General features: G+C 63.0%; 51 protein-coding genes and 1 pseudogene (1 of these 52 cut by a window edge). 29 read left to right on the forward strand and 23 right to left on the reverse strand.

What is annotated here, in order from left to right; genetic code table 11:
- Positions 1 to 793: the end of an acyl-CoA synthetase gene (locus ACIP1U_RS21590; protein ID WP_400319111.1), read on the forward strand. The gene continues 842 nt to the left of window position 1, outside the view; 793 of the gene's 1635 nt are visible here — the last part of the coding sequence; its start codon lies beyond the left edge, outside the window; its stop codon occupies positions 791 to 793.
- Positions 794 to 824: 31 nt separating this feature from the next.
- Here the strand turns inward: ACIP1U_RS21590 and ACIP1U_RS21595 are convergent, their stop codons facing one another.
- The 3 genes from ACIP1U_RS21595 to ACIP1U_RS21605 form a co-directional block, all read right to left on the reverse strand.
- Positions 825 to 1097 (reverse strand): hypothetical protein, encoded by a 273-nt coding sequence (locus tag ACIP1U_RS21595; protein ID WP_400319113.1) that lies wholly within the window; start codon positions 1095 to 1097, stop codon positions 825 to 827.
- A 14-nt stretch (positions 1098 to 1111) separates the two neighbouring features.
- Positions 1112 to 1390, reverse strand: a complete 279-nt coding sequence (locus tag ACIP1U_RS21600) for a hypothetical protein (RefSeq protein ID WP_400319116.1) — start codon at positions 1388 to 1390, stop codon at positions 1112 to 1114.
- 278 nt (positions 1391 to 1668) lie between these two features.
- Positions 1669 to 1917, reverse strand: a complete 249-nt coding sequence (locus ACIP1U_RS21605) for a hypothetical protein (protein ID WP_133093261.1) — start codon at positions 1915 to 1917, stop codon at positions 1669 to 1671.
- Between the two features lie 82 nt (positions 1918 to 1999).
- Between ACIP1U_RS21605 and ACIP1U_RS21610 the strand changes: the two genes are divergently transcribed.
- Entirely contained in the window at positions 2000 to 3217 is a 1218-nt protein-coding gene (locus ACIP1U_RS21610) for an AGE family epimerase/isomerase (protein ID WP_400319119.1), read from the forward strand.
- Positions 3218 to 3305: 88 nt separating this feature from the next.
- Here the strand turns inward: ACIP1U_RS21610 and ACIP1U_RS21615 are convergent, their stop codons facing one another.
- The 5 genes from ACIP1U_RS21615 to ACIP1U_RS21635 form a co-directional block, all read right to left on the reverse strand.
- A complete protein-coding gene (locus tag ACIP1U_RS21615; protein WP_400319121.1) occupies positions 3306 to 3512 on the reverse strand; it encodes a hypothetical protein in 207 nt (68 codons plus the stop codon).
- 179 nt (positions 3513 to 3691) lie between these two features.
- Positions 3692 to 4060 (reverse strand): hypothetical protein, encoded by a 369-nt coding sequence (locus ACIP1U_RS21620; RefSeq protein WP_400319123.1) that lies wholly within the window; start codon positions 4058 to 4060, stop codon positions 3692 to 3694.
- A 67-nt stretch (positions 4061 to 4127) separates the two neighbouring features.
- Entirely contained in the window at positions 4128 to 4811 is a 684-nt protein-coding gene (locus ACIP1U_RS21625; RefSeq protein WP_400319126.1) for an alpha/beta hydrolase, read from the reverse strand.
- 127 nt (positions 4812 to 4938) lie between these two features.
- A complete protein-coding gene (locus tag ACIP1U_RS21630) occupies positions 4939 to 5238 on the reverse strand; it encodes a hypothetical protein (RefSeq protein WP_400319128.1) in 300 nt (99 codons plus the stop codon).
- 177 nt (positions 5239 to 5415) lie between these two features.
- Entirely contained in the window at positions 5416 to 6438 is a 1023-nt protein-coding gene (locus tag ACIP1U_RS21635; protein WP_400319131.1) for an alpha/beta hydrolase, read from the reverse strand.
- Positions 6439 to 6805: 367 nt separating this feature from the next.
- Here ACIP1U_RS21635 and ACIP1U_RS21640 point away from each other — a divergent pair, with 367 nt between their 5' ends.
- The 4 genes from ACIP1U_RS21640 to ACIP1U_RS21655 all read left to right on the forward strand — a co-directional run bounded on the left by ACIP1U_RS21640 (position 6806) and on the right by ACIP1U_RS21655 (position 9776).
- Positions 6806 to 7198, forward strand: coding sequence for a hypothetical protein (locus ACIP1U_RS21640; RefSeq protein WP_400319134.1), 393 nt, complete (start codon positions 6806 to 6808; stop codon positions 7196 to 7198).
- Positions 7199 to 7483: 285 nt separating this feature from the next.
- A complete protein-coding gene (locus ACIP1U_RS21645; protein ID WP_400319137.1) occupies positions 7484 to 8050 on the forward strand; it encodes a TetR/AcrR family transcriptional regulator in 567 nt (188 codons plus the stop codon).
- Positions 8051 to 8466: 416 nt separating this feature from the next.
- Positions 8467 to 8979, forward strand: a complete 513-nt coding sequence (locus tag ACIP1U_RS21650; protein WP_400319139.1) for a copper resistance protein CopQ — start codon at positions 8467 to 8469, stop codon at positions 8977 to 8979.
- Between the two features lie 209 nt (positions 8980 to 9188).
- On the forward strand, positions 9189 to 9776 hold the full coding sequence (locus ACIP1U_RS21655; RefSeq protein ID WP_400319142.1) for a TetR/AcrR family transcriptional regulator: 588 nt from the start codon (positions 9189 to 9191) through the stop codon (positions 9774 to 9776).
- On the opposite strand, the gene ACIP1U_RS21660 is transcribed toward ACIP1U_RS21655, so the two are convergent.
- The 10 genes and pseudogenes from ACIP1U_RS21660 to ACIP1U_RS21705 form a co-directional block, all read right to left on the reverse strand.
- Positions 9762 to 10514, reverse strand: a complete 753-nt coding sequence (locus tag ACIP1U_RS21660) for an alpha/beta fold hydrolase (RefSeq protein ID WP_400319145.1) — start codon at positions 10512 to 10514, stop codon at positions 9762 to 9764. The two genes, ACIP1U_RS21655 and ACIP1U_RS21660, sit on opposite strands and share 15 nt — an antisense overlap.
- A gap of 15 nt (positions 10515 to 10529) precedes the next feature.
- Positions 10530 to 11555 (reverse strand): M14 family zinc carboxypeptidase, encoded by a 1026-nt coding sequence (locus tag ACIP1U_RS21665; protein ID WP_400319147.1) that lies wholly within the window; start codon positions 11553 to 11555, stop codon positions 10530 to 10532.
- On the reverse strand, positions 11552 to 12439 hold the full coding sequence (locus ACIP1U_RS21670) for a LysR substrate-binding domain-containing protein (protein WP_400319150.1): 888 nt from the start codon (positions 12437 to 12439) through the stop codon (positions 11552 to 11554). Before ACIP1U_RS21670 ends, ACIP1U_RS21665 begins: the two co-directional genes overlap by 4 nt.
- Before the next feature lie 198 nt (positions 12440 to 12637).
- Positions 12638 to 14275, reverse strand: a complete 1638-nt coding sequence (locus tag ACIP1U_RS21675; protein WP_400319152.1) for a hypothetical protein — start codon at positions 14273 to 14275, stop codon at positions 12638 to 12640.
- 215 nt (positions 14276 to 14490) lie between these two features.
- Positions 14491 to 16644 carry a phosphocholine-specific phospholipase C gene (locus ACIP1U_RS21680; RefSeq protein WP_400319155.1) on the reverse strand — a complete coding sequence of 718 codons (2154 nt, stop codon included), beginning with the start codon at positions 16642 to 16644 and terminating at the stop codon, positions 14491 to 14493.
- Positions 16645 to 16716: 72 nt separating this feature from the next.
- Complete coding sequence (locus tag ACIP1U_RS21685; RefSeq protein ID WP_400319157.1) at positions 16717 to 16908, reverse strand: hypothetical protein; 192 nt, start codon at positions 16906 to 16908, stop codon at positions 16717 to 16719.
- 69 nt (positions 16909 to 16977) lie between these two features.
- Entirely contained in the window at positions 16978 to 19032 is a 2055-nt protein-coding gene (locus tag ACIP1U_RS21690) for a LamG-like jellyroll fold domain-containing protein (RefSeq protein ID WP_400319160.1), read from the reverse strand.
- A 189-nt stretch (positions 19033 to 19221) separates the two neighbouring features.
- Positions 19222 to 19832, reverse strand: a pseudogene (locus tag ACIP1U_RS21695) (ABC transporter permease); the annotation flags it as partial.
- A 503-nt stretch (positions 19833 to 20335) separates the two neighbouring features.
- Positions 20336 to 20710, reverse strand: coding sequence for a hypothetical protein (locus tag ACIP1U_RS21700; protein WP_400319162.1), 375 nt, complete (start codon positions 20708 to 20710; stop codon positions 20336 to 20338).
- Between the two features lie 250 nt (positions 20711 to 20960).
- Entirely contained in the window at positions 20961 to 21677 is a 717-nt protein-coding gene (locus ACIP1U_RS21705; RefSeq protein ID WP_400319165.1) for a hypothetical protein, read from the reverse strand.
- Positions 21678 to 22249: 572 nt separating this feature from the next.
- Between ACIP1U_RS21705 and ACIP1U_RS21710 the strand changes: the two genes are divergently transcribed.
- Positions 22250 to 23035 carry an HpcH/HpaI aldolase/citrate lyase family protein gene (locus ACIP1U_RS21710; RefSeq protein WP_400319167.1) on the forward strand — a complete coding sequence of 262 codons (786 nt, stop codon included), beginning with the start codon at positions 22250 to 22252 and terminating at the stop codon, positions 23033 to 23035.
- A gap of 227 nt (positions 23036 to 23262) precedes the next feature.
- On the opposite strand, the gene ACIP1U_RS21715 is transcribed toward ACIP1U_RS21710, so the two are convergent.
- The 4 genes from ACIP1U_RS21715 to ACIP1U_RS21730 form a co-directional block, all read right to left on the reverse strand.
- Positions 23263 to 23391, reverse strand: coding sequence for a DUF2474 domain-containing protein (locus ACIP1U_RS21715; protein WP_400319169.1), 129 nt, complete (start codon positions 23389 to 23391; stop codon positions 23263 to 23265).
- The gene (cydB, locus tag ACIP1U_RS21720; protein ID WP_400319172.1) at positions 23391 to 24398 is read right to left on the reverse strand and encodes a cytochrome d ubiquinol oxidase subunit II; all 1008 of its coding nucleotides are present in this window, start codon (positions 24396 to 24398) and stop codon (positions 23391 to 23393) included. The genes ACIP1U_RS21715 and cydB overlap by 1 nt, the downstream gene beginning before the upstream one ends.
- A 4-nt stretch (positions 24399 to 24402) precedes the next feature.
- Positions 24403 to 25836, reverse strand: a complete 1434-nt coding sequence (locus tag ACIP1U_RS21725; protein ID WP_400319175.1) for a cytochrome ubiquinol oxidase subunit I — start codon at positions 25834 to 25836, stop codon at positions 24403 to 24405.
- Positions 25837 to 26153: 317 nt separating this feature from the next.
- Complete coding sequence (locus tag ACIP1U_RS21730; RefSeq protein WP_400319177.1) at positions 26154 to 27089, reverse strand: LysR substrate-binding domain-containing protein; 936 nt, start codon at positions 27087 to 27089, stop codon at positions 26154 to 26156.
- A gap of 143 nt (positions 27090 to 27232) precedes the next feature.
- On the opposite strand from ACIP1U_RS21730, the gene ACIP1U_RS21735 reads away from it, so the two are divergent.
- The 20 genes from ACIP1U_RS21735 (at position 27233) to ACIP1U_RS21830 (ending at position 53446) form a co-directional block, all read left to right on the forward strand.
- Positions 27233 to 28249: a tripartite tricarboxylate transporter substrate binding protein gene (locus ACIP1U_RS21735; protein ID WP_400319180.1), complete on the forward strand. Its 1017-nt coding sequence runs from the start codon at positions 27233 to 27235 to the stop codon at positions 28247 to 28249.
- 80 nt (positions 28250 to 28329) lie between these two features.
- The gene (locus tag ACIP1U_RS21740; protein WP_400319182.1) at positions 28330 to 29853 is read left to right on the forward strand and encodes a UxaA family hydrolase; all 1524 of its coding nucleotides are present in this window, start codon (positions 28330 to 28332) and stop codon (positions 29851 to 29853) included.
- A 35-nt stretch (positions 29854 to 29888) separates the two neighbouring features.
- On the forward strand, positions 29889 to 31364 hold the full coding sequence (locus ACIP1U_RS21745; RefSeq protein ID WP_400319185.1) for an NAD-dependent succinate-semialdehyde dehydrogenase: 1476 nt from the start codon (positions 29889 to 29891) through the stop codon (positions 31362 to 31364).
- Positions 31365 to 31412: 48 nt separating this feature from the next.
- Complete coding sequence (gene hpaI / locus ACIP1U_RS21750) at positions 31413 to 32231, forward strand: 4-hydroxy-2-oxoheptanedioate aldolase (RefSeq protein ID WP_400319187.1); 819 nt, start codon at positions 31413 to 31415, stop codon at positions 32229 to 32231.
- A 60-nt stretch (positions 32232 to 32291) separates the two neighbouring features.
- A complete protein-coding gene (locus ACIP1U_RS21755; protein WP_400319272.1) occupies positions 32292 to 33689 on the forward strand; it encodes an FAD-binding oxidoreductase in 1398 nt (465 codons plus the stop codon).
- A 168-nt stretch (positions 33690 to 33857) separates the two neighbouring features.
- Positions 33858 to 34940: an MBL fold metallo-hydrolase gene (locus ACIP1U_RS21760; RefSeq protein ID WP_400319190.1), complete on the forward strand. Its 1083-nt coding sequence runs from the start codon at positions 33858 to 33860 to the stop codon at positions 34938 to 34940.
- A gap of 1123 nt (positions 34941 to 36063) precedes the next feature.
- Positions 36064 to 36855: an ABC transporter permease gene (locus ACIP1U_RS21765; RefSeq protein ID WP_400319193.1), complete on the forward strand. Its 792-nt coding sequence runs from the start codon at positions 36064 to 36066 to the stop codon at positions 36853 to 36855.
- Entirely contained in the window at positions 36852 to 37514 is a 663-nt protein-coding gene (locus ACIP1U_RS21770) for an ABC transporter ATP-binding protein (RefSeq protein WP_400319196.1), read from the forward strand. Before ACIP1U_RS21765 ends, ACIP1U_RS21770 begins: the two co-directional genes overlap by 4 nt.
- Positions 37511 to 38644: a chain-length determining protein gene (locus tag ACIP1U_RS21775; RefSeq protein WP_400319198.1), complete on the forward strand. Its 1134-nt coding sequence runs from the start codon at positions 37511 to 37513 to the stop codon at positions 38642 to 38644. The genes ACIP1U_RS21770 and ACIP1U_RS21775 overlap by 4 nt, the downstream gene beginning before the upstream one ends.
- A 2-nt stretch (positions 38645 to 38646) precedes the next feature.
- Positions 38647 to 40395 (forward strand): SLBB domain-containing protein, encoded by a 1749-nt coding sequence (locus tag ACIP1U_RS21780; RefSeq protein WP_400319201.1) that lies wholly within the window; start codon positions 38647 to 38649, stop codon positions 40393 to 40395.
- Positions 40392 to 42650, forward strand: coding sequence for a glycosyltransferase (locus ACIP1U_RS21785; RefSeq protein ID WP_400319204.1), 2259 nt, complete (start codon positions 40392 to 40394; stop codon positions 42648 to 42650). The genes ACIP1U_RS21780 and ACIP1U_RS21785 overlap by 4 nt, the downstream gene beginning before the upstream one ends.
- Positions 42651 to 42659: 9 nt before the next feature.
- Entirely contained in the window at positions 42660 to 43271 is a 612-nt protein-coding gene (locus tag ACIP1U_RS21790) for an acyltransferase (protein ID WP_400319274.1), read from the forward strand.
- Positions 43272 to 43275: 4 nt separating this feature from the next.
- Positions 43276 to 44109, forward strand: coding sequence for a 3-deoxy-8-phosphooctulonate synthase (gene kdsA, locus ACIP1U_RS21795; protein WP_400319207.1), 834 nt, complete (start codon positions 43276 to 43278; stop codon positions 44107 to 44109).
- Between the two features lie 13 nt (positions 44110 to 44122).
- A complete protein-coding gene (gene kdsB, locus ACIP1U_RS21800; RefSeq protein WP_400319210.1) occupies positions 44123 to 45412 on the forward strand; it encodes a 3-deoxy-manno-octulosonate cytidylyltransferase in 1290 nt (429 codons plus the stop codon).
- 78 nt (positions 45413 to 45490) lie between these two features.
- On the forward strand, positions 45491 to 46453 hold the full coding sequence (locus ACIP1U_RS21805) for an SIS domain-containing protein (protein WP_400319213.1): 963 nt from the start codon (positions 45491 to 45493) through the stop codon (positions 46451 to 46453).
- Positions 46437 to 48557, forward strand: coding sequence for a capsular polysaccharide biosynthesis protein (locus ACIP1U_RS21810; protein WP_400319215.1), 2121 nt, complete (start codon positions 46437 to 46439; stop codon positions 48555 to 48557). Before ACIP1U_RS21805 ends, ACIP1U_RS21810 begins: the two co-directional genes overlap by 17 nt.
- A gap of 138 nt (positions 48558 to 48695) precedes the next feature.
- A complete protein-coding gene (locus tag ACIP1U_RS21815) occupies positions 48696 to 50051 on the forward strand; it encodes a capsule biosynthesis protein (RefSeq protein WP_400319217.1) in 1356 nt (451 codons plus the stop codon).
- A gap of 497 nt (positions 50052 to 50548) precedes the next feature.
- Entirely contained in the window at positions 50549 to 50890 is a 342-nt protein-coding gene (locus ACIP1U_RS21820) for a hypothetical protein (protein WP_400319220.1), read from the forward strand.
- A complete protein-coding gene (locus tag ACIP1U_RS21825) occupies positions 50890 to 52068 on the forward strand; it encodes a hypothetical protein (RefSeq protein ID WP_400319222.1) in 1179 nt (392 codons plus the stop codon). Before ACIP1U_RS21820 ends, ACIP1U_RS21825 begins: the two co-directional genes overlap by 1 nt.
- Before the next feature lie 16 nt (positions 52069 to 52084).
- Positions 52085 to 53446 carry a cytochrome P450 gene (locus ACIP1U_RS21830; protein WP_400319225.1) on the forward strand — a complete coding sequence of 454 codons (1362 nt, stop codon included), beginning with the start codon at positions 52085 to 52087 and terminating at the stop codon, positions 53444 to 53446.
- A 24-nt stretch (positions 53447 to 53470) separates the two neighbouring features.
- Here the strand turns inward: ACIP1U_RS21830 and ACIP1U_RS21835 are convergent, their stop codons facing one another.
- Complete coding sequence (locus ACIP1U_RS21835) at positions 53471 to 54523, reverse strand: hypothetical protein (protein WP_400319228.1); 1053 nt, start codon at positions 54521 to 54523, stop codon at positions 53471 to 53473.
- A gap of 593 nt (positions 54524 to 55116) precedes the next feature.
- Here ACIP1U_RS21835 and ACIP1U_RS21840 point away from each other — a divergent pair.
- On the forward strand, positions 55117 to 55650 hold the full coding sequence (locus ACIP1U_RS21840) for a fimbrial protein (protein ID WP_400319231.1): 534 nt from the start codon (positions 55117 to 55119) through the stop codon (positions 55648 to 55650).
- A 78-nt stretch (positions 55651 to 55728) separates the two neighbouring features.
- The gene (locus ACIP1U_RS21845) at positions 55729 to 56475 is read left to right on the forward strand and encodes a fimbria/pilus periplasmic chaperone (RefSeq protein ID WP_400319277.1); all 747 of its coding nucleotides are present in this window, start codon (positions 55729 to 55731) and stop codon (positions 56473 to 56475) included.
- Positions 56476 to 56551: the final 76 nt, after the last annotated feature.

A 56551-nucleotide genomic window follows, 5' to 3' on the forward strand; every position in this document is an offset into this window, starting at 1 on the left:
CGCGCTGGTCAACGCGCCCGCATCGTGGCGCGAGGGTGTGCGCGGCCCGGTGCGCGGCATGGTCGCCGGCGCACCGCCCCCGGCAGCGGTGCTGGCGCAGATGGAGGCGATGGGCTTCGATCTGACGCACGTTTACGGCCTGACCGAAGTCTATGGTCCGGCCGCGGTCTGTGCCGAGCAGGATGACTGGCGTGCGCTGTCGGAACAGGACCGTGCCGTGCGCAAGGCGCGACAGGGCGTGCGTTACCACCTGCAGTCACAGGTGGCCGTGCTGGATCCTGATTCGATGCAGCCCGTTCCCGCCGACGGCGAGACCATCGGCGAGATCATGTTCCGCGGCAATATCTGCATGAAGGGCTACCTGAAGAACGAGAAGGCCACGCGCGAGGCCTTCGCCGGCGGCTGGTTCCATACCGGCGACCTCGGCGTGTGCATGCCCGACGGCTATATCAAGATCAAGGACCGTAGCAAGGACATCATTATTTCCGGCGGGGAGAACATTTCCAGCGTAGAAGTGGAGGACGCGCTCTACCGCCATCCCGCCGTGCTTGCCGCAGCCGTGGTGGCGCAGCCTGACGCCAAGTGGGGCGAGACGCCGTGCGCCTTCGTCGAACTGAAAGATGGCGCCAGTGCCACCGCGGAGGACCTGATCGCGCATTGCCGCACGCTGCTGGCCGGGTTCAAGGTGCCCAAGGCGGTGTACTTCGGGTCGCTGCCCAAGACGTCGACCGGCAAGATCCAGAAGTTCGAACTGCGCCGCAAGGTGAAGTCGGACACAGCCATCGATGTCTGAACGCGCGCGCGTTTTATAGGGGGAACAAAGCCTAGGACTGCACGGCTTCCTCGGCATCGCGCAAGCCGGAGATATGCGAGTCGACGGCTTCGCGGCCCCACGCCATGCCCGCGCGCGTGGCATCGCTGGCGCAGCCAAAGCGCGTCTGCATTACGGGGCACGGCCATGGCAGCCGCGTGCCGTGATGCCAGACTTCGGCGCGCAGCGTCCACCAGCCGTCGTGCTGGCTGCCATAGCGCAGCGCCGCGGCATGGATGCGATAGCCGCGGTAGCTGGCGTTTTCGTCATGCCATCCGCTGGGCATGCGCTATCGGGCGTTCAGCGCGCCCGCGCCTCGTGCGGACTTCCGTGATCGCGGGGACGATGCCAGTCCTGGGCAATGTCGGGGAACACCTCGCATTCGCCACGAACGATGTTCTCGATGGTGGCGCACACGCATTCGGTGCCGCGCGGGCCCACGCACACCAGGCTGCGCGGATGATCGGTATGCTGCGGAATGGCATAGACGCGCATGCCCTCCTGGTACAAGGGATGCTTGCTCAGGCGCTCGTTCATCAGCTGGACGAAGCGCTGCGGAGAGACGACCGGCTTTTCCATTTCATGCTCCTGCGGCCCTGCCCACCGCACAGATGGCAAGCGCGGCTAGGCGACCAGGCCAGCTAAGGCCAGGAAGATGACAGGCAGGTGGCAGGGAAGCACCCAGGCAGCGGGATGGCCCTGGGCGTGGCCGGAACGGAGAATCGCGGGCAAATGCCTGCCCGCGTTGCCACTGCCACGATTCCAGACTAGGACATGCGCGGCAGCGCGCAAGGATTGGGGCCACCCGGACGCCCGCGCCTGCACATGGCAGCACATGGCAGCGCGGGCGGCATGCTTCAGGTGGTGCGCAGTTCGCTCGCGGCGCGCGGCCCATCCAGCATGCCGTTGCCGGCGGCCCAGCAGGCTGCCTCGGCCTCGGCATGCGAACTGTAAGTGGAGGGCGCTTCAACGGTGCAGTCAGCGTCGGCCGCGCCGCAAAGTTCTTCCATGACAATGCGCCAGGTGTACTGGCCGGATGGCTCTTCCAGCACGTGCAGTACCAGCGTGCGGTGATGGTCCGAAAGCGTAAGGGGCAGGGTCGACATTGGCGCCTCCCGTTGGCAGGTGGGACGCATTGATGCTAGCAACTACGGGCGCATGGTGCCATCGGAGAATTGCAACGGCGTCATGGCAAGATACGCGTGCCGCGGCTTCCCCCGCTGCGCCGAATCCAGTAACCTTCTGCGCCTGGCGCCACGTGGCGCCTGCTTCTCGCCACCGACCATGCTCAATTCGCCCGCGCTCAACCAACAGGTCGCCGCCCTGACGGCGCACTACGACGCCACGGTGCTGCCGCTGTGGACCGCCAGCGGCTGGAATGCCGGCCTGTTCCTGCCCTATGAGGCCCTCGACGGTGCCACGGCCGCGCCACTGCCGGCGGCGCGCTACCGTGCCATGGCGTGCGCACGGCAGCTTTATGTGTTTTCGGTGGCGGGCCAGCATGCGCATGCCGATACGCTGTTCGGCTCGCTGCAAGCGTATTTCGGCGATGGGGCGGGCGCCTGGATCTACAGCGTCGGACCGGACGGCTCGCCGCTGGACACCACCCGCGACCTCTATACGCACGCCTTCGTGATCTTTGCCTGCGCCAGCTACCACGCGCTGCGCGGCAATCCCGATGCACTGGAGGTGCTCGACGAAACCGTTGACATCGTCGAAGACCTCTTCGCCGAAGATGGCGGGCTGTACCATGCGGCGCTCAACGCGCACTTCCGCCCCAAAGGCGCGGGCGTGCAGCAGAACCCGGTGATGCACCTGACCGAGGCCTACCTCGCGGCACTCGATGCGACCGGCGACGAATGGTATGCCGAGCGGCTGCGCGAGATCGCGATGGCGGTGTACGAGCGCTTTGTCGACCCGGCCACCGGCTGCATTGCCGAGCTGCCGCAGGGCACCGCGGACAACCGCATCGAACCGGGCCATCAGTTTGAATGGTTCTCGCTGGTCGCAAGCCGGCCGCAGCTGTTTGGCGACCTGCCGCTGGAAGGCGCGCTGCGCCAGGCCTTCGACTTTGCGCAACGCCATGGCGTAACGCCAGGCACGCTGGGCGTCAGCGCGGCGCTGGATGCGCAGGGCGGGCTGCTGGACGGTACCCAGCGCATCTGGGCGCAGACCGAGTATGCACGCGCACTGGCGCTGCATGGACAACCAGAGTCGCTGGCCACGCTGCAAGCCTGGGCCGGGCAGTTCCGCAACCGTTTCCTCCATGCGCAGGGATGGCACGAATGCCTCGCGCCGTCAGGCGACGTGGTGCGTGCCGAGATGCCCTCGACTTCGCCGTACCACCTGGCAACGTCCTACCTGGCGCTGGCACAAGCCGCCGGCCTGTCCTGGCCGAACCCATGACGCGACGCAATCGTTATCAATTCTTTGCAGTCGCGGCCGGGGGGCGCGACTAAACTCAAGCCCGCGCTCCGCCCGTGCGTTGTTCTTCTTAACTACCTGGTCGTCGTTCTGAAGTCGCGGGCCGGGGCGCACCCTCCTGCGGCGACACCTGCGTGTCCACGCGGACTTCCATCTGCCGTATCCGGGTGGCGGCGCGCGTCTCTGCGTGGTCATCGAGGATCAGGCACAGCAGCGTCAGCAAGGCCGCTGCGATCATGCTCAGCGCGATCCAGGCGAGGCAGTGCTTGCGTTCCATGGTGGAAGGGATGGGGGCATTATCGGAGCGCGCAGTGTAAGCGCCCGGCCGCAAAGCGATTGTCAATCTTTGCAAACACAGCGGTTATGCCACGTTTGGATGCTTTGACAACCGCGTCCCTTGCGCCGATTTAGCGTTTTCGCCAGTTCCTGCAATGCTGGCGAGAAGGGCTTGATCGCCTATTCCATCACGCCGTTTTCGCGCAACAGCCGTTCGCATTCATCGAGCATGTCGTGCGCGAAGGCAGACTGGTAGTTGGGATCGAGCGCTTCCATCATTTCGTGCGCGGCATACAAGCCCGCTTCGCGCGACAGCGTCTCGGCCAGCTGGCGTGCGAACTGGTCGCTGAGCTCGGACAGCAGGCGCCGCTCGGACAGCGGCAGTTGCAGCCGCGAGCGCGACAGCCACTCGCCTGCAAGCGTCGCGCCTTGTGCGTCCGTCATCCACTTGTGGTGCTCGAAAAAGGCCGACAGGCGCTCGGCGGTCAGCGCGAACAGCAGCGCCTTGCGGGTGTTGAAATCGATGCGGGGCAGTGGGGCGAGGCTCATGGGTACGGCTTGCTGCGCGGGCGTGCGCTTGCAGCGATCTTGTCAGGGGTGTCAGCGTTTGATGAGGTCAGGCACCGGCCGGGCCGAAGCGCTCCGCCAGCCATGCGCCGATGGCAACGATCTCTTCCAGGCAGACCGAATGCCCCATCGGGTAGGTTTGCCATATCAGCGGATGCTGACGCGCCTGGATAAAGTCGCGTGCCGCAACGCCCAGCTGCAGCGGCACCACCTCGTCCTGCGTGCCGTGCGCGGCAAACACCGGCGTGGCGGCATTCGCGGCGCTGGCCTGCGCTGCCAGCGCGGCCGGCGCGGGAATATAGGTGGACAGCGCCACGATGCCGGCGAGCGGCTCCCGATGCGTCAGGCCCGCGGTATATGCGATGGCGCCGCCCTGTGAAAACCCGGCCAGCACGATGCGGCTGCAGGGGATGCCGCGCGCATTCTCGCGCGCGACCAGCGCGCGGATGGCGTCGCACGAGGCCTGGATGCCGGCCTCATCGGCACGGCGGCCGGCCTCATCGAGTGAATAAATGTCATACCAGGCCGGCATGACATAGCCGCCATTGCAGGTCACTGAAATCGCCGGCGCGTGCGGGAAGATAAAGCGCACGCCAGTCGAGGCGGGCAGCCGCAATTCCGGCACCACCGGTGCGAAGTCACTGCCGTCGGCGCCCAGCCCATGCATCCAGATCACGGCGTAGCGGGGATCGGGCGCGGTTTCGATTTCAATGGCGGGCAGCAGTTCGCTCATGGGGCAGGTTCCTGTGTGACGGCATGCCCGCGCGCCGATGGGCGCGGCAGGCAGCGCGAGTATCGCACAGGTCAGGCCCGCTGATGCCGCACGCCCGCTATGCGGGCAGGGCAGCGATACTGCCAGTTCAGGCAGCGGACGGAACGATCGGCACGGTGGTCAGGCCCGGTGCGCGCGCGTTCTGCGCGGCGGCAGGCAGCTCGGGCATTGCCGGCACGGCGGCGCGGCGCTTGTCCACCACGTCCTCCACGCCCTTGGCCGAGACATCTTCCAGGAACGCGAGCATGTCGCGATAGTAGGCCACCTGCATCTGCGCTTCCAGCATGCGCCGTTCGGCCTGGAATAGCGTCAGCCTCATGTCTTGCAGTTCCCTTTCGGCGATTTTTTCCGGGGTCGGCGGACTGAACAAGTTTGCAAGCCAACGCATGGCAGTTACCTCCAGTGCTGTCAAAGCGAAATTGCGATGCTTGTGCCACGAGGACAAATATAGACAAGAAATCGACAAAAGACCTCTTGGCCACTTTGTCGTGGCGCCTCGCCCACAAGGATGATTGCTGCTCGCGGGAGTCTGCGGTAGATTGTGTGGCGACTTTGGATCGCCCCCTCACTGCCTGTCTGGCACGCGCATCGAATCGCTGTTTTTGTGCGGATTTTCGAGCGAATTCCGGCCTTCGCTGCATTCCCCGTTTGCTTCCACGACATCGATGCGTGCGCCGGTTTCATGCTGCGGGGCGCTGTCCAGTTCCTGCACGTAACGCACGATCGGCGGCCAGAATGCGGAGATATAGTCTGGCTCGATGGCCGCGTCATGCGGCATGGCGTCGTGCATCACCAACCGGTGCAAGTGCCGCGCGGCAGCGGCCACGCGCTGCGCATGGCCGTGCGCGATCACGGCATCGGCGCGGCTGTGCACCACCAGCAGCGGGCGTTCGAGGCGGCTGGCACGCGCGGCGTTGTCCCAGGGATCTGGCAGCAACCACGCCGCCCATGCCGGCACGCGGCCGGTTTGCACCGCGGCACGCCTGGCGGAGCTGAAGCCGGCGGCGATGACATAGCCGTCGGGCTGCGGCGCGAAGTGCCGCGCAACGTCAAGCAGGATGCCCGAGCCCAGCGAGTGGCCCAGCACCACGCGGCGCGACGCCGTGGGCACGGCCGCAAGAAACTGCCGGTATGCAGTCATGGCGTCCTGGCGCAGATGACGCACGGAAGGGCGTCCGCTGCTGCGGCCATAACCGCTGTAGTCGAACACGTAGGAAGCAATGCCGGACTCGGCCAGCATGGCCTGTACCGGCAGCCAGTCGGCCAGGGTTTCATTGTCGCCATGGCAGACCATCAGCGCGGGCGCATCGGGGCGCGCGGCGGGAACAAAGCGGGCATGGAGTTCCCGATCGCCGCTGGCGAACGTGGTATGCCGCACAGGCATGGATGACCAGGGCACGGGAATCTCGGTGCTTGTTTCATCCGTTCGCGTGACAAATGCATTGCGCTCCACCGCCCGAAACAGTAGGTGGCGCGCAACACCGGCGGCCAGCGCGACCCCAGCCGCCACGGCGAGCCAGCGCAGCGTGCCTGGCGCCGCCGGAGCGGGGACGGTTGCAGCAGGGTCGGGATGCGGCGTATCGAACATGCGAGGGCGGTGTGCAGTGGTCGGGGTGCTTGCTATTCAGGCTAGCAGGCTACGATGAACATGTTAAGAAATGTCCATCCAGGCGGACGGATGTGTTGCGCCGTGGGCTTGCACTATCGCTGCGATAGAAAATTTTTGCCTTGACTATCTACCTAGTAGTAGATAGCATTCTCTCCATGGAACCGCTGCACCGCCAGCAGTAAAGAAGGAAAGGCGGAAGAAGTGGCGATCCCATTGCAGAACCGTTATGCGGTCTTTTTTTAGCACTGGCTCTCTATCTACTAGTAGATGCGAGTCGTAAAAGAGACCTGCAGGAAGCCACTGACACCGATTGACGCGATCCGAAACTCGCCCCCAGGAGCCCATCATGACCAAGTTTGCCAAGACCCTGATCACTGCCGCCACCCTTGCAGCCGCGCTTGCCGGTGGCGCCGCCCACGCCGCTGGGGTGCAGGACAGCAGCGTTGCCGGTGACAAGTACGGTTACCAGTTCCGCGTCGGCAAGGCCGATGCCTTCACCGACGGCGCCCGCACCGGCAAGTTCGATCCGTTCACCGAAGGCGCGCGTGCCGGCAAGTTCGACCCGTACAGCGACGGCGCCCGCGTCGGCAAGACCGACCCCTACACGGACGGCTTCCGAACGGTAGCGGGTCTGGACCGCAGCGGTGTGTCGTCCGAGCCGTCGCGCAGCTTCGACCCGTACACGGACGGTGCGCGCGTGGGCAAGGCCGATCCGTACACCGACGGCGCGCTGGCCTGATTGCTGCCGGCCACCGGCCGGCGTTATCACCACCTTTACGGAAGCGGCCACGGAGGCCGCTTCCCGATGGAGTCCATCATGAGTTTGCGTGACAGCATCCTGCTGCTTGGCGGATGGCTGGTACTCTGCGTGACGAGTGGCTCGATGATCACCTTCGCCGCGCAGGTGCTGCCTGGCTAATGCCGATAAAGCCGATGTAAAGCCGATGCCTCGGCGCTAGGGGATTACCCGGGCGCCGGGGCATTTCAACTTGAGCGCCTATCTTCGCGTAGATACACTGCTTTCATGAAAACGCAATCCGTACGCGAGCAACTGCTCGAGCACACCCTGGTCCTGATCCGCCGACGCGGCTTCAACGGCTTCAGCTACCGCGACCTGGCCGAGCTGGTGGGGGTGAAAACTTCCAGCATCCACTATTACTTCCCGACCAAGGACGACCTCGTTCTCGAGGCGGTGAAGGAATACAGCGCGCGCCTGAGCGAGCACCTGCGCAGCATCGACACGACGCTGCCGGTGACCGAGCAGGCAGCGATCTACCTGGCGCTGTTCCGCAACAGCTGCGGCTCCGACCAGATCTGCCTGTGCGGCATGCTGTCGACGGAGACTTTGTGCCTGCCTGAATCCGTGCACAAGTTGCTGCAGGGCTTCTATCTGATGCACGAGCAGTGGCTGACGGGACTGCTGGAGCGTGCGCAGCCGCTGCGCAGCACGCCGTTCCCGGTGCCGCCGCCGCGGCTGGCACAGGTGGTGTTTGGTTCCATGCAAAGTGGCCTGATCGCGGCGCGCCTGTTCGGCACGACCGACCGGGTCGAGGCAGCGGCCGATACGCTGATGGCAGCGGTGGCCAGCTAAGCATTTCGATTCGTTTTTCGCGCAGTCAGTGGCGCGCCCGGAGCCGTCGTGTGGCGAAAGCTGCGCGACGGCTCTTTTCACTGGCGGGGTGCGGCGAGGCGTCGTGCTGGCTCGCTTGTCCTAAAATCATTTAAAAATCAATAACTTGATGGTCAGTAGATGGTTGCCTATCGGCCCGATAGAAATACTCTTCCTTGACTATCTACCTAGTAGTAGATAGTATTTGACTTATGGAAGCGCCGCAGCGTCTGCAGCAAGAAAGCAAAGCCCAGCGACGATCCCATTGCATGACCGGAGGCGGTCATTTTTTCAGGACCGGTTATCTATCTACTAGTAGGTATTTGGTCCGAAAGAAGGACCGCAGAGCCACTGACACCGATTGACGCGATCCGAAACATCGCCCCCAGGAGCCCATCATGACCAAGTTTGCCAAGACCCTGATCACCGCCGCCACCCTTGCAGCCGCGCTTGCCGGTGGCGCCGCCCACGCCGCTGGGGTGCAGGACAGCAGCGTTGCCGGTGACAAGTACGGTTACCAGTTCCGCGTTGGCAAGGCCGATGCCTTCACCGACGGCGCCCGCACTGGCAAGTTCGATCCGTTCACCGAAGGCGCGCGTGCCGGCAAGTTCGACCCGTACACCGACGGCGCCCGCGTCGGCAAGACCGACCCCTACACCGACGGTGCTCGCACCGTGGCCGCGAACGTCCCGGCTGACACCTATGGCTACAACTACCGCAGCGGTCAGTTTGACCCGTTCACTGAAGGCGCACGCGTCGGCAAGGCAGATCCGTACACCGACGGTGCCCGCATCGTCGCCGGCCTGGACCGCAGCAGCGTCTCGTCCGAACCGGCACGCAGCTTCGACCCGTACACCGATGGCGCGCGTGTCGGCAAGGCTGACCCTTACACCGACGGCGCGCTCGCCTGAACGCTGGCCGGCAGCCTTGCCGGCCTCCTGAAACCATCGGGCCGCCACCATGCGGCCCGACATATGGAGTCGATCATGCGTTGGCGTGACACTGCGCTGATCCTGGGCGGATGGGTAGGCCTTTGCCTTGTAAGCGGGTCCCTCATTACGCTCGTCGCCCGCGCGCTGCCGGCCTGAGCCGTGCGCCGCCGCAAGAAGGAGCCGAAACGATGAAAACCCGGTCTGTACGTGAAGAACTGGTCGAACATGCACTGGTGCTGATCCGCCGTCGGGGCTTCAACGGGTTCAGCTACCGCGACCTGGCCGATCTGGTCGGGGTCAAGACCTCAAGCATTCACTATTACTTCCCCTCCAAGGACGACCTGGTGCTGGAAGCGGTGCGAGAATACCGCGCCCGCAAGCAGGCGCGCCTGGACGCCATCGACAGCAGCCTGCCGCCGGCCGAGCAGGCCCGCCAATACCTGGCGCCGCTGTGCGCCGGCGCCGGCACCGACCAGGCCTGCCTGGTCGGCATGCTGGCGGCTGATGCGCTGATGCTGCCGGAAGCCGTGCGCAGCGTGATGCGGGACTTTGTCCGCAGCCATGAGCAATGGCTCGCGCGGCTGTTCGAGCGCGCGGCAGCGCAACGGCAGGCGCCTTACCCCGCATCGCCGCAGCAGCTGGCGCAGGTGGTGTTCGGTGCGCTGCAGAACGGCCTGATCAGTGCACGGCTGTTCGGTACCACCGACCGGCTCGATGCCGCGGCGGCAATGCTGTCAAACCTGATGCCGGCGGAGCAGGCGTTAGCGGTTGCCTGACGGGATCCTGGACACGGCCCCGCACAACCACTGCGGATCGTCGTGGGGCAGGTCGTGGCCGGCCCAATGGTGCGTCAACACCGGTGCGTTCCAGGCCTGTCCGATTTTCGCGGAACAGGCCGGGTCGACCAGGCGGTCAGATACCGACGCGATCAGTAGCACCGGGCAACCTGGCGCGCTAGCCGGCGCACGATAGCGGGCCGCCGCCACCAGTTGCGCCAGCGCGGCGCTGCGGCTGACCGGCGCGTCGGCGGCGATCGCCTGCCAGGCCGCGATGTCGGCAGCGAGCGTATCCGCGCGCGCGCAAGTGATGGCGTGGATGGTGCGCTCGCAATAGGCACGGTCGTGCCAGCGCTGTGCCACCCGCACTAGCCTGCCCCAGTTGCGCGGACGCAGCCGCTGCATCGGCGTGCAGAAGGGGCGCATGCTGGTATTGACCAGCACCAGCGCTGCGACTTCGTCCGGATAGTGACTGGCCCACTCGGTGGCGACCATCGCGCCCAGCGACATGGCCAGCACGCGGTACGGCCCGCGCGCGCCGGCCGTCGACAGCTGCCTGCGCACCGCGCTGACCATGTCGCTCACGCACCAGGGCGCGGGCTGCACCGACAACGCGCCATTGCCCGGCAGGTCGGGCAGCAGCGGCCGGCCCAGTCCGGCCGCTTCCCATTGCGCGGGCAGGTTCCCCCAATGGCGCGTCTCGCGCGTCAGTCCCCGCAGGAATACCCATCGGCTCATGCCATCCTCAACTGTTCATGGCGACGCTTCTGTCTGCCAGTGGGCGCGCGCCTGCTGCAGCAGCGCCTCGCGCTGCGGCCCGCGCGGCAGCCAGCGTTCCGGCGCAAACGCGACGCGCCCGAGGAAGTCGAACAGGCTCACGTGCCGGCGCAGCACGCGCGCGGTGCGGTGCGCCTTGATCGGGTTGAAGATTCCCTCGCGCGAGAACAGCTGGCGCGGGTTCTTCTTGATCCACAGCCACGAGCCCAGCTCCAGCGTCATCGGCAGGAACAGGCTGCCTGCCGGCGCGAGGTCATACGCATGGTCCCACAGGTCGCCATGCAGCAGGTACTGGTGGCTTTGCGGCTCGAAGGTGTAGCCGTGGTGCGGGTGCGCCTGCTCGAACAGGGTCTTGAGCAGGTACATCTCGGCCAGGTGCGCCATCGGCCGGCGCGTGCGCGCGTACGGGAACCAGATGCTGTCGCGCCAGCCGTAGCCGGAGTGGCAGTCCACCGCAAAGCTGAGCGGTCGCGGCAGCAGTTCTTCCTGCACCACGCGCAGCAGCGCGCGGCTCTCCAGCTCCATCGGCCCGCCTTCCGGGCCGCGGTACCAGGGCAGCCAGGCGCCAAGGCGCTGCCCGCCGGCCAGGAACGGCACGCGCGCGTCTGCGTCCTGCGGGCCATTGCGCATCAGGTCGACACCGTTTGGATTGGCCCGGGTGCCGGCCCACATGCCGCCGGGATTGACGATCGGCATGAACACCAGCCGCACGGCCTGCAATTCGCGATGCAGCAATTCGTCCCACGCCAGCCGGCCCAGCACAGAGCGCAAGTAGTCCAGCACCAGTTGCGTGCCGATCCGCTCCAGCCCGTGAATGCCGCCGAAGATGCCGATGGCCGGCGCCTGCGGGTCGCGGCTGCCGAGCGTGGCGACATGCACGCCGAAGCTGTGTCCCTGTACCACGGCTTCGCACACCACGCGGCAGTCGAGCACATGGCTGGCGGTGTCGAGCAGCGCCAGCAACTGGTCGTATTCAGGGAAGGCGTCGGCGCGCGCGATCATGCCGCCTGCGGCTCGGCGCCGGCATCGGCCGCCGTCACGCAGGCCAGGAAGGCACCCACCAGGCGCGTGCCGCGCCGGCTCTGCAGGCAATACAGGTATTCGTTCAGCACGGGCGCGCCGCGCGCGAACGGCACCACCCGCAGCAGCGGATCTTGCGGCACTTCGCCCAGCGGCACCACGCTCGCACCCAGGTTCTGGCGGATCGCTTCGTAGATGGCTTCGCGGCTGCCAATCACGGTATGCCGCGGCAGCTGCTGCGCGCAGGCGGCGAGCGCATCCTCGGTCGCCTTGCGTGTCATCGAACCGTGCTCGCGCACCAGCAGGTGGCAGCCGCGCAGCTGGCCCAAGTCCACCTGCGGCAGGCGTGCCAGCGCATGGTCCGGATGCACGACCAGCACCATCGGCGCCGAGGCCAGGCGGATGCGCGCAAGGCGGTCGTCTTCCACCGGATGCGACGACACGGCCGCGTCGATCCGGTACTCGAACAGTGCTTCCAGCATCTGCTGCGAGTTGCCGATGTCCAGGCTTACCTCGATCGCGGGATAGCGCTGCCGGAACGCGGCCACCGCGCGCAGGATGTAGTAAGGACCCGTGGCGCCAAGGCGCAGGCTGCCGAAGCGCAGGTCGCCGGCGTTGCGCAGCAGGTAATCGGCCTGGCCTTCGTGCTGCATCAGCTGCTCGACCACCGGCATCAGCGCCAGTCCCACGTCGCTCAGGTCGACCCGGCTGGCGCGGCGGTGGAACAGCTCAACGCCATACGACTCTTCGAGCTGGCGGATGCGGCCGGTGACGGTGGGCTGGCTCACGCGCAGCTGACGGGCCGCCATGGTGATACTGCCCTGGCGCGCCACTTCGAAAAAGGTCATCAGCAGGTCGCCAAGCATGGTCATCCGCAGTAGTTGGGGGAGCGGACCGGACGGGTCCGGACGACCGCGCAGTCTAGCGGGGCAATATGACAATACGGCGACGCCTGGTGCTGGCCTGGCCGTGTTCAGCACCGGGGATCAGGCATGCGCAAGGTCAACGTGCGGCTCATGGGCATGGCTGGTCCGGTGCCCGCACTAACAGCAGCCCGAGCAGCACTACACTTCCATAACGAAATGCAGCCAGGGTTCGTTGCAATGCTGGTAGATGCCAAGGCAAAGCAAGCGCTGCGCCGCGCGGGAAATCCGAGACGTAATCCTGCGTCGCAGGACCCAATAGTTAACAACGGAGTGCTTGCCATCCACCAGCGTACGGTCTCCCCAAGCGGACATCGTGTGGATACCGCGTGGATTCAAATGATCTTTTTCCGGGCTGACAATTCGAATCACCTCCTCTCGATAGAGGCGAGGCGTGCAATGGAGGATTCGATTGACAGCGATTGCCTGCCCATATCCGCTCGTACAGACCTGCGCCACGCGCAATAGCTGATTGCCGTCCTTGATGACGGCGCCCGCGGAGCGAGATGACCGGTGATCGATCTTCACCGGATTCTGTGGATGCGCATGCCATGGCCCGAGAAGATCGGATGCATAGGCCAGGCAAAGATTGTCGAACGCGCCCAGTGATACGTCGGTGTACGCCAGCCAGAAATATCCCTGGTGCCGGAAGATCGTCGGGTCGGCGACCTCGGTATCGTCAAGGAGGACTGCGACCCGTGCCCAACGCCCGCTCTCGTCGAGCCGGTTCAGCACGCAGCGACGGCTTTGCGCCGATTCCGCGACGCAATACAGAGCGCCCTCGTGAGGAAACAAATAGGGGTACGACAAGTGACCCGCCAGCCCGAGGTCGACATGCTCCGGAAGATCCGGCTCGACAGAACCGTCAAGCTTCAATCTGACAATGCGGCCAACGTTCTGCTTAAGGTCGAACTCCTCGCAATAAATCTCATCCTTGCTGCCTGGCACGCCAAACGGATCAGCCCAATACCGGGATCCCTTGCGCTTGCCGATCCATCGTATCGGCAAGTGTTGCGAACGCACGGCTTCGGTTAGCCGCATGTCGACGATGCCCACCATCCAGTAGTCGACCAGCAGGCAGCCCTTCAGCAGGCGCAACATGCGCTGGCCCAGTTCTCGCAGCTTCCACATCATCCGCTGCACCAGACTCGCTCGCTTGCCTTCTGGCTTCCACGCGGGACGCGGCTCCAGGGTGCCGAGCACAGCAATCTCGCGCACTGCCGCAAGCAACAGCGTCGTCGCATAACTGCACAATCGCTGCAGCGATACGCGCTCGCCTGGACATGCAAATGCCCCCGCTTTGTCGATGAGGGTTGTTCCCAATGAAGTGCTTGCAACCAGGTGCAGATGAATGCCTACTCCCGCCGCAATCGTCTCGAGTCCGTGGTGCTCTTCGCCCAGCACAACGCCGCGCCGATCGCAAATGCGCCATACACCCTCGACGGCGTCGCCCTGGCAGTCTGCGCCGAGGCGGCCGGTGAGATCGACGATTGCCGTGACGTCGCGCAGCTTGGCTGCGGCGTGCGCCGAGCCTGCGCAAGTGCCATTTTGCGGTTCAAGCTCCCAGATAAGCGTCTCGCAGATGCCGGACGCACGCAGCCGTTTCACCAACTCGTGCTCCCACGACGCCGCATCGAGTGACTTGAGCACGAAGACAAGGATGGGGAGCACGGCAGCACCTGACACCTGGCTCATGCTCCGGGAGCCATCCTTCACCGGCTCCCGAATCAAGTCAGATTCAGTATGCATCACGTCGCATTCTGTGGCGATTTCTTGCATGAGACCTCCCTCCCTTGCGCTTAATTGTTGCTCATGCACTCGCATCAATCAAAACGAAAACGGGTGTTTGGCCTGGCTGTTTTGTGCGAAGCCATACAAAAATACGCCGCCGTAGCAGCCGCACGCCGCATGTAACGCGGCTCTTCTGGAAGGTTGTGTTGTCAAGGAGGGGCGGCCCGCGTCGAAAACTCGCTGCGGGCCGCCCAGGCCTGGCGTCAGCGGGTCACGCCCATGGCCGGATCCGATACGCTGTCCTTGCCGGTCTCGATACGGCCGGCAAAGCGCCGCGTGAAGCCGCCTTGCGGCGCAGCCACGGTGAAGTCGTACCAGTTGCCCTGCAGTCCCACCGGCCAGTGCTGCTGCAGCTGCTTGCCGGCCGGCACCTCGAAGCTCCACGGGCCGTCATTGCGGTAGGCATTGGGCCGGACGGTGAAGGTGCAGGCGGCGCCGCCGGTGTTGATCAGGTCCAGGTAGACCGCGGCGTTGGCGATGTCATAGCAGACACGGATCTCGGGCGCGCTGGCGCCCGCGGCGCCGGCCGCGGCAACGTCGCCGCTGAAGGCGCGATGGAAGCCGTTGGGGCCCAGCACCCACAGGTCGTATTTGCCGGCGTCGCTGGCGAAGACATCCCAGCTGCCGTGCAGTTCCTTGCCCGGCTCGACCATATAGCGGCGCGGCACGCGGTCCAGGTGCAGGCGGTCGTAGACGTGGAACACCGCGGCAGCCTTGCCGGTGTTGGCGAAGAGCAGGAGTACCACGCGTTCGCGGGCGTCCTCGCGGGCGCTGACATGCAACTCGTATGGCAATGCGCGCGACGGACGCGTGCCGCGCTCCTGCGGCGGCATCGGCTGGGTGCCTGCCGGGGGCAGCGGCACCTGCGGCAGCACGCCCTGCGCGGTGCGGATGGCATCCGCGCTGGCCTTGTCGCGGGTGGGCAGCGAGGGCAGCGGGTTGGCGTTGGGGCTGACGAAGTTGAAGGCCGAGACCAGGTCTCCTGCCACCGCGCGGCGGAAGCTGCTGATGTTGCTTTCCACGACGCCAAAGCGGGCCTCCAGGAAGCGCAGCACCGACGTGTGGTCGAACACCTGCGAGTTGACCCAGCCGCCGCGGCTCCAGGGCGACACCACGTACATCGGCACGCGCGGGCCGGGGCCGTACGGGTGCTTGTCGACGTGGTATTCGGCCGCCAGTTCGCCGGTGGGTAGCGTGGTCGCGCCGGCAAGCGCGTCGCCATCATAGGCGGGGGCGCACGGCGGCGGCACGTGGTCGAAGTAGCCGTCGTTCTCGTCGAAGTTGATCAGCAGTACAGTCTTGCTCCAGATCGCCGGATTGGCGGTGAGCGCGTTGAGCACCTCCTGCGTGTACCACGCACCCTGCACCGGGCTGGACGGCCCGGGATGCTCCGAATAGGTGGCCGGGGCCACGATCCACGACACCTGCGGCAGCGTGCCGGCGGCAACGTCGTCGCGCAGTGCCTGCAGGAAGCCGCCGTCCGGCATGGTGTTGGCCACGCCCTTGAGCAGCGGGCTGATGGCGTCGTCGGCACTGGTGTACGGCGGGTAGGGGCTGCCATTGGCCAGGTTGCCGCGTGCGGCGTTGGCGTCGCGATATTGCTTGAAGCCCGCGAGCGGGTTGTCGGTAAAGTTGTCCGGCATGTTCTGGTAGACCTTCCAGCTGACGCCCGCCGCGTTCAGCCGCTCAGGGTAGGTGGTCCAGGTGTAGGGCGTGTTCGAGCCGGTGAAGGAGTCGCCGCTGTTGTCGATCACCGGGCCGCCATGCGTGCCGGCCGGATCGTTGGTGCCGGTCCAGTGGAACAGCCGGTTCGGGTTGGTGCCGCCGTGGAAGCCGCAGTGGTAGGCATCGCACAGCGTAAAGGCATTGGCCAGCGCCATCTGGAAATCCAGCTCGGACTCGGTGTAGTAGCCCATCGACTGCGTCTGCTTGTAGGTGGGCCACTTGTTCATGCGGCCCAGGTCCCAGGCGGCTTGCGCATCGGGATAGGAGTGCGGCGTGCCGCTGACGCGCTGCGCATTGCCGGCGCTGCTGTCGAGATGGTAGGGCAGCACGGTGCGCGTGGTGCTGCCGTTGGTATAGGTCTGCTGCCAGACGTTGAGGCCGCCTGCCAGCGGGATCGGGAAGCGGTCGCCGAAGCCGCGCACGCCGCGCAGCGTGCCGAAGTAGTTGTCGAACGAGCGGTTTTCCTGCATGAGGATGACCACGTGCTCGACGTCGCGAATGGTGCCGGTGGCGTTGTTGGCGGGGATCGCCAGCGCGCGGCGGATGGCCGGCGGGAACGCAGCCAGTGCGGCGGTCGCGGCGGCGCTGCCGCCGGCGAGCTTGAGGAAGTTGCGTCTGCTATGCGAATTCATTGGACTGTAGGCCGGATGGGTTCAGGATAGGCGGCGAGAAGGAAAGTGAGGCGGGCGGCTGCCTGCGTCAATTCAGGGCGCGCAGCGCAGTTGCGGCGTGACGGCGGGAGGCTGGCCGGGTTCGTTGCCGCCACCGCCGCCACCACCACCACCTGGGGTGCCGCCGGGCGTGCCGGTGGCCGGGCTGTCGCCGGAATCGCCGCCGCAGGCGGCAAGCGCCAGGCACAGCAGCAGGGCGGCCAGGGTGGAAGATCGGAGAGTCATGGTGTCGTGCTCCTGCAGGGAATGGGGCGGCGCGGCGCCCCGGAGAGTTGTCGGCGCCGGATCAGCGGCTCAGGGGTTCAGCGTGGACAGCGGCTGGCGCGCGCCGGTGATGGTCTTCAGCTCGTCGAGCGTCAGCACCCGCGTCCACATCGCCAGGTCGTTGAAGCCCATCACGCCCTTGAGCGCGCCGGGGTTGTTGCCCACGTAGTTGTGCGTGGCGTCGTCGTTGACGCCCCAGCCGGTGCCGAGCCCGGCCAGCTTGGTGACGTCGGTGTTGGCGATGGCCTTGTTCTCGGTTTTCTGCAGGCCGAGTACCGGGTCGATGACATAGGCACTGAAGCGCTTGGCCGCGGCATCGACCGACAGCGCCAGATAGGCCCACTGGTTGGCCGATACCTTCATGCCGTTGATATCGTCGCGCTTGCCGCCGCTGCCGAGGTTGAAGCGCAATTCGCAACTGCCGAACAGGCCGATGGCGATGCCTGGGTTGCTGCCCGAGTAGTAGTTCTTGTTAGCCAGTACCGGCGCGCCGGTGCCATTGCCCTGGGTGCAGTCGGTGCGGAACCAGAAGCCGATAGTGAATTGCGGGCTCAGCGCGATGTCGGCGCCGTTGTGCACCAGCTTGTAGGCGTCGACATTGGAATCGACACGCAGCGACTTGCCGGTAAAGTTGTCGTCGGCAAGCGTGCCGCCATCGGTGCCCGCAACCCAAAGGCCGAGCGTGGCGCCGCCCTTGCTGTCGGCAAACGGCTTGCTGTCCATGCTGAAGTAAGTGGCCAGGCCATCGCGCAGCGTGGGCGCCAGCGTGACGGGTTTGACGTAGTGGATTTGCGCCAGGTACGACACCGGCACGTCGTTGCGCAACAGCGTGTAGTTGAAGCGGTACAGGCCGGTGGGCATGTCGAAGGCGCTGTCGGTAAACTCGCGCGCGCCCGGCGCCAGCGAAGCCACCACCACGCCGTCGCGCAGCACGCGCGTGGTGCCGAAGGATTCGGTGGGGTTCTGCCAGCTCAGCGTGATGGCGTCGCTATAGCGGCCGATGCTGGCGCCGATCGCCCGCACGCCGGCGGATGCCGACTGCAACGGTGCGCCGTCGAGGCGGCTGGCGGCGGGGTCGGCGGCCGCGCCGGCGTGCGCGAGCATCGTCGGCACGAGATCGGCCTCGGTCGGCAGCGCCGACAGTTCCGCCGCGGTGACGGGCGTGGCGGCGCCAGGCCGGGCCAGTGCGGCATTCAGCGTCTTGTTGGTGGCGAGGAATGCGGTGCGGTTTTCCACGGTCGGCGCCGTGGTGGTGGCGCCGGTGGCATCGAGGCCGTGGCTGGTGGTGACCAGTACCAGCCAGTCTTCGCCCGGCTGCGCCTGGCGGCGCGCGGCGACGGCGGCCAGCAGTTCACCCAGCGCCTTGTCGGTGTCGACAAGGGCGCGCGCATAGGCGCCGCCGCCGAACCCGCCGACTTCCGCTGCGGCAGCGGGAGCGCTGTACTGGGCAAATACCACGCCATAACCGGATTGCAGCTGGCGCAGCGCGTTCTGCGTGACGCAGTTGTCCACGCCGGCACAGTCGACCAGCGTATCGAGCGCGCCGGTTTCCTGTTCGGCCTTGAGCAGGGCCGGCAATACCGGCGAGCTGATCGTGGCGCCTTGTTGCAGGCCGGGCTTCCCGGCGTCGCGAAGGTGGCGGAACACCGTCGGCGCCTGCAGCGGAGTGCTGCCAGTGTCGTCATCGACGCCGTGTCGGTTGACCCAGGTGCCGGTCAGCACCGTGGCCCAGCTGGGCGCGTCCAGCGTCGGTTGCGCGGTGACGGTGCCAGGCACGCCGCCGGTAGCGGCTGGCACCACGTTCAGCTGCGCCAGGTTGGGCAGCTCGCGCCGCAGGAGCGCGCCCTGGACCTGCGCATAGGTGGCGCCATCGATGCCTACCAGCAGCACGCGCGGCCCGCTCTGGCCGGCAGGCGCCGGCGCCGTTGTCAACGTGTCGGCCGGCGCTGGCCCGCTGGCCGCGGTGTCATCGCCACCGCAAGCCGAGAGTGTCGCGGCCATTGCCGCCGCCAGCGCGCTCAGCGCCGCGCCGGCCCGCGCGCGCCCGTTGCCTTGTGCGCCACGCGCCGCATGCTTTCCTGCCATCGGTCATTCCCCTGTCTGTCTGCGTTGTTCTGCGCCGGCGACGTGTGCCGCGTGGCGGATTGCGCTCCCCGCAATGCGCTCGCAGAGTAAAAACAGGGGTTGTCACCGTGGTGACAGAGGGAAAAAGAATGCTGATACGGCTATTCAGATTCTTGCAGGCATTGCAGACAAAGGGGCAGTAGCAGGGTATTAGCTGCCCGTGGACGCATAGCGGCGCAACCCGACGCGCCACGCGCCCATCGCGACCAGCAGGAACACGAAGCCCGCCAGCGGCGATACCACACCGGTCCACGCGGGCGCGCCGAGCGGATCGGGCTTGCCCAGGATTGCCAGCGCGGGGTAGTAGGCGACACAGGCCAGCGGCACGGCAAAGGTCAGCACGTAGCGGAACCAGCGCGCATACAGCGCCAGCGGGTACTGGGTTGCCTGGACGCCGCCGTAGGTGAGCACGTTGGCAATCTCGAGGCTCTCGACGGTCCAGAAGGACAGCGTTCCCTGCAGCACCAGGATGCCAAGGAACAGCGCCACGCCGCCCGCGAGCGCAAGCAGGGCGATGGCGATCGCTGCCGGGTTCCAGTCGATGCCGGCCTGGATCGTGGCGTATGCCAGTACCATCAGCCCCGCAGCAGGCGTCCCAGCCGGCTGATGCGCACGTCGTGCCCCATCAGTTGCAGCGCCAGCGGACGGGGGCGCAGCAGCAGGCGGTCGAATTCGCCGGTGCGCAGCAACGCCGTGCCCAGCCCGTCGAAGCCGCGTCCCAGGGCATCGGCGATGGCGAACATGCAGTTCACCAGCGCGCCTAGCCCGGCCCTTTCACCTGCTGGCAACCGGAATTGGCCGGACGGCACGTGGACGTGCCGTTTTGCGTATGTCGCTCGGCTGTCGGCCCGATTGACGAATCAGCTCTGCCTCGGTAGGCAACGCTAAATGCCGAGGCTGCCTGCCAGCCACCACGGATGGAACATCGTCGCTAGGATCTCTCTCTGAATCGCCTCGCGAGCTTATGCAAACGCTCATCGTCCTCTGGTGTCCTATGACTTGCCGTGAGCTTCCACCATGCTACGTAGAGGCCGTAGGCAAGCCACGCGTCCCGGATATTGTTGCCGCGACCGCTTTCCGGCTGACTGAGGATAAGGCGAATCGATTTCTCGGTAGTTGCCGTAATTTCGTCGTAACACTTTCGAAGATTCGAACCCGGGTCGGTCGGCGTGGCTGACTCGGCCGGGCTCGCCGCAGTGTGAAGGGAATGGCACATGCTCGCTTCCATTAACGCCGCCATCTTTAATGGCCCGGCCGCGCCTGACTATCGGCTCGCAGTTGGCAATGGAGCTGACGCCGTCGCCGCCTGCGGTGTCGCCTCCGAGCATCGACGCAGGTCGCTGAGTGTCTGCAATTGACGCGCCCGATGGTCGGCGCTTTCCATGGCGCTACGCTTCTCGATCATGTTCCCAATGCCGAAGTCTCCCAGGAATGACAGAACTGAACGGCCACTGAACTCGCTCTCCTTCTCGACGGCCTGGGTAAAGCCATTTACCTTGGCCTGCTCAAGCTGAATCTCACGACAGGACATCGTCTGCCGCTCGAAGTCCGTCACCGTCCCGACCCGCCCGTAGTTCTTTGTCGCGCAGCCCTGAATTGCCAACAGGCCAAGACCAATCGCCAGAATTGACCGATTCATGAGGAACCCCCTCTTGTTGTAGTGTCAGATTAGTTCCTGCGGGGTTCGCGCAATATCGAGCAGAAGTATGTTTCAGACGTGAACATGCCGGAAGTCGCACCTGGCTTGGCCAGCGTCTACGAAACAGCCTTCCGCCTGCGAGAAGCGATTTGTCGGCGTAGAAAAGAGGCTAACCCCCATGGCCGATCATTGGTTCCGATAGGCGCGCCTCGCCTTGCATGATTGGCCTATAGGGTTGCTCCTGACTGTCCTACTGGAACACCAGCGTGCCCAGCGATTGCCCATTGCTATCGAACACCGTGGATTTGGACGAAACAAAGCTGATGTTGCCGCTGGTGTCGATGCGAAATGTGGTTTCATCCTCGGCGATGCGGGCATTGCTGTTGTCGAATACCTTGTCGAGCAAGGTCAACAGCAGGCTGTTTCCGGTATCGGTGGCAACGCTATAGGACTCGGTAAGTGTACCCACCTTCGTGGCCCGTGTGCTGTCCGAGTAAATTGTGGCGCTTGTCAGAGGTCCCGAGTCGCCGGCCTTCACTGTCGGCGGAATCGTATGGTCGGCGAACACCACGAAGGCATCCCCCTCGTCGACCACCATCACAGCATAGGTAACAGTGTTGCGGAAGATGGTCCTGGTGTTCGAGAACGGCACCGAATTGCCATTCGCGACAACCGCGCCGCTGAGGGTTTCAGTGGTCCTCAATACCGAAGTGTTATTCAGAAGGGTCGCAACGAAAGGGGTGGCGGTCAGTGTTCCGGAGCCTGATACCGTCATATTCTCTACCGTGCCGGAAATCGAGAAATTCGCGGTCAGTCCATTCGCAGCCAGACCTGCCATGGCTGTGCTGAGTGGCACCGTCAGAGGCTGCACCGGCGTGCTGGCTGTCTCGTTGCTGTCGTCGCTCCCGCCGCCGCAGCCGCCGAGAAAGAATGAAATTGCAAGCACAAGAAGGAATCTCTTGGACATCGCAGTCTCCTCGCCGAAATGTCCCGGATTCGAAATTTGTCTTGACATGCGACCCGGCGGAACGGGTAGGGCATGGCGCAAACCGCAATCTTTCCATACCCGCAACCCATGCAAAATGCCCTGCTGTCGGCAGGCTTGGCGCGCGCGGTCGTCACCCCAAATAAGCTGCAACAAGGATGCCAACACTGCCGGATGTGTTGTTTTTATTATGTTATGGCAGACATATAGATTCGAGGCGCTGGTGAAATCGGTGCAATCTGTTTCGTTCAGGATACAGTCCGGAAGCTGTCAGGCGTACGCCCTCATCCGGATGCCGCGATGGGCAGGCTCAGAGTCGTCATGTCATTCAACGGTGGCCGAAATGCGGCTTTTCGCACTGCAGGAAAGCTGTTGTCGATCCAAAGAGGAATTGGAGGCAACGCGATAAACGGCGAAAGTCCGGCCATATCCGACGTCCAAGCTCTACCGGAAACTGCAGCTTCCGAATGTATCCGCTCTTGACCCAACGGGTCCCCTTGGCAAGGCCGGGACGAGATGCATAGACTACGATGGCGCCCGTGCCAGGAGCCATCATGGCAACTACCGTCCCTGCCGCCAAAGGAATCAACCGGCTGAAATCGATGTGGCGAAATGGCCAGGCAACGCTCGGCGCCATCGCGACCATACCTTCGGTTCAGACCATCCAGATTATGGCTCGCGCCGGCCTCGATTGGGTCCTCATCGACATGGAGCACGGCGCAATCGATGCCGGCACTGCGCACGCGATGATTTGCGCGACCTCCGGAACCCAGCTGGTGCCGCTGGTCCGGGTGGCGGCAACGAATGCATGGCAGGCCAAGGTCCCTCTTGACCTCGGCGCTTTGGGAATCTGCTTTCCGATGACGACGACCCGAGCCGCTGCAGAGGCGGCGGTGCGGGCTGTCCGCTACCCGCCCACAGGAAATCGCTTCTGGGGCCCGTTCTACGCCCCGCCGCGATGGGGTCTATCCATGCGCGAATATCTGGATTGTGCCGACGAGGAGGTGCTTGCCATTGGCACGATTGAACACGTCGATGCCATTGGCAATATTGAAGACATTGTCGCAACGCCCGGACTTGACCTTGTTTTCATCGGCCCCGGGGATCTTGCCACCAGCATGGGATACCGGGGCCAGGCGGATCTCCCGGAGGTGCAAGCGGCAATCGCACAACTTGAGGCGCCCATTCTAAAGAGCCGGGTTTTGCTTGGCGGCGTCGCGCCGACTACCGACTTGGCCAATTCGATGATCGCACGTGGCTACCGCGCGGTTGTCATCGGTATGGACTGGTCCCTGCTCCAAAGGGGGCTCGCATCGGTCGTTGACGGCATCCGTCGGTAGAATTTCGTCGCAACCAACAAATCGTTCCTAAGCGGCGGGCCTGGCCAATCGATTCGCGAAGCCGCTGTAATCGACGTCTCAGCCGCGGATTATCGAGTGACCGCACCCGCACAACATTCCTTGGGCTTCGGTCGGGGACCGCCTCTTGATGGCCGGCAGCGGTCCCACCCCGCTGCACGACCGCTGCGCTGCACGCCAGTCCCGCCAAATCCGGTTTCCTGCACACCTCAGCTGCGGAATCCCACGCTCTGCATGACCATCCGCAGCGCCCACGCCGCAACGCCCAGCGCCGCCACGCTCGCCAGCCAGATCAGCACCAGCCACCCCAGGCGGCGCACCCACAATGGCGTGGCCATCAGTGATAGCCCTCGCCGTGGCGGACCTTGCCGCGGAACACGTAGTAGGCCCATACCGTGTACATCAGGATGAAGGGGATGATGAACAGTGCCCCGACCAGCGCAAAGCCCTGGCTCTGCGGCGGCCCGGCCGCGTCCCAGATCGAGATCCCGGGCGGGATGATATTGGGCCAGACGCTGATCGCCAGCCCGCTGTAGCCCAGGAACACCAGCGCCAGCGCGTACAGGAACGGCGCCATGTTCGGTTCGCGGCGCAGCGCGCGCATCAGCATCAGCATGCACAGCACCACCAGGATCGGCACCGGCGAGAACCAGAACAGGTTCGGCAGGCTGAACCATCGCTCGGCGATCTCCGCGTGCGTCAGCGGTGTCCACAGGCTGATCACCGCAATCACCGCCAGCAGCAGCCACGCCAGTGCCCCGGTCAGCTTGATCATGCGTTGCTGCAGGTCGCCCTCGGTCTTCATGATCAGCCAGGTGCTGCCCAGCACTGTGTACGCCACCACCAGCCCGATGCCGCAAAACAGCGGGAAGGGCGCCAGCCAGTCCAGCGGGCCGCCGGCAAAACGATGGCCCTCCATCTTGATGCCGTCGATATAGGCGCCCAGCGCCACGCCCTGGAAGAAGCTGGCGGTGGCAGAGCCCAGGATAAAGGACGCGTCCCACACCGGGCGCTCGCGGTCATTGGCCTTGAAGCGGAATTCGAACGCCACGCCGCGGAATATCAGTCCTAGCAGCATCAGCATCAGCGGCAGGTAAAGCGCGCTCAGCACGACCGAGTACGCCAGCGGGAACGCCGCCAGCAGCCCGGCGCCGCCCAGCACGAGCCAGGTTTCGTTGCCGTCCCAGACCGGTGCCACCGTGTTCATCATCACGTCGCGGTCATGGCGGTCGGGAACGAACGGAAAGAGCATGCCGATGCCCAGGTCAAAGCCATCCATCACCACGTACATCATCACGCCGAAGAAGATGATGACGATCCAGAGAAGGGAGAGATCGATGCCCATGGTGTCAGCTCCGGGTGCGCGCGGCGGGGTTGGGGGCAAGGACTTCGTCGTCGTCCACGGCGGAGAGCGGGCGGGCTGGCGTATGCTCGCGTCCCGGGCCGCCTTCCGGCCTTGGCGCTTCCAGCACCGGCCCCTTGCGCACCAGCCGCATCATGTAGGCGATGCCGACGCCGAACACAAAGAAGTACGCGATCACGAAGATCCCCAGCGTCAGCGCCAGTTCGGGCACGCCGTGCGGCGAGACCGCGTCGGCGGTGCGCTGCAGCCCGTAGACCACCCACGGCTGGCGGCCCACCTCGGTCGTGTACCAGCCGGCCAGGATCGCGATCACGCCGGCCGGGCCCATCCACAGCGCCATATGCAGGAAGGCGCGGGCGCGGTACAGCCGTTCGCCCCGGCGCAACAGCAGGCTCCAGGCGCCCAGCGCGATCATCAGCAGCCCCAGCCCCACCATCACGCGGAAAGACCAGAACAGGATGGTGGAATTGGGCCGGTCCTCCGGCGCGAATTCCTTCAGCCCCTTTATCTGGCCGTCCCAGGTGTGCGTCAGGATCAGGCTCCCCAGCCGCGGTACTTCCACCGCGAAGCGGGTTTCCTCGCGCTGCATGTCGGGCCAGCCAAACAGCAGCAGCGGCAGTCCTTCGTTGCCGTGGTTTTCCCAATGGCCTTCGAGCGCGGCGATCTTGGCGGGCTGGTGCTTGAGCGTGTTCAGGCCGTGCAGGTCGCCGATCACGGCCTGGATCGGCGCGACGATCAGCAGCATCCACATTGCCATCGACAGCATCTTGCGGATGGCCTGGTTGTCGCGGCCGCGCAGCAGGTGCCACGCTGCCGAGGCGCCGACGAACAGTGCCGTGGCCAGGAACGCCGCCACGCTCATATGCAGCAGGCGGTAGGGGAAGGACGGGTTGAAGATGACCGCGAACCAGTCCGTGGGGACCACGCGGCCGTCGATGATCTCGAAGCCGGCCGGCGTTTGCATCCAGCTGTTCGACGCGAGGATCCACGTGGCGGAAATCAGCGTGCCCAGCGCCACCATCACGGTGGAGAAGAAATGCAGGCCGGGCCCGACGCGGTTCCAGCCGAACAGCATCACGCCGAGGAATCCGGCTTCCAGGAAGAAGGCGGTCAGCACTTCGTAGGTCAGCAACGGCCCGGTGATGCTGCCGGCGAACTCGGAGAAGAAGCTCCAGTTGGTGCCGAACTGGTAAGCCATCACCAGCCCGGAGACGACCCCCATGCCGAAGTTGACGGCAAAGATCTTGGACCAGAAGTGGTAGAGGTCGCGGTAATGCGGGCGCTTCGTGCGCAGCCAGCAGCCTTCCAGCACCGCCAGGTAGGCCGCCAGGCCGATGGTGATCGCGGGAAAGATAATGTGGAAAGAAACGGTAAAGGCAAACTGGATGCGGGCGAGGTCGAGCGCGGTCAAACCAAACATAGTTGTTCTCCGTGGCGCTGGCCTGGCACGCCTGCGGACGGCGCGGCGCTGCGGGAGCAGGCCGGCCAGCCGGGGGCGCGCCGGGGCGCGGGCCGTAGGCGCGTGCGGTGAGCGTAGTGTACGCCGCACACAGCGCAATTGGCAGTTGGGCGGGTGGGTGACATTTCGCCGCAGCGGACGGCTCTGGCACTGCCTGGCCAACTGCCGGAGATCATCCTACCGGTCGACGCGCGGCAATAACAGCATCACCTTCAAGAAAAAAGACCGTATCAGTTTTGCGCAGTGCAGCAGCCTGTTGCATTGTCTCTAACGCGCGGCTAGGCGCCTTCCCCGGCGGCCTCGCGCAGGCAGCCGAGCATCTGCTCCGCGCTGAGCGAAGGCGTGCGTTCGCGCAGCGTGATGATGCCGACCGGCGGAAGTTCCACCGGCACCTCCATCGACAGCACCTGCAACCTGCCTTCTGCCTGCATCGCACGCGCCACCGATTGCGCCATGAATCCGGCCGCGCCGCGCTGGCCGACGAAGGTTGCCAGCGCCAGGTAGGACGACGTCTCGATCACGTCCTGCGGCGGATGCAGCCCGTAGCGGTAGAACGCCTGTTCGATCTTTACCCGCAGCGAAGCCCACGGCGGCGGCAGCACGCACGGCATCGCGGCCAGGTCGGCCCACCCCGGCCGCGTCTTGCGCGCGAGCTTGTGGCCGCGTTTGACTACCACCACCATCGGCTCTTCATACAAGGCCTCTGTCACCAGGTCCGGCGCCGCATAGCCTGGCTCCAGCCGGCCGACGATCAGGTCCAGTTCGCGCAGGCGCAGCTTGGGCAGCAGGTGCGTCAGGTCGCCTTCTTCCACCAGCACGGTGGCACGCGCATGGCGCTCCTTGAGCAGGCCCACCGCGCGCGCCAGCAGCACAGACAAGGTGGCGCCCATCGAGCCCACCTGCACGCGCCCAGACGCGCCGCTCTGCACCGCCGCGATCTCGTCGCGGGTCTGCTCGTACTGTGCCAGCACCGAGCGCGCGAAGCGCACCAGCGATTCGCCGGCGGGCGTGGGCTCGGTGCCGCGCGTCGAACGCGTAAACAGCGTCAGTCCCAGCATCTTCTCGACTTCGGTCAGCACCCGTGACACCGCGGGCTGGCTCACCGACAGGAATTCCGCGGTACGCCCGAGGTGGCGGAATTCGTCCAGCGCCACCAGCAGTTGCAGATGGCGCAGCTTGATATTGGAGCGCAGCGCGCGATCGATCTTGACCATGCCCGCAGTCTACCTAACGAAAACGTTATGAAGCAATGTCAGTTTTTGATTGGATTGTTATGTTAGACGGCCACAAAATGCCTGGCATGACGAAGCCGGCCACGCACCGGTCGCCCATAATCAAAACACGGAGACACCCGCAAATGACCCAAGGACTCCCCATCGACCTGAAGCGCCGCAACCTGCTCATCGGCGCTGCCGCCGGCGTTGTTGCCGGTGCTGCCGGCGTGTTGCTGCCGAGCTCGCGTGCGTTGGCCTCCGCGTATCCCGAGCGTCCCATCACCTTTATCTGCCCGTGGCCGGTGGGCGGCACGGCGGACCAGTCGATGCGCGCGCTGTGCCAGGTGGCCAGCGGCATTCTCAAGCAGTCGATCGTGGTGGAAAACCGCGCCGGCGCTTCCGGCATGATCGGCACGAAAGCGCTGGCGCGCGCCACGCCGGACGGCTACACCATCGGCCAGATCCCGATCTCGGTCACGCGCTTTGCCCAGCTCGGCATGCTGCAGCTGGACCCGCGCACCGAGCTGACCTACCTGGCACGCACGTCGGGCCAGACCTTCGGCATCGCCGTGCCAACCAACTCGCGCTACAAGACGCTGCAGGACGTGGTCGCGGCGGCCAAGGCGAACCCCGGCAAGATCACCTATGCGCACGCCGGCATCGGCGGCGCGACCCATGTCGGCATGGAGCAGTTCGCGCTGGCAGCCGGCGTGCAGTTCAACGCGATCGCCTACAAGGGCGGTGCCGCCGCGCTGCAGGACGTGCTGGCGGGCCAGGTGGAACTGCTGGCCGATTCCAGCTCGTGGGCGCCGCATGTGGAAGCCGGCAAGCTGCGCCTGCTGGCGACCTGGGGCGAGCAGCGCGCATCGCGCTTCAACGACACGCCCACGCTGAAGGAACTTGGCTACAACGTGGTGGTGGAAGCGCCCAATGGCATCGGCGCGCCCAAGGGCCTGCCGCCCGCGGTGGAGAAGACGCTGCGCGATGCGTTCCGTGCCGCGGTGGCAAGCAATGAATTCAAGCAGGTGGCGGCACGGCTGGATGCGCCGCTGATGTACCTGGACGGCCCCGACTACAAGAAGTACGTGGCCAGCGTCTATGCGCAGGAAACCGACCTGATCAAGCGGCTGAAGCTCAAGGAACTGCTGCAGCAAAGCTGAGCGCAGTCGCATCGAGCGCAGTCGCACCATCTGTCGCAACACCTGTCGCCCCACCAGCCGTCCAACCAAGCGAATCACAAGTGAAGCCCAATCCCGTCATCCGCCTGCACGCCAACGACAACGTGCTGGTCGCCCGGCATGAACTGTCGCTGGGCCAGCAGCTTGCCGAACCCGCGGTGCGCGTGCGCGCGCAGGTGCCGGCCGGCCACAAGATCGCGGCCTGCGCCATTGCGGCGGGCACGCCGGTGCGCAAGTTCGATACCGTGATCGGCGTGGCCGCGCGCGATATCGTGCCCGGCGAGCACGTGCATTCGCACAACCTGACGCTGGTCGATTTCTATCGCGACCCGGCGTTCTGCCAGGACGTGCGCCCGGTCGACTACGTGCCCGAGGCGCAGCGCGCCACGTTCAACGGCTTCGTGCGTGCCGATGGCCGCGTCGGCACGCGCAATTTCATCGGCATCCTGTCTTCGGTCAATTGCTCGTCGACGGTGATCCGGCAGATTGCCGCGCATTTCACGCCGGAACGGCTGGCAGCCTATCCGAATGTCGATGGCGTGGTCGCCTTTGCGCAGACCAGCGGCTGCGGCATGTCGTCGCCGAGCGAGCATTTCGATGTGCTGCGGCGCACGCTGGCTGGCTATGCGCGCCATCCCAACCTGGCCGGCGTGCTGATCGTCGGGCTGGGCTGCGAGCGCAACCAGGTCGCATCGCTGGTCGAATCGCAGGGCCTCGAGCCCGGACCCGCGGTGCATACGCTGGTGATGCAGGACACCGGCGGCACGCGCGCCACGATCGCGGCGGGTATCCGCGCGGTGGAGGCGATGCTGCCTGCGGCCAATGCCGCGGTGCGCCAGCAGGTGCCGGCCAGCCATCTCAAGATCGGCCTGGAGTGCGGCGGCTCGGACGGCTTCTCGGGTATCAGCGCCAACCCCGCGTTGGGCGCCGCCATGGACCTCCTGGTGCGCCACGGCGGCACCGCCATCCTGTCGGAGACGCCGGAGATCCACGGCGTTGAATTCATGCTGACGCGCCGCGCCGTCTCGCCGGAAGTCGGGCAGAAGCTGCTCGACCGGCTGGCCTGGTGGGAGCGCTACACCGCCGGCCACAATGCGCAGTTCAACGGCGTGGTCGGCCACGGCAACCAGCAGGGCGGCCTGGCCAACATCTTCGAGAAGTCGCTGGGCTCGGCGATGAAGGGTGGCACCACGCCGCTGCAGGCGGTGTACGAGTACGCCGAGCCGATCGACGAGGCCGGCTTTGTCTTCATGGACTCGCCCGGCTATGACCCGGTCGCCGTGACCGGCCAGATCGCCAGCGGCGCCAACCTGATCTGCTTCACCACCGGCCGCGGCTCGATGTTCGGCTCCAAGCCCGCCCCGACGATCAAGCTCGCATCCAACTCCGCCATGTACCAGCGGCTGGAAGAAGACATGGACATCAACTGCGGCCTCGTGCTCGACGGCGAACTGACCGTGCCAGAGATGGGCGAGCATATCTTCCGACATATCCTGCGCGCCGCTTCCGGCGAGCCGACCAAGAGCGAAATGCTGGGCCTGGGCGACAACGAGTTCGTACCCTGGCACCTCGGCATCGTCAGCTGATTGCCGGCTGTTTCACCATTTTTTCTTGACTTCCGATGGCCCTGAACCTTGCCGAGCCCGCGCTGCTGCGCACCCAGAACCTGATTGACGACCAGTGGCGCGATGCCGGCCTGGGCGGTCGCCTGTTCGTATCCGATCCAGCCACCGGCGAGGCCTTTGCCTGCGTGCCTGACAGCGATGCCGGCGATGCGCGCCTGGCGGTGGATGCCGCGGCCGCCGCGTTCCCGGGCTGGAGCCGGCGCACCGCGCGCGAGCGTGCGCAACTGATCAAGCGCTGGTACGCACTGATCCTGCAGCACCAGGAAGACCTGGCGCGCATCATCTCCACCGAGCAAGGCAAGCCCCTCAAGGAAGCGCGCGGCGAGGTGCAGTACGGCGCCTCCTACGTCGAATGGTTCGCCGAGGAAGCGACCCGCATCTGCGGCGACATCGTTGCTGAGGCGGTGCCGGGCCGCAAGCTGCTGGTCCTCAAGGAACCGGTAGGCGTGGTAGCGGCGATCACGCCGTGGAATTTCCCGCTGGCGATGATCGCCCGCAAGATCGCTCCCGCGCTTGCCGCCGGCTGCACCGTGGTGGCCAAGCCCGCCGAAGACACGCCGCTGACGGCGCTGGCGCTGGCATGGCTGGCACAGCAGGCAGGCATTCCGGCAGGCGTGCTCAACATGGTCACCGCCTCGCGCGAGCATACGCCCGGCGTGGTCGATGCCTGGCTGGTCGACAGCCGCGTGCGCAAGGTCACCTTCACCGGCTCCACGCCGGTGGGCAAACACCTGGCGCGCGAATCCGCCGCCACGCTGAAGAAGCTGTCGCTGGAGCTGGGCGGCAACGCCCCGTTCATCGTGTTCGAAGACGCCGACCTGGATGCCGCGGTCGATGGACTGATGGCGTCCAAGTTCCGCAACGGCGGCCAGACCTGCGTCTGCCCGAACCGCGTCTATGTCCATGAGGCGGTCCATGACGACTTTGTCGAGCGGCTGGCGCAACGCGTCGGCGCGCTCCATGTCGGCCCCGCGACGGAAGACGCCGCGCAGATCGGCCCGATGATCAATGCGCGCGCCGTCGACAAGATCGCCCGCCACGTCGAAGACGCCGTCGCCCGCGGCGCGCGTGTGGTCGCCGGCGGCAAGCGCGTGCGCCCCGACGACGGCCCGCATTACTACGCGCCGACCGTGCTGGTCGATGCCACGACGGCGATGGAGTTGTCGTGCGAAGAGACTTTCGGCCCGGTCGCGCCGATCTTCCGCTTTCGCGACGAAGCGGAGGTCATCCGCGACGCCAACGACACACCGTTCGGGCTGGCCGCGTATTTCTACTCCAACGATATCCGCCGCATCTGGCGCGTGGCGCAGGCCCTGGAAACCGGCATGGTCGGCATCAACGAAGGCGCGATCGCCGCCGAGGCGGCGCCGTTCGGCGGCGTCAAGGAATCCGGCTACGGCCGCGAAGGCTCGCGCCACGGCCTGGACGACTACATGCACACCAAGTACCTTTGCCAGGGCCAGCTCGGCTGAAGCGCCGCGTAAACGCCAGATCGGCCAGATCGAACAGGAAGCATCCACATGCCCGCAGACAACCCCTTCAAGAGCGCGCTGGCCGCGCGCCAGCCGCAGATCGGCCTGTGGCTGTCGATGGCCACGCCGTACCTGGCCGAGGTCTCGGCCACCGCCGGTTTCGACTGGCTGCTGATCGACGGCGAGCACGCGCCCAACGACCTGCAGACCACGTTGCAGGCATTGCAAGCGGTAGGTGCATACCCGTCGCAGCCGGTGGTGCGCGCTGTGTCCGGCGACGTGGCACTGATCAAGCAACTGCTCGATATCGGCGCCAAGACCCTGTTGGTGCCGATGATCGACACCGCGGAGCAAGCGCGCGCGCTCGTCAGCGCCACGCGCTACCCGCCGCAAGGTATCCGCGGCGTGGGCAGCGCCGTGGCACGGGCCTCGCGCTGGAGTTCGCGCACCGATTACCTCGACGTGGCCGATGACGAAGTCTGCCTGCTGGTGCAGGCCGAGACCGTCACCGCGCTGCAGAACCTGGAAGCCATCTGCGCGGTGGACGGCGTCGACGGCGTCTTTATCGGCCCCGCCGACCTGGCCGCATCGATGGGCCATCGCGGCCGCCCAGGCCATCCCGAAGTGCAGGCCGCGATCGAAGGCGCGATGCGCACCATCATCGCCAGCGGCAAGGCCGCCGGCACGCTGACCTCCGATCCCGCACTGGCGCGCCGCTATCTCGAACTGGGCTGCACCTTCGTGGCCACTGGCGTCGATGTGCTGATCTATGCCAACGCCGCACGCAAGCTGGCCGCATCGTTCCGCGAGCAAGTGGCCGACGCTGCCGCAGTTGCCGCCGACACCAAGCCTTCTGCCGCGTACTGACCCGCACCAGGACAAACTATGCAAGCCGTCCCCAAGACTCACGAATCCACGCTGCGCGCGATGGAAGCCATTGTCGGCGCCAACGCCTGCCGCACCGGCGAAGCCGACACCCAGGCCTACGTCACCGACTACCGCGGCATCTACCGCGGCCAGGCGCAGGTGGTAGTGCTGCCGTCCTCCACCGAACAGGTCAGCCAGGTGCTGCAGTGGTGCCATGCGAACCGCGTGCCGGTGGTGCCGCAGGGCGGCAATACCTCGCTGATGGGCGGGGCCGTGCCCGACGACAGCGGTACTGCAGTGGTCGTCAACCTGAGCCGCATGAACCGCGTGCTGGAGGTCGACACCATCAACGACACGATGACCGTGCAGGCCGGCGTCACGCTGAGCGCCGCACGCGGCGCGGCCGAAGGGGAAGGGCGCCTGTTCCCGTTGCGCATCGGCTCCGAAGGCTCGTGCCAGATCGGCGGCAACCTGTCGACCAATGCCGGCGGCACCGCGGTGCTGCGCTACGGCAATATGCGCGACCTCGTGCTCGGCATCGAAGCGGTGCTGCCCGACGGTCGCATCTTTTCGTCGCTGCGCGGCCTGCGCAAGGACAACACCGGCTACGACCTCAAGCAACTGTTTATCGGCGCCGAAGGCACGCTCGGCATCATCACCGGTGCCGTGCTCAAGCTGATGCCGCAGCCGCGCAGCACCGCCGTGGCCCTGGTCGCGGTTAAGGACCCGGCCGCCGCGGTGGCGCTGCTCGGCGAAGCCAAGCGACTCTCCGGCCAGGCCGTCAGCGCCTTCGAGCTGATCTCGCGGCCCGCGCTGGAACTGGTGCTGGAATACCTCGGCAACGTCGCGGCGCCGCTGCAGGACCGCCACGACTGGATGGTGCTGATCGAACTGACTTCCGGCACCGATGCCGAAAGCCTCAATGCCACGCTGATGGAAATCCTGGAGTCGGGCTTTGGCCAGGGACTGGTGCTGGATGCCGCCGTCGCCGCCAGCCTGGCGGACGTGCAGACCTTCTGGCGCATCCGCGAAGAGATTTCCGATGCGCAGACGCGCACCGGCGGCAGTATCAAGTGCGACGTCTCGGTGCCGCTGTCGCGTATCGCGGCGTTTGTCGAAGAGGCTTCGGCCAGGGTGCTGGAGCTGGTGCCAGACGCGCGCATGGTGATCTACGGCCACATGGGCGACGGCAATGTCCACTTCAACCCGCTGCGGCCCCGGGACCAGGCAGCAAAGGATTTCCTGGGCCAGTGGTATGAGCCGGTGTCGACGCTGGTGGATGGCCTGGCTTATGCAGGGAACGGCTCGGTGTCGGCCGAGCACGGCATCGGGGTGGCAAAGCGAGACGATCTGGTGCGGTACAAGTCGCAGGTCGAGCTGGAACTGATGTGGCAGGTCAAGCGGGCGCTGGATCCGATGAATCTGCTGAATCCGGGGAAGGTGCTGCCGGCGCCCTGAGTTGGCACTATCGGGAGATTCTGGCAAGCGTCAGGCCAACGGCCGGGGAGCCGCGCACGGCCACCATGGCAAGAATCCGCCGTCTCGGCTAAGGTGAGGGGTATCCAGAACGCCGGAACAGGCGCATGCCGGCCTCCGGCACACGCCCGGCCCCCCGCCGAGACCTATATGAGCGCCCCCGCCACCGATACCGCCGCTGTCCCCACTCCCCTCAAGAAGCCCGAACTGGACTATCCCTGCGGCGACGCGCCCGAGCCCGGCCGCGCCAGCGAGATCGTCCCCGGCGTGCTCTGGCTGCGCATGCCAATGCCGCTCGGACTGAACCATATCAACTTGTGGGCGATCCGCGACGGTGCAGGGTGGGCGGCAGTCGATTCCGGCTTGCAGACGCCTGAAACGGCGCAGGCCTGGCGCACGCTGTTCGGCGACGGCGGCGCGCTGTCCGACGGCCTGACACGGCTTTTCGTCACCCACATGCATCCCGACCATATCGGCATGGCCGGCTGGCTCAGGCGCAAATTTGGCTGCCAGCTGTGGATGACCCGGATGGAGTACCTGATGTGCCGCGTGCTGGCCGCCGATACCGGACGCGCCGCGCCCGACGACGCCATCGAGTTCTACCGCCGCGCCGGCTGGGACGACGACGCCATCGAGGTCTACCGAACCCGCTTCGGCGGCTTTGGCAAATTTGTCCACGCCTTGCCGGAAAGCTTCAGGCGGATGGAAGACGGCGCCACTATCCGCATCGGCGACCATGACTGGAAGGTCGTCGTCGGCACCGGCCATTCGCCTGAGCATGCCTGCCTCTATTGCCCGTCACTGAAGCTGCTCGTCTCCGGCGACCAGGTCCTGCCCCGGATCTCGTCCAATGTGTCAGTGTTTCCGACTGAACCCGACGCCGATCCCATGGAGGACTGGCTGGCGTCGCTGGACAAGGTCAAGGCGGCAGTGCCAGACGATGTGCTGGTGCTGCCGGCCCACAACGAGCCGTTCCGCGGGCTGCACGCCCGGATTGACTATCTGCGGGCGAGCCAGATGCAGGCGCTGGACCGGCTGCGTGGCGCCCTGGTGGAGCCGAAGCGGGCGGTGGATGTGTTCGGCGAGCTGTTTTCACGTCCGATCACGGGGGCGGGTGGGTTGTTGGGGATGGCGACGGGGGAGAGCATTGCGCATCTGAACTACCTGCTACATCGTGGCGACGCAGTGCGGGAACTGGCTGCGGACGGGGGCTATTGGTATCGGTTGCGATAGTCGGTGGCGGGTGCGGGCGGGGTGTTGTGCCCCGATGGTGTTGCTGACGTACAACGACCATCAGCCCTCTGAGCACGCAATTGTCTACTGGATGGCGGCAGATGTTTGCCGCCATTTTTTTCGCGGATCGAGTCGATAGGACTGTCTTCCACGCGGGGGACGAATTCAGAAAGTTCCGTATCCGCAGGCTGGCTCTTAAGGGTTCCGCGGGTTGCAGAGGACACTGCCACCAGAAAGTCGCGGCATGCCCAGGCTCCCTCAACCCGCCTGCGATGCAAGGTCCGCAAAGCGGGCGCCTGTTCTATGCATCTGCTGAAATAGGCTGGGGGTTTCTACTTACTTCTCGGTGACAAATTTTGAGAAGTCTGCGTAGTGCGATTTCGTACAGATGATGCACAGCCCAGTGCACAAGAGGGTTCCCCCAAGCCTTCGATCCGGGTTCCATCAGCCTTTTTGTTCTCAGCGTTTAGGCCGGATGCCTTGCACATATAATTTTTTTTGCGCCGGATCAATTTGATTTGATATTTATTCATTCAATTTTTTCCTTGATGATTTTGTTAATTATCAGTGGATTGATTAATTATCGAAATTCCTTAGTAAGAATCAGATCTTTCCTATTTCGCAATGCATAAAAATGAAGGCGGCGAGCCGGGGAACCCATGACCAGAGCGGATTTCGGTGGTGCTGGAACGCCACCTAAGTTGCGTGGGGTGAACCGAAATGCATCTAAATTGATTCAATTTGATGCCGTCCCCTTCAAGGGCAGGTGTGCCAAATTGTGACAAGATGTAGCCGCCGCTGCGACCAACCCGTATTATTGCCCGCTGCAAAAGTGGTAGCGCAAAAAAGAGCGCCATCGGGTCAGCAAAAAACACAAACGAATAATGCGTGGAGCAAATCGGGAAGCGGTCGCCGGCAGCATGATCGCGACCTGCAGGTCATTAGTGGGGCGCCAGCCTCGCACTACCCCGGCACAACGCTGGACGGCAGCGCCGCAGACTTCGTCCAAGAGGCTTTATCGGCCGACCGCAGTCGCCACAACGCCCGGCGTCGGAGTGTGTGCTGGTGCACCTGATCTCGAAGCTTGCGGCTTGAGTGCCCTTGTCCTGAGCGACCTCAAGCGATGAGCCGGACCTCCGTCCGGTCGGACGTCTCAGTCGCGGTTTCCGTCTGGAAAGCGCTTTTCTTGCGCGAGGCCACTGGTCGCCTGGCGGGAGGGCGTGCGGCCTGGCTCTGGATCCTTCTCGAACCCGCGGCGCACATCGTCTTCCTGATGGTGGTCTTTGGCGTGATCCGGCACCAGGTGAGGCAAGACGCAAACATTGAAGTCTTCATCCTTGTCGGCGTGTGGGGATTCTTCCTGGTCCGGAACATTGCCCAACGCGGCATGGAAGCCATCGCTGCGAACCAGGCGTTGTTCTCTTACCGGCAAGTACAGCCGGTCGATACCGTACTGGTTCGTGCCGCAGTCGAAGCATTTCTCTACGTCATCGTAGGCGCCGTGCTGCTGGCCGCGCTTGCACTGCTCGACATCGACGTACGACCGGCCGACCCACTGCTCGTCATGTGGTCGGCGTTTCTTCTGTGGGCCTTCGGGCTCGGTCTCGGTCTGATGCTTTCTGTGATCGGCACGCTCCTGCCTGGGCTGGGCAAGCTCATCAAGATCGCTTTCACGCCGCTCTACTTCCTGTCCGCCGTCATGTATTCGGTGTCCAGCCTGCCGCTGGGCATGCGCAATGCCGTGCTGGTGAACCCGATCACGCACGGGCTCGAAGCCATGCGCAGCGCCTGGTTCGCTTCTTACCGCGGCGAAGCACATATCAGCCTCGGATTCCTGGCCTTCTGGGCACTGGTCACGGTATTCCTCGGCCTGGCCCTGCATATGCGATACGCAACCAGGCTGACAGCGCAATGATCGAGATCACCGATGTGCACAAGCGCTATCGCACCGCTCATGGCTCCAAGTGGGTGCTGAAGGGCGTTTCTCTGTGTATCCCGCCCAAGAGCCGCGTGGCGCTGATTGGCGCGAACGGCGCAGGCAAGTCCACGTTGTTGCGGCTTGTCGGTGGGATCGATCAGCCCAATAGCGGGCGCATCGAGCGCAACTGCAGGGTCTCCTGGCCGCTCGGGCTGTCAGGCGGGTTCCAGGGCTCGCTCAGTGGCCGGCAGAACACCAAGTTCGTTTGCCGCATCCATGGCATCAGCGAGGGCCTTGCCGACAAGCTCGAGTTCGTGCGCGAGTTCTCTGAACTGAACGACGCCTTCGATGAGCCGGTAAAGACCTATTCCTCCGGAATGCGATCACGCCTGGCTTTCGCCATGTCGCTTGCCTTTGATTTCGATACCTACCTGGTGGACGAACTGACAGCGGTCGGTGATGCAGCGTTCAAGCGCAAGTCCCAGAAAGCCTTTGAAGACCTCGCTGGCCGCGCAGGCTTGGTGATGGTCTCGCACAGCGAATCCACACTGAAAAACTTTTGCCAGGCGGCGGTCTGGCTGCATCAGGGCCGCGCGCATTGGTTCGATTCCGTCGAGGAGGCCCTGCGCGAGTACAGGGAAAGCATCACAGCATGATGAAGACGATCACGTCGGGCGCCGCAGGGCAGATTGGCCGCCTGACACGCATGAACAGCCTGAACCGTATCTGGCAGGTGGCTATTGCCGCCTGCCTTGTTGCCGTTGTGTACTGGAGCGTGATTGCCTCCGACCTCTACGTGTCGGAAGCCCGCGTTGTCATCGAACGCAGCGACGGCGTGGGTGCCAGTGCGACCGACTTCACCTCGCTGCTGGTCGGCAATACCGCGCCACAGGACTTGTTGCTGCTGCGGGAATACCTGCTCTCGGCAGACATGCTCAAGAAGCTGGACGAGCGCCTTGGCCTGCGCAAGCACTACGCGGACAGCGGCCGGGACGCGTTGTCCCGGCTTTGGTTCGAGGATGCATCGCTTGAGCGTTTTCATGATTACTACCTGAAACGCGTGAGCGTCGAATACGATGACTTCGCCCGCGTTTTGGTTATCAAAGTCCAGGCGTACACGTCGGAAATGGCCCTCGCCATCAGTACCGAACTGGTACGCGACGGCGAACGCTTCATGAACGAGATGACGCACCGCATCGCCAGCGAGCAGGTGGTCTATATCGAGAAACAGGTGCACGACCAGGGCGAACGCCTGAAGGCGGCCCGCCAGGCGCTGGTTGCCTACCAGAACGCCAACGGCCTGGTATCGCCGCGTGGTGAAGTGGAGAGCCTGTCGACCGTGGTGGCAAACGCAGAGGCGACCCTTGCCGAATTGCATGTCAAGCGGAATTCCCTCAAGAACGTCTTTACGCCCCAGTCCCCGGCAATCCAGCAGATCGACGCACAGATCGCGGCAGTCGAGCGCCAGATGGCAGAACAGCGCGGCCGGATGGTCTCCACAAAAGGCCGTGGCCTGAACCGCGTCGTGGAAGAGCACGACCGCCTGCAGGCCGCGGCGGAATTCGCATTCGATATCTACAAGACCGCCATCGGCGCGCTGGAGAAAGCGCGCATCGAGGCGACGCGAAAACTCAAGAACGTGGCCGTCGTGCAAAGCCCGACGATCCCGGAATATCCGCTTCAACCCAGGCGCATTTACAACATCGTGGTGTTTGTCCTGATGACGTTGATGCTTGCTGGCGTCGTGCAACTGATGAGCGCCATCATCCGCGACCACAGGGACTAGAAATGCTTAGAAGAATCATCACCCTTGCAGTGGCCGCCGCCGGACTCGCGGCCGTCAATAGTGCGCTTGCGCAGGCCGGAACGCGCATGGTGCAGTCGCCTGCTATCGGGCAAATGGATTATGCGGTCATTGCAGCGCAGGGCGGCGCGTCACCTGCTGGCACCACGTTCAGCACGGGCGCTGCTGCCGTGCCCATGGTCCCCGCTCGAGCCGAAACGCCTCTGCCAGAGAGCGCTCCGCAGAACAACGACTACACCGCCAACATGGCGAGCGACGCCTTCGGCGCGCAGCTCTTCACCGGCGCGTTCAGCCGCGACAGCGCATCCATCTTCAATCCCAGCCATGTGATTTCCGTCGGTGACCGGATTCAGCTGAGGATCTGGAATGGCTACAACGTCGACACGGTGCTGACCGTAGACGCCGGCGGCACCATCCTGTTGCCCGAGATCGGCCCGTTCCGCGTGCAGGGCATCACCAGCGGCAACCTGCAGACTGCAATCAGCAATGCGCTTCGCCGGGTGTTTGCCAGCAAGGTGTCGATCTATGCCAGCCTGCTGGCAGCCCAACCGGTGCGCGTGTATGTGACCGGCGCTGTTCGCCGGCCCGGCATGTACGACGGCACGTCGAGTGACAGCGTCCTGCGCTATCTCGACCAGGCCGGAGGTATCGATCCGGATCGGGGCTCGTTCCTGGATGTCGCGATCAAGCGTGGCAACCAGACGCTGGAAGTCGTGAACCTTTATGACTTCCTGCTGAAAGGCGATCTGACCTCGCGTCAGCTGAATAACGGCGACGTCATTTTCGTCGAGTCCCGCAAGAAGACCGTGAAAGTCAGCGGTCTGGCAGAAAACGCGAAGCGATTCGAGTTCATGGGCGACCAGGCCCGCCTCGACCAGCTCGTCCGCCTGGCCAAGCCGCTGCCTGAAGCCACCAACGTGCGGGTGGTGCGCAATACCGGAACTGTCCGGAACGTCGAGTATTTCCCCATCTCGCAAGGCAACCAGATCGACCTGCGGGATGGCGACGAGATCGAATTCACGGCTGACAAGCGGCCGGGGACTATCACCGTTCGCGTTGAAGGCGAACACACCGGTCCTCAGGAATTTGTTCTTCCTTATGGCACGCGCATGGGCCAGTTGCTCAGTCAGGTCCAGTTCACGCCGGAATCGGATTCCGAAAGCATCCAGCTGTTCCGCCAGAGTGTGAAGGCACGACAGAAGGCATTGCTCGGTGCCACGCTGAAGACCCTGGAGTCCAGCGTATTGACCGCTCGCTCTGGGACGGCGGAGGAAGCTCAGTTGCGCAAGGAGGAAGCCGCACTGATGCTGCAGTGGGTGGAGCGCGCAAAGAAGATTGAGCCCACCGGCCAGACATTGATTGCGAAATCCGAGGCTCGCAACGGTCTGCTTCTTGAAAATGGCGACATTCTTCGCGTGCCAGTGAAGGATGGTCTTGTACTGGTCAGCGGCGAGGTGCTCTTTCCCAACGCCGTTGCCTATGACAAGAGCATGGATCTGGATGAGTTCATTCAGCAGGCCGGTGGCTTCTCACAAAATGCCGACACGTCGCGCGTGATTATCGCGCATCGGGATGGCAGCTTCTCGGATGGTAAGAAGGATGACGCGGTACGAGCAGGTGACGAGATCATGGTGTTGCCTAAGGTCGACTTCAAAACGCGTCAGTTTGCGAAGGATGTTTTCCAGATTCTTTATCAGATTGCTATTAGTGCAAAGGTCGTCCTGGGGCTATGAAAAACAACACCATTGATAAGAAACTCACAGTTGCAATTCCCGTTCGTTGGGCGAGTGAACGATCCGATCTGCTTGATCGGCTTAGTTTCGCCAGGATGGATACTGATTTGCCGGAGGAGGTCGAGATTTTAGTCGTGGACGATGGTTCGCCGCTAGACTTGGCGGGGCGCCTTGCATCGGAATGCGCGCGGTATGGGTACAGCTACTATCGACTGCAAACGGAGCATCTTCCCTTTTCGATTGGGCGGGCGAGGAATGCTGCTGCTCAATGTGGCCTCTCTGACTACATCATGTTCCAAGATGTAGATTTGATGCCATACACAGGCTTCTTTCGCGATGTTCTACGCGAGGCAATCATTAATGGTCTCGATGATTCGGTTGATAATTTCTTGATGTTCGGTGTAATTTACCTGACGGAGTCTGCCACCAAGGAGTTCCGTGATACGGAGCCCGAACTTCGGCGTCAAAAATATATACAGCTATTGCTGCAGAATAACAAAACGGCTATCGAAAAATTTTCCACTGGGACGTCGGTGACAGTTTGGAGGCGGGACTATTTCCTGGCGACGGGTGGTAACGATCCGGAGTTCAATGGCTGGGGCTATGAGGATTTGGAATACGCTTGTCGCGCGATTCGTCGCCGAAAGAAATTTCCGTTGCCTTCGGAATTTACACTGGATTATAGAAACTTTCAAACTATTACCGAATATAAAGGCTGGAAAAGCATTTATCGACTTTTCGGGGATATGACATTTCAGAAGGGAATGGTCCTATTTCACGCGTGGCATCCTGTTGAGCCAAAAAGCGACTACATGGCTGCAAAGGCAAAGAATCGGCAACTGTTCGAAAGGAAGCTTGGGGATTTTCGCGATAAAGGGATTGAGCCCGATCCGCTTCCAATGCTCGGCAGCGGGAAGTCATTGGTGCTGCGGAGTAACCCATGGGTGACAAATAGGTGGGCAGCACCGTTTTTGGGTGAAATTGTCCATATCGATGAAGATTATTTGCCGTCTGATACCTTTATCGAGTTTCTTCGGAGCTCCGGGTTTAGTCGCGTTGTATTTCATAACCCATATGCTAACGAGAGATTGAAGGCTCTATATGATGCTGTGCGTGAGAATGGGTTCCCATTTATTGTTGTTGAGCGCGGAGCGCTTCCTGACTCTGTTTTCTTTGATCCACACGGATTCAATGCGGATAGCGTGAGCTATGCGACAGAGAAATGGGATCACGAACTGAAAAATGGTAAGAGGACAGCCACGTTGCAATATATGCAACGCGCCATGACTGACGACGAGTCCCTCGAGGCTCAATCACCGCGCCAAGGTGCGGCAGTTCTTCGAAAAAAACTAAAGATTTCGCGTGGTAAAAAGGTTCTTGTTGCGTTCCTCCAGCGTCCCACGGATACCGTAATTGAGAATTTTATGGGCCCAATGGAGACATATGAAAATTTTATGCGTCTGCTCGCACGATTGCCCTATGCCCTAAGGCAAGATTGGGTCCTGCTTGTCAAACAACACCCGCTGGAGGTGGATGTAATTGATATTCCGGGGGCAATCAATGTTGATCAATGCAATACCAAAGATCTACTGGAACTTTGCGACGGCATGATCGCAGTTAATTCCGGTGTGGGCGTGCTGGGTATCATGTTTGGAAAACCGGTTCTACATTGTGGGGACGCTTTTTACAGCAACCCCAGCTTTGCTCGGCAGGTGTTGAACGAAAGCGATGTTGTTAGAGCCCTAAATGAATTCAAACCTGATTACGAGAAAGCAATAAGGTTTATAAGTTACCTTATTAATGATTTTTATTCGTTCGGGCGATTTAAAGCGAGAAAAGTCAAGTGGCATGACGGTTCCTTTATGACTGCCACAACTGAAATTGATTTTTATGAGCTCCGGTATCCGGGAAAGAAAGAGTTGAAACGAGAACTTCGGGATACAGTTGAGGTGTCTTCGGAGTCCATATTGTTCGATCGGTATCGTGCGGCAGCCACAGTTGTTAATGTGCCAAAGGAAGCGTCGGTTAAGGCTGCTCCTGCAAAGCTTGTAAAGGAGGCTCCCGCCAAGGTGGTGGTATCTGCGCCACCACAAATGCCGCAGAGCATCCAAGCGGACGTGGGTCGCCGACCGGCAAATCAACTTCCATCGTGGCGGCGGAAAATGAAGAAGTTGACAAATAATCCGGTAATGTTCCTTAGGGATTCGAGGCATCCTTTGTTTAGGGCTATTGGAAATCGAGTCGCAGTTAAGTAAAGGGTGTATATGGTCGAAGGGGTGAATGTCAAAAATATCGGTAGCGATAACGTTGTCGATCTTGCCGATATTGGCAAGTGCATAAACAGCGAAATCATTATTTCCGGGAGCGGGAACAAGGTGAAAGTATCGGCTGGCACGTCGCTTGTTAACGTCAAAATGCAATTGCTGAGTAATGGCAATATTGTTGAAATTGGAGAAGGCTGTCGAGTAACTGCTTCAATCATCATGAAGCTGGTAGATAATAATTCTCTGAAAATTGGCGATCATACTACGATAGGCGGTTGTAATTTCATTTGTGGTGAGGGGACCTCTATTATCATCGGCCGAGATTGTATGCTTGCATGGAACCTCGAGATTAGAAGTACAGACTCCCATGCGATAGTCGATGCTGAAACTGGAAAGCGGATCAACCAGGCAGCAAATATTTTGATTGATGATCATGTGTGGATTGGTGCTCATGCCACTATACTAAAAGGGGCTCATATTGCCCGTGACAGCGTCGTGTCCATTCGTTCCGTCGTTACAAGCGAGTTTGATGAATCGGGGGTGATCTTAGGTGGAGCGCCGGCTCGAAAACTTCGCTCTGGTATTAATTGGAAGCGCCCGTTGTTGGGATAATAAATTGCTGAAGCACACTTCTATTGCTAACAATCTGCCGTTCGTATTGTTCGGTGGAGTCAATGTCCTGGAGTCACGCGACCTCGCACTTCGTTCATGCGAGGAATACGTTCGTGTTACCCAGAAGCTTGGCGTTCCGTACGTATTCAAGGCCAGCTTCGACAAAGCCAACCGCTCCTCCATTCATTCCTACCGCGGCCCAGGCCTCGAAGAGGGGATGAGGATTTTTGAAGCGGTGAAGGCCGCGTTCGGTGTCCCGGTGATCACGGACGTCCACGAGCCATGGCAGGCCCAGCCAGTTGCAGAAGTAGTAGACGTAGTGCAACTGCCAGCCTTCCTGGCCCGCCAAACAGATCTCGTTGTCGCCCTTGCCAAAACCGGCAAGCCGGTGAACATCAAAAAGCCGCAATTCCTGAGCCCCACGCAGGTCGTGAACATCGTCGAGAAGTTCAAGGAAGCAGGCAACGATCAGCTGATCCTGTGCGACCGTGGCACCTGCTTTGGCTACGACAACCTCGTCGTCGACATGCTTGGCTTTGGCGTGATGAAAAAGGTCACCAACGATATGCCGATCATCTTCGACGTGACCCACGCCCTTCAACAGCGTGATCCCGGTGGAGCCGCATCGGGTGGCCGCCGACAGCAGGTTGTGGAACTTGCGCGGTCGGGTATGGCCGGCGGTTTGGCAGGTCTGTTCCTGGAAGCGCATCCTGATCCGGCCAATGCCAAGTGCGATGGGCCCAGCGCCTTGCCGCTCGACAAACTGGAGCCGTTCCTTGCACAAGTGAAGGCGATCGACGATCTGGTGAAGTCGCTGCCCCCTTTGAACATCGATTGACGGAGCTGAACTCGTGTTGAACGGGGAAAAGGATCGAGTCGCCATCGTAATTCCGGCACGCTATGGATCAACCCGCCTGCCGGGCAAGCCGCTTGCCGACATCCTGGGCAAGCCCATGGTTCAGCACGTCTACGAACGTGCGTGCCAGGTGGAGGGTGTTCATGCCGTACTGGTAGCCACCGACGATGCCCGTGTGGCAGAGGTGGTGAAAGGCTTTGGTGGCCAATGTGTCATGACCTCGCCTGACCATCCGTCTGGCACGGATCGTCTCGCGGAAGTGATGGCGCATGTGCCTGCGGATATCTACATCAATCTCCAGGGTGATGAGCCGCTGGTTCGGCCGGAGGACATTGCCAAGCTCGCCGCCGGCATGTGCAAGGACGCGTCCGTACAGGTTGGTACGCTCTGTCACCACATTGACGGGGACGAGGCGCTCAACCCGAATACGGTGAAAGTTGTCCTGGCATCGAATGGCGATGCGCTGTATTTCAGTCGGTCTCCTATCCCGTACCCGCGGGACGCCGAGGCGGCCACATACCTCAAGCACGTTGGCGTATATGCCTATCGCCGCGAGGTACTGGCGGCGTACGCAGCTTTGCCCCAACCGATGGTCGAGCAGGCAGAGAAGCTCGAGCAATTGCGATTGCTGGCGGCCGGCATGCGAATCCGTGCGTTTGAGGTTGCCCCTACCGGCCCGGGCGTGGATACGCCGGAGTGCCTTGCTCGCGTGCGTGCGTTGATGGCCGGCAAACAGCCGGAGTTGCCGCCCTCGCTGGCTGACGTACGCCTTGTGATCACCGACGTGGACGGCGTGCTGACCGACGGCGGCATCTACTACGACGCCACCGGTGAGTGCCTGAAGCGCTTCCATGTGCGCGACGGACTTGGTATCCGTCTGCTGGAAGAAAACGGCGTGCGCGTGGCAGTCCTGTCCGGTCGCGACTCGGAAACCTTGCGCAAGCGTGTGGCTGACCTCGGCGTGACGCTCTTCCAGTTTGGTGTCAAGGACAAGTTCGCCGCTTGCCGCATGTTAATGGCCCAGGCGAAGGTAACACCTGAGCAAACCGTGTGTATCGGCGACGACAGCATCGATTTGCCTGCATTTGCAGCATGCGGTCTGTCGTACGCGGTTGCGGATGCGGCCAGTTATGTGAAGGCGCGCGCCACGGGCGTGCTGTCGACCCGTGGAGGAGAGGGTGCCTTACGTGAACTGGCTGATGGCATCCTGCTTGCACAAGGGAAGGCGCAGGTTTTTGGTACAGCCGAGGGCTTTGCCACGGTGATGTCTGGCGTCGCTCAATAGTTGTCCGGCGCAGCTGAGAAGTAGAACCAAGAAGAAACAAGCAGAAGCAAGAGAAGAATCAAGCAGGGAATGAGAGAAATGACTGGGGTCGTTACATTGGCACGCAACGTCGTTGCCGCGGAAATGCAGGCGCTGGATCGCATGTCGAGCCGTATCGACGCCGGCTTCGAAAAGGCGATCGACATTATCTTGAGTGCCCGCGGCCGGGTGGTTGTCGTCGGCATGGGCAAGTCGGGACTGATCGGGAAGAAGATCGCTGCCACCATGGCATCGACTGGGACGCCGGCATTTTCGGTGCACCCGGGCGAGGCATTCCATGGTGACCTGGGCATGATCAAGCCCATTGATGTGGTGCTGATGATTTCCAACAGTGGAGAAACGGAAGAGCTGATCCGTATTCTGCCGTTCCTGAAGCATCAGCAGAACCCGGTGATCGCGATGACCGGGAAGGTCAACTCAACGTTGGCCAAGCACAGCGACGTTGTGCTGGATATCTCGGTCGAGCGGGAAGCCTGCAGCAACAACCTGGCGCCCACCAGTTCGACGACTGCAACGCTGGTCATGGGAGATGCCCTCGCCGTGGTGCTTTCCGTGAACCGTGATTTCCAGCCGGAGGACTTCGCGCGTTTCCACCCCGGTGGAAGCCTCGGCCGGCGGCTGCTGACTCGCGTTGCCGACGTGATGCACAAGGAAAATCTGCCGATTTGCAGGCCGGGTGCATCTTTCCGCGATGTCGTACATGTCATCAACCGAGGCCGTCTTGGCATGGCACTGGTGATGGAGGGCGATGCACTCCATGGCGTCATCACGGACGGGGATGTCCGCCGGGCTTTCGATTCGGATGGGGACTACAAGGCAATCCTCGCCAAACAAATCATGTCGACCGATCCGAAGCAGGCCTCGCCCGATGAGCGCTTTGCCGATGCGGAAGCGCGGATCCATGCTGCGCGGATTGGTGCACTGGTAGTCAAGGACGATTCGGGGCGCGTAGTCGGCATCCTGCAGATTCATGATCTAGGGACCGATGAACCTTCCGTCTGAGGGTGCCATCGGCATTCTTTCCCACGGCATTCGCCGCATTGAACACCTTTCTGCCTTTCTTGGGGAAGAGGTGATTGCGGTGCATCCCTTGCAGGGCGCAGGTGCGCCGCTCTCGGGCATCGCTGCCTGGGGGAGGCGCCCGACCGCACGCAAGGCGCAAGTGTTCGCGCGCTCACGCGGCATCAGGCGTTTCCTGTGCCTGGAAGATGGATTCCTGCGATCGCTGCATCCGGGGGCGTCGTCCCAGACTTGCTCGCTGGTCGTGGATGACCTCGGCATCTACTACGATGCATCAGAGCCATCCCGGCTTGAGGCCATGGTTTCCATGCCCCTCATGCCAATGGAGCGGGAAAGGGCGCAAGGTCTGATCGAGCGTTGGCGTGCTGCAGGCGTGTCCAAGTACAACTATGCGCCCGCGCCTGGTGTATTGCCGGCGAAGCCGTACGTCCTGGTCATCGATCAGACCGCCAATGATGCTTCTGTCCGGTTTGGCCAGGCTGACGGCAACAGCTTTCGGCGCATGTTGGAGTCCGCGCTGCTTAACTATCCGGACTGCCAGATCGTCGTCAAGGAGCACCCCGAGGTCGCACTCGGGCGCAAGCGGGGCTATCTTGGCAGCATTCTCGACGCGGGCAACTATCCGCGCGTGGTGCGGCTGCAGGATGACGTACACGTCGTTCCGCTGATATGTCAGGCGCGGGCGGTGTTTGTTGTCACTTCGCAAGTTGGTTTCGAAGCGCTCCTTCACGGCAAAACCGTTCATACCTTCGGCATGCCGTTCTACGCTGGCTGGGGCCTGACCAACGACGATCTGCCGGGGCCGTCCAGGCGTCATCCCGTATCGCTGGAACAACTCGCGTTTGCTGCTCTGGTCCGGTATACGCGCTATGTCATGCCGCATTCCGGCAAACGCTGCGAGGCGGAAGATGCGATCGACTATCTGGCGTTGCAACGCCGGATGCGCCACCAGTTCGCTACGCAATTGCATGGGGTCGGATTTTCGCGCTGGAAGCGCCCGATCTTGCGGGATTTCCTGCAGGGGAGCGAGGTTGTATTTCATCGGAATCTGCGCGCGGTTCCGCACAGCGCTACCGTTGTGCGCTGGGGCCGCAGCATCGACACCTCGACTCGCGCCGATCTATCCGTGATTACTGTGGAGGACGGCTTCCTGCGTTCGGTTGGATTGGGTGCACAGTTGATCCGTCCACTGTCATGGGTGTTCGACCGTACCGGCATCTACTATGACGCGACCAGGGAATCCGATCTGGAGCGGCTGTTGGCGAATGCGGAGTTTGATTCCGCGACGCTTTCCCGCGCAGCACGCCTCCGGGAGACGATCGTCAATGCTGGCCTGACCAAGTACAACGTTGGCGCGGGCAACTGGAGCCGTCCGCCGGGGCTCGGCAATGTCATCCTGGCCGTGGGTCAGGTGGAAGCGGATGCTTCCCTCCGGTTCGGAGCTCCCGGCATCCGCACCAATCGGGCGCTGCTTGAAGCGGTGCGCGCAGAAGCGCCGGATGCCTACATCATCTACAAGCCTCATCCGGATGTCATGACCGGTTTGCGTGGCGACCGCGATGCCGAGTCCGAACTGGCAGGGCGTTGCGACGAAGTGGTGTCGGATTGCCCCATGGATCGTTTGATCGCCGCTGTGGACAGCGTACACGTGCTGACGTCCCTGGCCGGGTTCGAGGCCCTGTTGCGTGGCAAGCCGGTCACGACGCATGGGGCGCCGTTCTACGCCGGCTGGGGCCTGACCGACGACAGGTGCGAACTGCCACGCCGGCGCCGCCGGCTTTCGCTCGATATGCTCGTGGCGGGAGCGCTGATCCTGTATCCGCGCTATGTCCTGCGCGATGCGCGGGACAACTTTGCCTCCGCCGAGCAGGCGGTAGACCATATGTTGTCGTGGCGCAATGAGTCGCCGACGCCAGGTGCACGCTTGTTGCATCGATGGATGCAGCCGCTGCTCAGGCCATGGACCCGCTGGCGCGATGCGGCGGCAGGCGCGGAAACGCGGCGGGGCAGAAGCTTGGGCGGCGACGCTCAGGCCCGGGGCGATCTTGGTGGACAACATCGACCGGTACCTGCGCCTGAGCAATAGGGCAGCACCGAGCAAGAATCAGAATAGATATCAGCGGAAAGCAAGCGCAGCGCGAGGGTCGGGGAAATGTTGTCGTTCAGGAACGCAGCCGGAAGCATTGACATACCGAATCTGACGAGGGTCGGTCGGGATACCGCTTTGCAAGATCTTGCGGGGCCGGTCGCGCCCGAGCAGGCGAGCATCGATCAGATTGCCAGGCATCGGCGCATCCTTCTTCTCCAGGGGCCGAACGGGCCGTTCTTCTCGCGCCTTCGCGACCTGCTCGTCGCGAAAGGCAGCCAGGTCACCAAAGTCAATTTCAATGGTGGCGACGATTTCTTCTACCGTGCGGACGACGTTGTCCGCTTCACGCGGCCGATGGTGCTGTGGGAGGCATTCCTGCGCGACTTGCTGGCGCAGCGTCGTATCGATGCGATCGCCGTATTCGGAACCAGCCGCCGTCAGCATCGCATTGCCGCCCGGGTGGCGGAAGCGCTGGGCGTCGCCTTCTGGGCGTTTGAAGAGGGCTATGTGCGGCCGGACTACATCACGCTGGAGCGCGGTGGCGTCAACGCGGATTCTCCGCTTGCACCGTTGACGATGGGAGACGTCCCCAAGGTGGCTGTTCCGACCAGGCCTCGCAAATTCCGGCACTCATTCCGAAAGATGGCGCTGCACTCGTTCTGGTACTTCGCCAGCGGTATGGCTGACGCACGCCGCTATCCGCATTACCGGCATCACAAACCGATCGGCTTGCATGAACTGGGCCGGTGGATTCGGGCGGCATTCCGCAAGCAGGTCTATCGCTGGCAGGAACGAGATCTTCGCGAACGGTTACTGGCAAGCGAGCATCCCCATTTTTTCCTGGCGTCGCTGCAGGTCTACAACGACAGCCAGATCCGCGTGCATAGCCCATGGCGGCGTATCGAGGACTTTATCGAGTGGACGATTTTCTCGTTCGCGGAGCATGCGCCTGCCGACAGCTTGCTCGTGTTCAAGCATCACCCTATGGATCGCGGGCATACGGACTACGCTGCGACCATCGATGCGTGCGCGGCGCGTTTTGGCGCGAGCGGGCGCATTCATTATATTCACGACGCGCACCTGCCATCGCTGCTGCATCGCTGCATGGGGCTGGTGACCGTCAACTCGACCACCGGACTGCAAGCCTTGTTTCACCGTGTACCGGTGATTACACTCGGCCGTTGCTTCTATGCCAAGCCTGGATTGACGTATCAGGGGCCGCTGGATGCCTTCTGGAATGATCCAGGCGCGGTGGACATGAATATCTTTACGCGATTCCGGAATTACCTGATCCGTGTCTCGCAGATCAATTCGTCGTTTTATGCCGATGACATGCTGGTGCCGGTACCGGAGCGGCAATGCTGGAGTATGCAACGGCCGCGGCTGGCCCGCGCGCTTTTTGCGGTAGGGCTGATCACAGCGGATGCCTATAGCGGGAGAGCATGGGACTTCACCGCCACGGTCAATGTGTTGGCCGCACTGCTCGGTTAGGCAGTTTCGCTTGCCCAGACGGCGCCTCGCTTAAATGTGCTCATCGTTCAAATCCTGAGCGGCGGATTCAATGACGGCTACGGTCAGGGAAACAACAGACAGCAAAACAAGACTGATGGTCAGCATGCTAGTCCTTTATCGAGCCGGCACGGGCTATCGGTTATTCAACGGCCGATAGGACGCTGATACAAATAGGAGGAAACCCGCATATGCCTAGTTGTCCGTTATTTAGGTTTTGAATCGAGCCGGACGCTGCCACATGTTAGTCCGTGCCATCCCTGTGTTTCAAATCTACAACATGCAAACAGTAACACCGACTCGCGGGATTGCTCCGCTGGCTGACACACAGATATAGAGACTGTCTCTCGTTATACTACTAGGCGCTGGTTCGCCGGCGCGCCCGCTGTCTTTTCGACACGGGAGGCTGGCTGATGGCCTGCCAACGGCGCCCCCCGCCCCCAATCGCCCCCAAACATCAATCTCGCTCCCGCAGTCCCATGAGAGAACGCATCGCCGGCTTCTTGCTGATGGTCTTCATCGTCCCGCTAGCCGTCCTCGGATACCTCCTGATTGTCTACATCGGCTTCTTTGGTAAAACGGAGCGCGGCCGTGCCGGCGTACGGGCGCTAGATCATTTCGTTAACGCGACCCTATTTAACGGCTACGCCTGGGAGTCTGTGTCATCCCATGCCTGGCGTGAACAGCACCGGTGGTGGGCGCGCTTCATCATCTGGTTTACCGACAAGTTTCAGCAGGATCACTGCCGCCGCGCGAATAAGCGTGAGCAGCCGGTGGTGGACCTGGTGCTGAAGAAAAAGCTGCACAATCGGACGCAGTGATGAGTGCAGTGACGCAGGAAAAACCTTCGCCTGTCAGCACGGGCAAAGTAAAGCATCGCAAGGTCTATTACGTCAGCGGATTCGACCCCCGCGGCGCTGCTTACTATCACCGCTTGTATCGCGAAGAATCCGCCAAGCAAGCGGTCCATCATGGCGGCACGGTTACCATAGGCAAGCGGTCCCGGCTAGGCGAGCATGTGAGCGCCTGGAGCCTGGACGGCAAGTGGGATGGCCATGCAGTGTCCACGCAGTACCAGTTTCTGCATTGGGACGATTTGGTGCGCAGGCACTGGGAGCCGAGCCTGTTGCGATTGGTGCTGTCGGCGCTGGCCACCTATGGCCGCTATATCGGATGCGGTGCATTCGGGCGGCTGAGCAGCACATTCCGCGGTCCTTTCTATAGTGCGCTATACCCGTTGGCTTATCTGGCGCTGCTGACGTTGCTGGCTGCGGGATGCGCAATCGGTGTCAAGGCGCTGATTGGCACCGCTGGAGCAAATGGCTGGCCGGCATGGGCGGGTGGCATTGCTGCCGGTGCTGGAATGTTTGGCGGCGGCATTGCCTTGGCGAACCGGCTGGCGGTGTTCTGGTTGCTGCAAATCTATCGCTTCGTGCAGAGGTGGGGCGAGCGCGAGCCGGAAGATATCAAGGCCCGGATCGATGCATTCGCTGACTGGATCCGGAAGGACCTGGAGGCATCGGACTGTGATGAAGCCTTGGTGGTCGGCCACAGCGTCGGCTCCATCGTCGGCGTTTCACTGGCGGCGAAGCTGACGGATGCGCTGCCGCCCGCGCAGCGTCGCCGCGTGACGCTAATTACCCTCGGCCAGTGCATTCCGCTGCTCAGCCTGATGCCTTCGGCCAAGCCCTTCCATCAGGACCTGAAGCGTCTCGCCGAAGACCGCGACATGCAGTGGCTCGACATGAACGCCCGTGCCGATTCCCTGTGTTTTTCGCAAGCGAATCCGCTCGACATTTCCGGCATCAAAGGTGCCAGGGTCGGCCGTCCGACTCAGCAAGTGGTCCGCCCGTTCCGCATGTTCAGCAAGCAGGACTACGCCCGCATGAAGCGCAGCAAGCAGCGCCTGCATTTCCAGTACCTGATGGCAAGCGCCTTGCCGAATGAGTACGACTATTTTCGGATGACGGCCGGACCGAGCCGTATCCAGCCATATTGAATTCGCCCCCATTTCAATGAATTTCCAGCCCCCATACCCCAAGCCGCACACGCGCAAGAGTTCATTCCTGTTGCGCTTCCTGCGTGGCTGGAACTCGTGGATCGATGTGCTGTTCGAACGCAGCTATTCGATGAAGATGGGCAAGATATCGCAGCCCGGCATGGACATCTTCATGGTGAACGATGCCGACTGGGTGCGTAAGATTCTGGGCGATACGCATGAGTACCCCAAGCACAAGCTGATGCACCGGATGCTGGAGCCGTTGCTGGGCACCAGCATTTTCACGACCAATGGCACGGTGTGGGAACGGCAGCGCCGGCTGGTGGAGCCGGCGTTCGCGCAGGCGCGGCTGAAGCTGGTGTTTTCGCTGATGGCCGATTCGGTGGCCGGGATGACCCGGCGGCTGGATGCTGTGGCGGACGGTCGGTCGTATGAGGTGGACGGCGAGATGACGTATGTGACCGCCGACATCATTTTCCGGACGATCCTGTCGGAGAACCTGGAGGAGTCCGCGGCGAAGGAGATCTACGAGGCGTTCCTGGAGTTCCAGCATCACGCGCAACGGGCGATGATCCTGATGATCTATCGGCTGCCGCCAGTGATCTCTGCGTGGAGGAGCAAGCGCGCGGCCAAAAAGATTCGTGTGATCCTGTCAGAGATCATTGCGCGGCGACTGGCGGAGCGAGACAGCGGGCAGGGAAGTGCGAAGCAGGACATACTGGCCGGCATGATGGACGCGGTCGATCCAGTCAACGGCGACCGGTTCACCTACGAAGAGCTGGTGGACCAGGTGTGCATGCTGTTCCTGGCTGGCCACGAGACGTCGGCCAGTGCGCTGACGTGGGCGCTTTACCTGATCTCGCAATGCCCGCACCTGCAGGACAAGATGCTGGCAGAGATTCAGGAGGCGGTCGGTGAGCGCGATTTCGAGCTGAGCGATATCAAGAGCCTGCCGACGGTCGGCAATGTGTTCCGCGAGACACTGCGGCTGTATCCGCCGGTCGGGTTCTTCGTGCGCGAGGCGGCGCAGTCGCAATGCATCCGCGACAAGTCGGTGAAGGAGGGCTCGCCGATCCTGATTTCGCCGTGGCTGCTGCACCGGCATCGTACGCTGTGGGAGCGGCCGGACGAGTTCGATCCTGACCGCTTCGATACGCAGGCCGGCAAGGAGTCGTCGAAATGCGCGTATATCCCGTTCAGCAAGGGGCCGCGCGTATGCATCGGTGCTGCCTACGCCACGCAGGAAGCGGTACTGATCCTCGCCAGCATCGTGCGCCGCTATCGTGTCGAAGCGGATCCTGGCCATGTGCCGAAGGTGGTGGGGCGGGTGACGATCCGGTCCGGCAACGGTGTGCGGGTCCGCCTGCATCGCCGCTGACCGGCGCGCCGCCAGCATCGGCCGCTAGAATCCGCTGATGCGCAACCCGATCGAGAACAACGCAAATGACCGGTCCAGCTTGCTCGCCGTGACCGGGTTGTAGAGCATCGGCACATATCCCATCAGGCTGTTCTGCGCGCCCTGGCCGCGCACGAATACGTCGACGTAGCGGTTGATCGCGTACGACGCCTGCACCAGGATGGTCTGGTTGAACTGCGACTTGGGCGCGCCATAGGCGGTATAGCGGTCGTCCAGTTCACGGAAGAAGTACTGCGCGTGGTAGCCAGCCAACAAGCCCCACGGCCCATAGCGCCAGCGCCACGAACCACCGGCGCCGATGAACGCGCCGTCGTCATTGAAGCCATCGCCCGCGTCCAGGCCGATCTGCCCGGCGTTCATCCGAAAGCCGCCACTGGAGATCGTGGCGCGGCCGACCCGGCACGGCGCCGCAAGCGTGCCGAGGGCCATGTTGTCGGCGCCGACCCTGACGTTGTACAGGCAAGAGCCTTGTTTGAGCGTGCCCTGGACATCGCCGGCGCGAACCCAGCTGTAGCCGGCGCTGAGAAAGCCCGTCAGGAAGTGGTTGGTCCAGGGCTGGCCAGTGTAGATCACGTCGGCCTGTACTTGCGTATCGTTCGGGTGGGCGATGGTGAAGTCGGCGATCTTGCCGGAGCCGGTCGACCCTGACTTGCTCAGGCTGCCCGTGTAGTTGCCCCAGGCGGACAGTCGCAAGGTCAGCTTGCGGCCTGCATCGGGCGTCGTGACCAGGCCATAGCTGGTGGACGCCAGCCAGCTGTCGATGCCGGCGGAATCGGCGCCATAAGTGACGTGCCGGCGCCAGTACCCTGCCTCCAGCGACCACGCAGGCGATACCTTGTAGCCCGTGCGGAAATGCCCGCCCTGGTAATGGCCGCCTGCGTCATAGGCCGCTTCCGCGAAAAACCCCCGCGCCGCCGGAACCACTGGTTCCGCGCTCAGCAGCGCATCCTCCATGGCGCCGTGAGCCATGCCCCATGGCGCCAGCATCATGGCGCCGATACAGATTGCAGTGAACCTGCGCTGCGTGCTGGCGCCCATGTTGTCTCCCCGGTAGGACTTGTTGTTGTTCCATCCATCTTTGTTCGGGCGCCGCAACGTCTGTCGCGCTGCCTGGCGTTAAATGAATGTTGGAAAGCGGAGGGGGGATAAACAACCTGACTTGGTGCGGTAAGGCACGTATCTGGCGCGCGAACCGTGGTTCGCATCGTAGACCGCGCCAATTTTGACGGGCCGCTGCTCTGGCGAAGAGCTCAGTAAGTATTCACGGCCGATTTTGGACGCGTCTGGAATTTCGCCAGCGCCAGGTCCCCGCAACTCGGTGCCGGTGTTTGGGATCGACGTACTCGCCGCATTTTCCGAAGTTTCTGATATTTTCCGTAGTGCGAATCGCTATTATTCCGGCCCCAAAAGCGTCTGCCTTCGCAGCATTCAAGTACGCGCCATGAATGTGGAAATTTCCGCCTCAAGTTGAGACGCTTCGTATTTGAACGGAACCGGCCGTGGGCCAGAATATCTACCCAGCCCAATGCGAAAGATGATCTCGCTCTGACATCCCCGGGCAGGAGTCGAGCAAAAAATGTTTTGGCCGCCGCAAGAGCGGCCAGTTTTATGTAAAAACCACAAGGACTAGTATGAAGACCAAGCTCCTCTCGGCGCTGATTATCGGTGGTGCAGTTATTGCTTCCCAAGGCGCTTTTGCTGCCGACGGTACTATCACTTTCAACGGTATGCTGACCGCCCAAACTTGTACGATCAATGGTGGCACGGGTAAGGACTTTACCGTGACGCTGCCGACGGTCTCGACCTCGACCCTGAACGGCGACGGTACCGTTGCCGGTCGCACGCCGTTCACCATCAGCCTGACCAACTGCTCGCCGGCAAGCGGTGCGGCTACGACCTTTTTTGAAGCGGGTCCCACCACCGACCTGACCACCGGCCGCCTGATCGTGGCCGACGGCGGCGCCACAAAGGTCCAGATCGAACTGCTGAACAAGAACTTCACCCCGATCCAGGCTGGCTTTGCCGCCGCTTCGCAGAACGATGTGCCGGTCAGCCTGTCCTCCGGCGCTGCCGATTTGCAGTACTACGCCCAGTACCACGCAACTGGCGTGGCCACTGCCGGCGCCGCGAACTCGTCGGTCATCTACACGATCGCCTACCAGTAAGCTGGTTTGAAATGGCTCGCGCGTTTTGCGCGAGCCATCGTTTCGAGTTGTTCATCTGTGAGGAATGAGGGTGTGATCATGATTAAGAGGGAGTTCCAGTCCGTGCTGGCCGCTGCGATTCTTGCCATTGGCGTTGGGAGCGCGGTAACCGCAAACGCCTCCGTCGTGATTGCAGCTACCCGTGTCGTCTATAATGCCAAGGACCGCGAGGCGACAGTAAAGTTGTCAAACGAAGGCAATTTTCCGGCGTTGACTCAGGTCTGGATTGATAAGGGCGATCCCACGATTGCACCGACTGCCGCCGATGTTCCATTTACCGTGACGCCGCCTGTCGCGCGAATCGATCCGGGTAAAGGACAGACGCTACGACTCTTTTATACAGGGGATGCGTCGCTACCCAAGGATAAGGAATCGGTCTTCTGGCTAAACGTCCTTGAGATTCCCCCCAAGCCAACAGGGGAGCAAGCTGACAGGAATACGCTGCAGGTGGCCTACCGCTCGCGCATCAAGCTGTTCTTCCGCCCCACCGGATTAACCGGCACTGCTTCAGAGGCTCCGCAAAAGCTGCAATGGCGGCAGGTTTCTGAGGACAGCAGCGCAGTCGAAATCGGGAATCCGACGCCTTACCACGTTTCGATAGCGCACTTCGAAGTGCAGGGGCCGGGTAAGGCCGCCAAATTCGAAGAGGGAGGCATGGTAGGCCCTGGCGAGAGGAAGGTTTTCAAAATGAAAGGAAAAATCGACGGTGCCAATGCCAAGGTGCATTACCAGGCAGTGAGTGATTATGGGGGGGAGATTAAAGGCGACGCCCTGATATCACAATAGGTTTTTCCCTCCCTGTAAGAGCTCCCCCCACCCGCGTTACGACTATCCTCCCTGCGTGAGCACGTAGGGAGGTCGG

It is taken from the genome of Cupriavidus sp. NPDC089707 (assembly GCF_044748965.1).
In the GTDB taxonomy this organism is placed as follows: Bacteria; Pseudomonadota; Gammaproteobacteria; order Burkholderiales; family Burkholderiaceae; genus Cupriavidus.

Excerpts from the sequence above, each read along its gene's own strand:
- ACIP1U_RS21595 (WP_400319113.1), bottom strand. The coding sequence starts at position 1,097 with ATGCCCAGCGGATGGCATGACGAAAACGCCAGCTACCGCGGCTATCGC.
- ACIP1U_RS21600 (WP_400319116.1), bottom strand. The coding sequence starts at position 1,390 with ATGGAAAAGCCGGTCGTCTCTCCGCAGCGCTTCGTCCAGCTGATGAAC.
- ACIP1U_RS21605 (WP_133093261.1), bottom strand. The coding sequence starts at position 1,917 with ATGTCGACCCTGCCCCTTACGCTTTCGGACCATCACCGCACGCTGGTA.
- ACIP1U_RS21610 (WP_400319119.1), top strand. The coding sequence starts at position 2,000 with ATGGCAAGATACGCGTGCCGCGGCTTCCCCCGCTGCGCCGAATCCAGT.
- ACIP1U_RS21615 (WP_400319121.1), bottom strand. The coding sequence starts at position 3,512 with ATGGAACGCAAGCACTGCCTCGCCTGGATCGCGCTGAGCATGATCGCA.
- ACIP1U_RS21620 (WP_400319123.1), bottom strand. The coding sequence starts at position 4,060 with ATGAGCCTCGCCCCACTGCCCCGCATCGATTTCAACACCCGCAAGGCG.
- ACIP1U_RS21625 (WP_400319126.1), bottom strand. The coding sequence starts at position 4,811 with ATGAGCGAACTGCTGCCCGCCATTGAAATCGAAACCGCGCCCGATCCC.
- ACIP1U_RS21630 (WP_400319128.1), bottom strand. The coding sequence starts at position 5,238 with ATGCGTTGGCTTGCAAACTTGTTCAGTCCGCCGACCCCGGAAAAAATC.
- ACIP1U_RS21635 (WP_400319131.1), bottom strand. The coding sequence starts at position 6,438 with ATGTTCGATACGCCGCATCCCGACCCTGCTGCAACCGTCCCCGCTCCG.
- ACIP1U_RS21640 (WP_400319134.1), top strand. The coding sequence starts at position 6,806 with ATGACCAAGTTTGCCAAGACCCTGATCACTGCCGCCACCCTTGCAGCC.
- ACIP1U_RS21645 (WP_400319137.1), top strand. The coding sequence starts at position 7,484 with ATGAAAACGCAATCCGTACGCGAGCAACTGCTCGAGCACACCCTGGTC.
- ACIP1U_RS21650 (WP_400319139.1), top strand. The coding sequence starts at position 8,467 with ATGACCAAGTTTGCCAAGACCCTGATCACCGCCGCCACCCTTGCAGCC.
- ACIP1U_RS21655 (WP_400319142.1), top strand. The coding sequence starts at position 9,189 with ATGAAAACCCGGTCTGTACGTGAAGAACTGGTCGAACATGCACTGGTG.
- ACIP1U_RS21660 (WP_400319145.1), bottom strand. The coding sequence starts at position 10,514 with ATGAGCCGATGGGTATTCCTGCGGGGACTGACGCGCGAGACGCGCCAT.
- ACIP1U_RS21665 (WP_400319147.1), bottom strand. The coding sequence starts at position 11,555 with ATGATCGCGCGCGCCGACGCCTTCCCTGAATACGACCAGTTGCTGGCG.
- ACIP1U_RS21670 (WP_400319150.1), bottom strand. The coding sequence starts at position 12,439 with ATGCTTGGCGACCTGCTGATGACCTTTTTCGAAGTGGCGCGCCAGGGC.
- ACIP1U_RS21675 (WP_400319152.1), bottom strand. The coding sequence starts at position 14,275 with ATGCAAGAAATCGCCACAGAATGCGACGTGATGCATACTGAATCTGAC.
- ACIP1U_RS21680 (WP_400319155.1), bottom strand. The coding sequence starts at position 16,644 with ATGAATTCGCATAGCAGACGCAACTTCCTCAAGCTCGCCGGCGGCAGC.
- ACIP1U_RS21685 (WP_400319157.1), bottom strand. The coding sequence starts at position 16,908 with ATGACTCTCCGATCTTCCACCCTGGCCGCCCTGCTGCTGTGCCTGGCG.
- ACIP1U_RS21690 (WP_400319160.1), bottom strand. The coding sequence starts at position 19,032 with ATGGCAGGAAAGCATGCGGCGCGTGGCGCACAAGGCAACGGGCGCGCG.
- ACIP1U_RS21700 (WP_400319162.1), bottom strand. The coding sequence starts at position 20,710 with ATGAATCGGTCAATTCTGGCGATTGGTCTTGGCCTGTTGGCAATTCAG.
- ACIP1U_RS21705 (WP_400319165.1), bottom strand. The coding sequence starts at position 21,677 with ATGTCCAAGAGATTCCTTCTTGTGCTTGCAATTTCATTCTTTCTCGGC.
- ACIP1U_RS21710 (WP_400319167.1), top strand. The coding sequence starts at position 22,250 with ATGGCAACTACCGTCCCTGCCGCCAAAGGAATCAACCGGCTGAAATCG.
- ACIP1U_RS21715 (WP_400319169.1), bottom strand. The coding sequence starts at position 23,391 with ATGGCCACGCCATTGTGGGTGCGCCGCCTGGGGTGGCTGGTGCTGATC.
- cydB (WP_400319172.1), bottom strand. The coding sequence starts at position 24,398 with ATGGGCATCGATCTCTCCCTTCTCTGGATCGTCATCATCTTCTTCGGC.
- ACIP1U_RS21725 (WP_400319175.1), bottom strand. The coding sequence starts at position 25,836 with ATGTTTGGTTTGACCGCGCTCGACCTCGCCCGCATCCAGTTTGCCTTT.
- ACIP1U_RS21730 (WP_400319177.1), bottom strand. The coding sequence starts at position 27,089 with ATGGTCAAGATCGATCGCGCGCTGCGCTCCAATATCAAGCTGCGCCAT.
- ACIP1U_RS21735 (WP_400319180.1), top strand. The coding sequence starts at position 27,233 with ATGACCCAAGGACTCCCCATCGACCTGAAGCGCCGCAACCTGCTCATC.
- ACIP1U_RS21745 (WP_400319185.1), top strand. The coding sequence starts at position 29,889 with ATGGCCCTGAACCTTGCCGAGCCCGCGCTGCTGCGCACCCAGAACCTG.
- hpaI (WP_400319187.1), top strand. The coding sequence starts at position 31,413 with ATGCCCGCAGACAACCCCTTCAAGAGCGCGCTGGCCGCGCGCCAGCCG.
- ACIP1U_RS21755 (WP_400319272.1), top strand. The coding sequence starts at position 32,292 with ATGGAAGCCATTGTCGGCGCCAACGCCTGCCGCACCGGCGAAGCCGAC.
- ACIP1U_RS21760 (WP_400319190.1), top strand. The coding sequence starts at position 33,858 with ATGAGCGCCCCCGCCACCGATACCGCCGCTGTCCCCACTCCCCTCAAG.
- ACIP1U_RS21765 (WP_400319193.1), top strand. The coding sequence starts at position 36,064 with ATGAGCCGGACCTCCGTCCGGTCGGACGTCTCAGTCGCGGTTTCCGTC.
- ACIP1U_RS21770 (WP_400319196.1), top strand. The coding sequence starts at position 36,852 with ATGATCGAGATCACCGATGTGCACAAGCGCTATCGCACCGCTCATGGC.
- ACIP1U_RS21775 (WP_400319198.1), top strand. The coding sequence starts at position 37,511 with ATGATGAAGACGATCACGTCGGGCGCCGCAGGGCAGATTGGCCGCCTG.
- ACIP1U_RS21780 (WP_400319201.1), top strand. The coding sequence starts at position 38,647 with ATGCTTAGAAGAATCATCACCCTTGCAGTGGCCGCCGCCGGACTCGCG.
- ACIP1U_RS21785 (WP_400319204.1), top strand. The coding sequence starts at position 40,392 with ATGAAAAACAACACCATTGATAAGAAACTCACAGTTGCAATTCCCGTT.
- ACIP1U_RS21790 (WP_400319274.1), top strand. The coding sequence starts at position 42,660 with ATGGTCGAAGGGGTGAATGTCAAAAATATCGGTAGCGATAACGTTGTC.
- ACIP1U_RS21805 (WP_400319213.1), top strand. The coding sequence starts at position 45,491 with ATGACTGGGGTCGTTACATTGGCACGCAACGTCGTTGCCGCGGAAATG.
- ACIP1U_RS21810 (WP_400319215.1), top strand. The coding sequence starts at position 46,437 with ATGAACCTTCCGTCTGAGGGTGCCATCGGCATTCTTTCCCACGGCATT.
- ACIP1U_RS21820 (WP_400319220.1), top strand. The coding sequence starts at position 50,549 with ATGAGAGAACGCATCGCCGGCTTCTTGCTGATGGTCTTCATCGTCCCG.
- ACIP1U_RS21825 (WP_400319222.1), top strand. The coding sequence starts at position 50,890 with ATGAGTGCAGTGACGCAGGAAAAACCTTCGCCTGTCAGCACGGGCAAA.
- ACIP1U_RS21830 (WP_400319225.1), top strand. The coding sequence starts at position 52,085 with ATGAATTTCCAGCCCCCATACCCCAAGCCGCACACGCGCAAGAGTTCA.
- ACIP1U_RS21835 (WP_400319228.1), bottom strand. The coding sequence starts at position 54,523 with ATGGGCGCCAGCACGCAGCGCAGGTTCACTGCAATCTGTATCGGCGCC.
- ACIP1U_RS21840 (WP_400319231.1), top strand. The coding sequence starts at position 55,117 with ATGAAGACCAAGCTCCTCTCGGCGCTGATTATCGGTGGTGCAGTTATT.
- ACIP1U_RS21845 (WP_400319277.1), top strand. The coding sequence starts at position 55,729 with ATGATTAAGAGGGAGTTCCAGTCCGTGCTGGCCGCTGCGATTCTTGCC.